At 73.0% G+C, this 56,234-nt stretch carries 48 protein-coding genes (2 of these 48 cut by a window edge); 22 read left to right on the plus strand and 26 right to left on the minus strand.

Features of this window, described 5'->3' with window-relative positions:
• Both FDA94_RS20840 and FDA94_RS20845 read left to right on the plus strand, forming a co-directional pair.
• On the plus strand, positions 1-411 hold the end of the coding sequence (locus tag FDA94_RS20840; protein WP_137248751.1) for a sensor histidine kinase. 648 nt of this gene lie to the left of the window's left edge; only the last 411 of its 1,059 coding nucleotides appear in the window; its start codon lies off the left edge, out of view; its stop codon occupies positions 409-411.
• On the plus strand, positions 408-1,004 hold the full coding sequence (locus FDA94_RS20845; RefSeq protein ID WP_137248752.1) for a response regulator transcription factor: 597 nt from the start codon (positions 408-410) through the stop codon (positions 1,002-1,004). Before FDA94_RS20840 ends, FDA94_RS20845 begins: the two co-directional genes overlap by 4 nt.
• Before the next feature lie 96 nt (positions 1,005-1,100).
• On the opposite strand, the gene FDA94_RS20850 is transcribed toward FDA94_RS20845, so the two are convergent.
• From FDA94_RS20850 to FDA94_RS20860, 3 genes are all read right to left on the minus strand, one after another.
• Complete coding sequence (locus FDA94_RS20850; RefSeq protein ID WP_137248753.1) at positions 1,101-3,440, minus strand: alpha/beta hydrolase; 2,340 nt, start codon at positions 3,438-3,440, stop codon at positions 1,101-1,103.
• A gap of 120 nt (positions 3,441-3,560) precedes the next feature.
• Positions 3,561-4,142, minus strand: coding sequence for a TetR/AcrR family transcriptional regulator (locus FDA94_RS20855; protein WP_137248754.1), 582 nt, complete (start codon positions 4,140-4,142; stop codon positions 3,561-3,563).
• Complete coding sequence (locus tag FDA94_RS20860; protein WP_137248755.1) at positions 4,139-5,143, minus strand: glycoside hydrolase family 113 protein; 1,005 nt, start codon at positions 5,141-5,143, stop codon at positions 4,139-4,141. The genes FDA94_RS20855 and FDA94_RS20860 overlap by 4 nt, the downstream gene beginning before the upstream one ends.
• A 108-nt stretch (positions 5,144-5,251) precedes the next feature.
• Here FDA94_RS20860 and FDA94_RS20865 point away from each other — a divergent pair, with 108 nt between their 5' ends.
• Entirely contained in the window at positions 5,252-15,796 is a 10,545-nt protein-coding gene (locus tag FDA94_RS20865; protein ID WP_212735421.1) for a non-ribosomal peptide synthetase/type I polyketide synthase, read from the plus strand.
• Here the strand turns inward: FDA94_RS20865 and FDA94_RS20870 are convergent.
• A complete protein-coding gene (locus FDA94_RS20870) occupies positions 15,793-16,386 on the minus strand; it encodes an NAD(P)-dependent oxidoreductase (RefSeq protein WP_137248757.1) in 594 nt (197 codons plus the stop codon). The two genes, FDA94_RS20865 and FDA94_RS20870, sit on opposite strands and share 4 nt — an antisense overlap.
• Positions 16,387-16,449: 63 nt before the next feature.
• Between FDA94_RS20870 and FDA94_RS20875 the strand changes: the two genes are divergently transcribed.
• Positions 16,450-16,812, plus strand: a complete 363-nt coding sequence (locus FDA94_RS20875) for a winged helix-turn-helix transcriptional regulator (RefSeq protein ID WP_246060067.1) — start codon at positions 16,450-16,452, stop codon at positions 16,810-16,812.
• A 3-nt stretch (positions 16,813-16,815) separates the two neighbouring features.
• On the opposite strand, the gene FDA94_RS20880 is transcribed toward FDA94_RS20875, so the two are convergent.
• A complete protein-coding gene (locus FDA94_RS20880) occupies positions 16,816-19,143 on the minus strand; it encodes a transglycosylase domain-containing protein (protein WP_137248758.1) in 2,328 nt (775 codons plus the stop codon).
• A complete protein-coding gene (bla, locus tag FDA94_RS20885) occupies positions 19,143-19,991 on the minus strand; it encodes a class A beta-lactamase (protein WP_137248759.1) in 849 nt (282 codons plus the stop codon). The genes FDA94_RS20880 and bla overlap by 1 nt, the downstream gene beginning before the upstream one ends.
• Before the next feature lie 83 nt (positions 19,992-20,074).
• Between bla and FDA94_RS20890 the strand changes: the two genes are divergently transcribed.
• Genes FDA94_RS20890 through FDA94_RS20900 form a run of 3 tightly spaced genes read left to right on the plus strand, consistent with a single transcriptional unit; the run spans position 20,075 to position 22,631 of the window.
• Positions 20,075-20,944 carry a LysR family transcriptional regulator gene (locus FDA94_RS20890; RefSeq protein WP_137248760.1) on the plus strand — a complete coding sequence of 290 codons (870 nt, stop codon included), beginning with the start codon at positions 20,075-20,077 and terminating at the stop codon, positions 20,942-20,944.
• A gap of 17 nt (positions 20,945-20,961) precedes the next feature.
• Positions 20,962-21,819 (plus strand): serine hydrolase, encoded by an 858-nt coding sequence (locus FDA94_RS20895; protein ID WP_137248833.1) that lies wholly within the window; start codon positions 20,962-20,964, stop codon positions 21,817-21,819.
• A gap of 29 nt (positions 21,820-21,848) precedes the next feature.
• Positions 21,849-22,631, plus strand: a complete 783-nt coding sequence (locus FDA94_RS20900; protein ID WP_137248761.1) for a TIGR02452 family protein — start codon at positions 21,849-21,851, stop codon at positions 22,629-22,631.
• Here the strand turns inward: FDA94_RS20900 and FDA94_RS20905 are convergent.
• From FDA94_RS20905 to FDA94_RS20935, 7 genes are all read right to left on the minus strand, one after another.
• Entirely contained in the window at positions 22,621-23,529 is a 909-nt protein-coding gene (locus tag FDA94_RS20905; RefSeq protein ID WP_137248762.1) for a hypothetical protein, read from the minus strand. The two genes, FDA94_RS20900 and FDA94_RS20905, sit on opposite strands and share 11 nt — an antisense overlap.
• Positions 23,530-23,625: 96 nt before the next feature.
• Entirely contained in the window at positions 23,626-24,300 is a 675-nt protein-coding gene (locus FDA94_RS20910) for an SPFH domain-containing protein (RefSeq protein WP_170991043.1), read from the minus strand.
• A gap of 359 nt (positions 24,301-24,659) precedes the next feature.
• Complete coding sequence (locus tag FDA94_RS20915; protein WP_137248764.1) at positions 24,660-25,463, minus strand: SGNH/GDSL hydrolase family protein; 804 nt, start codon at positions 25,461-25,463, stop codon at positions 24,660-24,662.
• Between the two features lie 316 nt (positions 25,464-25,779).
• Positions 25,780-28,056, minus strand: a complete 2,277-nt coding sequence (locus tag FDA94_RS20920) for an ATP-binding cassette domain-containing protein (protein WP_212735422.1) — start codon at positions 28,054-28,056, stop codon at positions 25,780-25,782.
• A 10-nt stretch (positions 28,057-28,066) separates the two neighbouring features.
• Entirely contained in the window at positions 28,067-28,762 is a 696-nt protein-coding gene (locus FDA94_RS20925; RefSeq protein WP_137248765.1) for an ABC transporter permease, read from the minus strand.
• Entirely contained in the window at positions 28,759-30,234 is a 1,476-nt protein-coding gene (locus FDA94_RS20930) for a DUF1349 domain-containing protein (RefSeq protein ID WP_137248766.1), read from the minus strand. The genes FDA94_RS20925 and FDA94_RS20930 overlap by 4 nt, the downstream gene beginning before the upstream one ends.
• Positions 30,231-31,136 (minus strand): ATP-binding cassette domain-containing protein, encoded by a 906-nt coding sequence (locus tag FDA94_RS20935; RefSeq protein WP_137248767.1) that lies wholly within the window; start codon positions 31,134-31,136, stop codon positions 30,231-30,233. The genes FDA94_RS20930 and FDA94_RS20935 overlap by 4 nt, the downstream gene beginning before the upstream one ends.
• Positions 31,137-31,247: 111 nt before the next feature.
• Between FDA94_RS20935 and FDA94_RS20940 the strand changes: the two genes are divergently transcribed.
• Both FDA94_RS20940 and FDA94_RS20945 read left to right on the plus strand, forming a co-directional pair.
• Positions 31,248-32,294 (plus strand): sensor histidine kinase, encoded by a 1,047-nt coding sequence (locus FDA94_RS20940; RefSeq protein WP_212735423.1) that lies wholly within the window; start codon positions 31,248-31,250, stop codon positions 32,292-32,294.
• On the plus strand, positions 32,291-32,929 hold the full coding sequence (locus FDA94_RS20945; protein WP_137248768.1) for a response regulator: 639 nt from the start codon (positions 32,291-32,293) through the stop codon (positions 32,927-32,929). Before FDA94_RS20940 ends, FDA94_RS20945 begins: the two co-directional genes overlap by 4 nt.
• Here FDA94_RS20945 and FDA94_RS20950 read toward each other — a convergent pair.
• On the minus strand, positions 32,919-34,352 hold the full coding sequence (locus tag FDA94_RS20950; RefSeq protein ID WP_137248769.1) for a multicopper oxidase family protein: 1,434 nt from the start codon (positions 34,350-34,352) through the stop codon (positions 32,919-32,921). The two genes, FDA94_RS20945 and FDA94_RS20950, sit on opposite strands and share 11 nt — an antisense overlap.
• Positions 34,349-34,714, minus strand: coding sequence for a hypothetical protein (locus FDA94_RS20955; protein WP_137248770.1), 366 nt, complete (start codon positions 34,712-34,714; stop codon positions 34,349-34,351). Before FDA94_RS20955 ends, FDA94_RS20950 begins: the two co-directional genes overlap by 4 nt.
• A 164-nt stretch (positions 34,715-34,878) precedes the next feature.
• Between FDA94_RS20955 and FDA94_RS20960 the strand changes: the two genes are divergently transcribed.
• Complete coding sequence (locus FDA94_RS20960; protein WP_137248771.1) at positions 34,879-35,937, plus strand: serine hydrolase domain-containing protein; 1,059 nt, start codon at positions 34,879-34,881, stop codon at positions 35,935-35,937.
• Here FDA94_RS20960 and FDA94_RS20965 read toward each other — a convergent pair.
• Positions 35,927-36,643: a GNAT family N-acetyltransferase gene (locus FDA94_RS20965; protein ID WP_170991045.1), complete on the minus strand. Its 717-nt coding sequence runs from the start codon at positions 36,641-36,643 to the stop codon at positions 35,927-35,929. The two genes, FDA94_RS20960 and FDA94_RS20965, sit on opposite strands and share 11 nt — an antisense overlap.
• A 61-nt stretch (positions 36,644-36,704) precedes the next feature.
• Here FDA94_RS20965 and FDA94_RS20970 point away from each other — a divergent pair, with 61 nt between their 5' ends.
• Positions 36,705-37,589, plus strand: coding sequence for a hypothetical protein (locus FDA94_RS20970; protein ID WP_246060068.1), 885 nt, complete (start codon positions 36,705-36,707; stop codon positions 37,587-37,589).
• Here FDA94_RS20970 and FDA94_RS20975 read toward each other — a convergent pair.
• Positions 37,532-38,542 carry a zinc-dependent alcohol dehydrogenase gene (locus FDA94_RS20975; protein WP_137248774.1) on the minus strand — a complete coding sequence of 337 codons (1,011 nt, stop codon included), beginning with the start codon at positions 38,540-38,542 and terminating at the stop codon, positions 37,532-37,534. The genes FDA94_RS20970 and FDA94_RS20975 overlap by 58 nt on opposite strands.
• A 103-nt stretch (positions 38,543-38,645) precedes the next feature.
• Here FDA94_RS20975 and FDA94_RS20980 point away from each other — a divergent pair, with 103 nt between their 5' ends.
• Together FDA94_RS20980 and FDA94_RS20985 are read left to right on the plus strand one after the other, a co-directional pair.
• Positions 38,646-39,206: an ArsR/SmtB family transcription factor gene (locus tag FDA94_RS20980; RefSeq protein WP_170991046.1), complete on the plus strand. Its 561-nt coding sequence runs from the start codon at positions 38,646-38,648 to the stop codon at positions 39,204-39,206.
• The gene (locus FDA94_RS20985; protein WP_137248776.1) at positions 39,203-40,510 is read left to right on the plus strand and encodes an MFS transporter; all 1,308 of its coding nucleotides are present in this window, start codon (positions 39,203-39,205) and stop codon (positions 40,508-40,510) included. Before FDA94_RS20980 ends, FDA94_RS20985 begins: the two co-directional genes overlap by 4 nt.
• On the opposite strand, the gene FDA94_RS20990 is transcribed toward FDA94_RS20985, so the two are convergent.
• Complete coding sequence (locus FDA94_RS20990; protein WP_137248777.1) at positions 40,412-41,119, minus strand: pentapeptide repeat-containing protein; 708 nt, start codon at positions 41,117-41,119, stop codon at positions 40,412-40,414. The two genes, FDA94_RS20985 and FDA94_RS20990, sit on opposite strands and share 99 nt — an antisense overlap.
• Complete coding sequence (locus tag FDA94_RS20995; protein WP_246060069.1) at positions 41,116-41,673, minus strand: helix-turn-helix domain-containing protein; 558 nt, start codon at positions 41,671-41,673, stop codon at positions 41,116-41,118. Before FDA94_RS20995 ends, FDA94_RS20990 begins: the two co-directional genes overlap by 4 nt.
• Positions 41,674-41,765: 92 nt before the next feature.
• On the opposite strand from FDA94_RS20995, the gene FDA94_RS21000 reads away from it, so the two are divergent.
• Positions 41,766-42,386, plus strand: a complete 621-nt coding sequence (locus tag FDA94_RS21000) for an AzlC family ABC transporter permease (RefSeq protein ID WP_212735424.1) — start codon at positions 41,766-41,768, stop codon at positions 42,384-42,386.
• A gap of 124 nt (positions 42,387-42,510) precedes the next feature.
• Positions 42,511-42,807: an AzlD domain-containing protein gene (locus FDA94_RS21005; RefSeq protein ID WP_246060070.1), complete on the plus strand. Its 297-nt coding sequence runs from the start codon at positions 42,511-42,513 to the stop codon at positions 42,805-42,807.
• Here FDA94_RS21005 and FDA94_RS21010 read toward each other — a convergent pair.
• The 5 genes from FDA94_RS21010 to FDA94_RS21030 all read right to left on the minus strand — a co-directional run bounded on the left by FDA94_RS21010 (position 42,791) and on the right by FDA94_RS21030 (position 46,095).
• Positions 42,791-43,129 (minus strand): DUF4180 domain-containing protein, encoded by a 339-nt coding sequence (locus tag FDA94_RS21010; RefSeq protein WP_246060071.1) that lies wholly within the window; start codon positions 43,127-43,129, stop codon positions 42,791-42,793. The two genes, FDA94_RS21005 and FDA94_RS21010, sit on opposite strands and share 17 nt — an antisense overlap.
• A gap of 2 nt (positions 43,130-43,131) precedes the next feature.
• Positions 43,132-43,545 carry a helix-turn-helix domain-containing protein gene (locus FDA94_RS21015; protein ID WP_212735425.1) on the minus strand — a complete coding sequence of 138 codons (414 nt, stop codon included), beginning with the start codon at positions 43,543-43,545 and terminating at the stop codon, positions 43,132-43,134.
• 30 nt (positions 43,546-43,575) lie between these two features.
• Positions 43,576-43,797, minus strand: a complete 222-nt coding sequence (locus FDA94_RS21020; protein WP_137248781.1) for a hypothetical protein — start codon at positions 43,795-43,797, stop codon at positions 43,576-43,578.
• Between the two features lie 87 nt (positions 43,798-43,884).
• Positions 43,885-44,538 carry a response regulator gene (locus tag FDA94_RS21025; protein ID WP_137248782.1) on the minus strand — a complete coding sequence of 218 codons (654 nt, stop codon included), beginning with the start codon at positions 44,536-44,538 and terminating at the stop codon, positions 43,885-43,887.
• A gap of 354 nt (positions 44,539-44,892) precedes the next feature.
• Positions 44,893-46,095, minus strand: a complete 1,203-nt coding sequence (locus FDA94_RS21030) for a sensor histidine kinase (protein WP_137248783.1) — start codon at positions 46,093-46,095, stop codon at positions 44,893-44,895.
• A 111-nt stretch (positions 46,096-46,206) separates the two neighbouring features.
• Here FDA94_RS21030 and FDA94_RS21035 point away from each other — a divergent pair, with 111 nt between their 5' ends.
• From FDA94_RS21035 to FDA94_RS21050, 4 genes are read left to right on the plus strand one after another with little or no spacing between them, the layout of a single operon-like run.
• Positions 46,207-46,914 carry an ABC transporter ATP-binding protein gene (locus FDA94_RS21035; RefSeq protein WP_137248784.1) on the plus strand — a complete coding sequence of 236 codons (708 nt, stop codon included), beginning with the start codon at positions 46,207-46,209 and terminating at the stop codon, positions 46,912-46,914.
• Positions 46,915-46,925: 11 nt separating this feature from the next.
• Positions 46,926-49,565, plus strand: coding sequence for an FtsX-like permease family protein (locus FDA94_RS21040; protein ID WP_170991047.1), 2,640 nt, complete (start codon positions 46,926-46,928; stop codon positions 49,563-49,565).
• Positions 49,566-49,618: 53 nt separating this feature from the next.
• Positions 49,619-50,758: a sensor histidine kinase gene (locus FDA94_RS21045; RefSeq protein WP_137248786.1), complete on the plus strand. Its 1,140-nt coding sequence runs from the start codon at positions 49,619-49,621 to the stop codon at positions 50,756-50,758.
• Entirely contained in the window at positions 50,755-51,423 is a 669-nt protein-coding gene (locus FDA94_RS21050; protein ID WP_137248787.1) for a response regulator, read from the plus strand. Before FDA94_RS21045 ends, FDA94_RS21050 begins: the two co-directional genes overlap by 4 nt.
• On the opposite strand, the gene FDA94_RS21055 is transcribed toward FDA94_RS21050, so the two are convergent.
• Positions 51,404-52,165, minus strand: coding sequence for a class I SAM-dependent methyltransferase (locus FDA94_RS21055; RefSeq protein WP_137248788.1), 762 nt, complete (start codon positions 52,163-52,165; stop codon positions 51,404-51,406). The two genes, FDA94_RS21050 and FDA94_RS21055, sit on opposite strands and share 20 nt — an antisense overlap.
• Before the next feature lie 403 nt (positions 52,166-52,568).
• Between FDA94_RS21055 and FDA94_RS21060 the strand changes: the two genes are divergently transcribed.
• The 3 genes from FDA94_RS21060 (at position 52,569) to FDA94_RS21070 (ending at position 55,402) form a co-directional block, all read left to right on the plus strand.
• Positions 52,569-53,354 carry a glycerophosphodiester phosphodiesterase family protein gene (locus tag FDA94_RS21060; protein ID WP_137248789.1) on the plus strand — a complete coding sequence of 262 codons (786 nt, stop codon included), beginning with the start codon at positions 52,569-52,571 and terminating at the stop codon, positions 53,352-53,354.
• Positions 53,355-53,552: 198 nt separating this feature from the next.
• Positions 53,553-54,911 carry an MFS transporter gene (locus FDA94_RS21065; protein ID WP_137248790.1) on the plus strand — a complete coding sequence of 453 codons (1,359 nt, stop codon included), beginning with the start codon at positions 53,553-53,555 and terminating at the stop codon, positions 54,909-54,911.
• A gap of 146 nt (positions 54,912-55,057) precedes the next feature.
• Positions 55,058-55,402, plus strand: coding sequence for an RNA polymerase-binding protein RbpA (locus FDA94_RS21070; RefSeq protein WP_030453745.1), 345 nt, complete (start codon positions 55,058-55,060; stop codon positions 55,400-55,402).
• A 70-nt stretch (positions 55,403-55,472) separates the two neighbouring features.
• Here the strand turns inward: FDA94_RS21070 and FDA94_RS21075 are convergent, their stop codons facing one another.
• Positions 55,473-56,234 carry the 3' portion of a hypothetical protein gene (locus FDA94_RS21075; RefSeq protein ID WP_137248791.1) on the minus strand. The gene runs 189 nt beyond the window's last position, so the window shows 762 of its 951 coding nt (coding positions 190-951); its start codon lies beyond the right edge, outside the window; the stop codon is at positions 55,473-55,475.

The following is a 56,234-nucleotide window of genomic DNA, read 5'->3' on the forward strand; positions in this document are numbered from 1 at the left end:
GTCGAGCGCACCGCCCGCAAGGCCCTCGACGACGTGCGCGACGCGGTAGCCGGCTACCGCGCGGTGTCGCTGCCGGAGGAGCTGGGCAACGCGCGGGCCGCGCTCGACCTGGCCGGGATCCAGCTGACCGTCTCGGGCGCGGGTCCCGTTCCGTCCGGTTCCGAGTCGCTGCTCGCCTGGGTCGTACGCGAGGCGGTGACCAACGTGCTGCGGCACAGCGGGGCCACCCGCTGCTGGATCACCCTCGGCGCCCGGTCACTGGAGATCCGGGACGACGGCCGGGCCGGCACGGGGGCCGGGCCCGGCACCGGCCTGCTGGGCCTGGCCGAACGGGTCGAGGCGGCCGGTGGCACCCTGGAGGCCGGCGCCCGCCCCGAGGGCGGCTACCGGCTGCGGGTGGAGGTGCCGTGATCCGCGTGCTCATCGCCGACGACCAGGACCTCGTACGGGGCGGCCTGGCCGCGCTGCTCGGCCTCGAACCCGACATCGAGGTGGTCGCCGAGGTGGCGCGGGGCGACGAGGTCCTCGCCTCGGTGGCCGCCTGCCACCCCGACGTGGTGCTGCTCGACATCGAGATGCCGGGCCTGTCGGGCCTGGAGGTCGCCGAGCGGCTCAACGGCGTGGTGCGGGTCGTCATCGTGACGACGTTCGGCCGGCCCGGCTACCTGCGCCGCGCCCTCGACGCGGGGGCGGCCGGCTTCGTGGTGAAGGACGCGCCCGCCGCCGAACTGGCCGCCGCCGTCCGGCGGGTGATGGCGGGCGAGCGCGTGGTCGACCCGAAGCTCGCGGTGACGGCTCTGACGGTGGGGGCGAGCCCGCTGACCGTACGGGAGTGTGACGTCCTGCGCGCCGCCGACGGCGGGGCGAGCGTCGCCGACATCGCCCGGTCGCTGTTCCTGACCGAGGGGACGGTGCGCAACTACCTGTCGTCGGCGATCGGCAAGACGGGGGCGCGCAACCGGGCCGAGGCGGTCAGCACGGCGCGGTCCCGCGGCTGGCTCTGATACCTGGCCCTATACCGGGCGTATACGCGGGTGCCCCATGCTCGGAGAGGCCTCCGCCCGGCGTTCCCACCGTCGGGCGGAGGCGTCGGCCGAGGATCAGTCGTCTTCGGTGACGACCAGACGGGCGAAGCCGTCGCCGACCGTCGCGCCGGCCGTGACGCCGGCCACGACCTGGTACGACTGCGCCGTCGTCGACCTGACCGTGTTACCGGTCACCGGGACCGTGAAGGTCCCGCCGAGCGATCCGGCCGGGATGGTGACCGACGTCGCCAGCGACGCGATCACCGGGTTGGTGCCGGCCGCCAGGGCCTGTACCGACAGGGTCACCGGCTGGGTGGAGACCCGCGACAGGGTGAGCGGGATCGTCGCGGTGCCCGGGCCGTCGCCCTCGACCACCGTCACGTCGCCCACCGACACCTGCGGCAGCGTGGCGATGGTCTCCTCGCCGACGCGGTAGCGGGTGAACGACAGGTCGGCCAGGTAGACGCCGCCGGTGGCGGAGGAGCCGGTCAGCGACACCTCCTTGATGTCCTTCTTGTCGATGCCGCTGAGCCCGGCCAGCGGCAGGCGTACCGCGCGGAGCCAGGTCTTCGGCAGCGGGGAGGCGAGGCCGGGCAGCGCCTCCAGGGCGGTGCTCAGCGAGGAGACCGGCACGGTGACGCTGCGGTCGCGGCCGTCGACCAGGGTGAGGTCGAGGTCGAGGGGCTGGGCGGCCGGGATGTTCTCGTCGCGGGCGACCCGGAAGGTCAGGTACTCGGCCCTGGAGATGTTCCGCTCGGCCAGCGGCACGGTGAGCTTGCCGGTGGTGTCGGTCCAGCCGAACCGCATGAGCGAGGTCGCCGTGGCGTTGGGCAGGTACGTCGCGGGGGTCCACGACGGCGCCTGCGAGGTGGTCAGCTTGGTCGCGCACGACGGCAGGCCGCTCTGGGGGGAGCGGTCGAGCATGCTGGCGCAGACGACGCCGGTCGCCGACCCGCTGATCACCGCCTTCGTCGAGCCCGAGAAGGTGTCGACGTCGATCCGGCTGGAGGCCGGGGCCTGGGCGACGGAGTAGACGACGGCGCGGCCGGTCGAGGCGACGGTCTTGTTGCTGCCGTCGAACAGCGGCAGCAGCGCCGTCTCCTGGCCCTGGACGAGCCGGAAGAACCCGGCCATCAGGGCGGTGCCGACGTCGTACTGCTCACTCGCCGACAGGCGGGAGGCCGCGCGGTTGCCGCAGACGGGGTCGTTGTTGTTCGACCAGTCGTCGGAGGCGGGGGCGGTGGCGGCGCCGGGCGTCCACTCGGTGTTGAAGAAGTTGTGGTCGGTGCCCATGACCATCTGGACCGAGCGGAAGGCGGTGTCGCCGGGGACGGCGTACAGGGAGTCGTCGTAGAAGTGCTGGCCCTGCTGGTTCGACACGTCGCCGTCGCAGTACGGCAGGATCGTCAGCGTCGGGATGCCGGGCAGCGAGGCCCGCGCGAAGTCGGTCGGCGCGAGCGGCAGCACGGCGCGGATGCCGTACGGCTTGGCCCGGCCGGCGTTCATCAGCACGGCCTTGGCCACGCCCTCGCCGCCGCGCGAGTGGCCCATCAGGCCGACGTTGTCGAGGTCGACGCGGCCCTGGAACAGGGAGACCAGCTGCGGGTCGCCCTTGCCCTTCTCGGCCTCGTTGATGAGGTCGAGGTGGCGCATGACGACCTGGCCGCGCGCCAGCGCGCCCCGGTCCTCGGAGAAGTTGGCGTCGAAGGCGTTGACCGCGTTGGCGCTGACCGACACGACGATGTAGCCGTGGCTGGCCAGGGCGTCGGCCGGGCCCTTGTAGCCGGTGTAGCTGTCGATGGGGATCTGCGGCGCGGGGCAGGGCCAGGCGTTGTTGCTGGTCCGCCGCGTCACCGCGTCGTAGCAGGCGGAGTGCCGCCCGTGCAGGAACAGCACCAGCGGACGCCGGCCGGTCGCGCCCGTCGGGGCGTAGACCCGGGCCTTCAGTTCGCCTGACCGCCCGCCGAGCCCTTCCAGGGCGATGGCCTGCGAGCCCAGGTCGTAGTCGGTCTCGGTGACCGGGAACGTTCCCAGGACACCGGGGTCGGTCGCGATCGTCGTCGGCTGGGGGTCGGCCGGCGGGGTGTAGACGGCCCGCGACCGGACCTGCGCCGCCGACTCGACGACGCCGTTCCAGGCGACCTCGACGCTCTGCGCCCCGGCGGCGCGCGGGTCGTCGGTGAGCAGGGTCAGGGTGTGGCCGTCGGCGCTCTCGGTCGCGAACCCGAGGGACTCGCCGTCGACCGCCAGCTCGGGGACGGCGTTCCGGACGGGAAGGGGTTCGTCGAGCGTCAACGTCACCTTGTATCCCCCGTCGACCTCGACGACCGACCAGGTGTCGGCGGAGGCGGGGACGGGCAGGGCGAGGAGCCCCGTCACCACCGCCAGGATCGCGGTGGCTCTAGAAAGCCTCATGGCATTCCTCTCGTGCATTTATGTCCCGCAAGCCACACAAAGCTCACGAAACAGCACGAGTTAAACTTTCAACTATTGTCCCGGCATTAACTTCCGTTGCACGGGCGTAAACGATCTACCTCATCGAGAGGTTTGATCAGGTGAGAAGACACACGCCAGCGCGCGCCGGATGACGTCGGCGAACGGCCGGTTCGCGGCCGGGGCCAGCCAGTTCCTCCCGGCGACCCTGATCGCGGCGACCACGGCCGCCGCCGTGACCTCGGGCCGCAGCCCGGTCTCGCCGGTGCGTTCGGCGATCGCCTCGGCGAGCGAGGCCTCCCCCACGCTGAAGGCGCGCAGCGCCTCGCCCTCCAGTTCGGGGGTCAGCATGATCATGCGCAGCCCGGCCCGGTCGGGCTCGGGGTCGGTGAACAGCCCGACCATCGCCTCGGTCACGGCCACGTCGAGCGGTTCGCCGGCGGGCCGGGCGCGCAGCGCGTCGCCCGCGCGCCGCGACTGGTCGGCGTGCCCGCCGCAGATGGCCTCTTCCCTGCTGGAGAAGTAGTTGTTGTACGTCCGGGGCGACACCCCGGCCGCCGAGGCGATGTCGTTGACGCGGACGAGAGCCAGGCCGCTGGGGCCCTGTTCGACGGCCAGGCGCAGCGCGGCAGTGGTGATCGCCTCGCGGGTGGCCTGCCGGTTGCGGGCCCTCAGGTCGGTCATGACGGCAGCATATTCATGCGCCCGTAGACGTCGGCGAGGGCGGCGAAGGACGCCTTCGGCTCCCACCCGGCCCGGTCGCCCAGCACCTTCACCACACCCGGGCTCGCGACGTCGAAGCCGCCCGGCAGGTCCCACCGCGCGAAGGTGTACCAGAACGCCGCGTCGACCCCCTCACCGTCGAGGATCGCCAGCACCTCACGCAGGTAGCGGGCCTGCTCCTCCTCGTCGCGCACGACCTCCCGCGTCAGCCGGGCGGCCGGGCCGCGGTCGCTCCACTCGACGACCGAGTCGCCGCGCTCCCCCGCGTCGGCCGCGCCCCGGTAGGTCACGCAGCCGAACTCGTTGACCGAGACGGGCCTGCCCAGCGCCCTCCCCTGCTCGACCAGGGCCGAGACCGTCTCCCGGTAGGTCGCGGCGGTGGCCGCCGACCGGTATCCCGCGTCGGTGGCGACGATGTCGAAGATCGTCCAGTCGACCCGCTCGAACGGCAGCGACGAGTAGGTGACGCGGCCCCCGAACCGTGCCCGCACCAGCGCGACCGCCTCGGCGAGGAACGCGTTCACCTTGTCCGGCACGTCGGCGATCCCCTCGCCCAGCCGGGGCAGCCGCTCGCGCAGCGTCTCCCCGGGCAGGAAGCCGGTGGTCATCATGCTCACCTCCGACCCGGTGACCATGACCACCTCGGCGCCGTCGAGCCGCAGCCGCTCGGCGTGCTCGGCGCAGTCGGCGATCACCGCGAGCAGTTCGCCGACGGTGAGGTCGCAGGTGAAGGGGGACAGCCAGACCTCCAGCCCGGCCTGGGCGGCGGCGGTGGCGGCGGCCTTCAGCCGGTCGGGATACTGCCCGCTGATCCGGACCGCCGTGCAGTGCAGGTCGTCGCGGATGACCCGCATGTCGCGGGCGACCTCGGCGAGGTCGAAGGGCTCGTGGGTGCTGTGCCCGGCGGCGCGGGCGTAGACGTCGGCGAAGCCGGTGTCGTAGTTGATGCCTTTGGTGCGCATGCCGCCGAACCTACCAATAACTTGCGCGTCACGCACTATATGCGTGACGCGCAATTCGCCCGGTCTCTGTCATCATGTCCCGGAATCCGCGAGAGCCGGGGGCGAACGATGCTGCTTGATGTGCTGCTGGGGGCGGCCGACGACGCGCCGGACCAGGTCGTCGTGCACGTGCGCGGCGACGGGACCGAGCGGGTCGTCACCCACGCCGAACTGCGCGACCAGGCGTTGCGCGTGGCGGGCGCGCTGTTACGGGAGGGCATCCCCCCGGGCACCCCGATTCCGCTGGTCGCCGACCGGAGCGAGGACTTCCAGCCGCTCTTCTGGGGGCTGGTCGCGGCCGGGCTCGTGCCCGTCCCGCTGGCCCCCGATCCGCGCCGGGTCCGGCCGGTGTGGGAGTTCCTCGGCCGCCCGCCGACGGTGGCCGACGAGCCGCCGATCCCGGAGGCGCGGGCGCTCTCCCCCGCCGCCCTGCTTCGGGGGGAGAAGGCCACCGAGTTGCCGGTACGGTCACCGCACGACCTGGCCTTCCTCCAGTTCTCCTCCGGCAGCACCGGAGACCCGAAGGGCGTCGAGCTCACCCACGCGGCCGTCGTGGCGAACCTGGCGCAGATCCGGGCCGCCGCCGCGATCACCCCCGACGACGTCTCGGTCAGCTGGATGCCCTACTTCCACGACATGGGGCTCATCGGCACCCATCTCGCGCCGCTGGCGGCCCGGATCAAACAGGTGAAGCTGGCGCCGCTGGCCTTCGCGAAGCGCCCCGCCGTGTGGCTGGAAACGGCCGCGCGGCACCGGGCGACCGTGCTGACGGCGGCCAACTTCGCGCTGGCGCTGGTCGAGCGGCGGGTGCCCGACGAGGTGATCGCCCGGCTCGACCTGTCGAGCGTGCGGCTGATCCTGGTCGGCGCGGAGCCGATCTCGCCGCGCGTCTGGCGGGCGTTCCTGGCCAAGACCGGGCTGCCGCCGCACGTGCCGCAGCCGGTCTACGGGCTGGCCGAGGCGACGCTCGCGGTGACCGTGCCGCCGCCGGGCGCCACGGCCGAACCGCTGGTGCTCGACCGGCGGGCGCTGGCCGAGGGCCGGGTCGAGTTCACCGCGGCCGGTCCGCACGCGGTCGAGTTCATGGACGTCGGCCCGCCGGTGCCGGGCTGCGAGGTCCGCATCGCCGGAGACGACCGGGTCGGGCCGATCCAGGTGCGGGGGCCCCAGGTCGCCCGCGGCTACCACCGCGCCGCGCCGTTCGGCGACTGGCTCGACACCGGTGACCTGGGGTTCCTGCACGAGGGCCGGTTGTGCGTGACCGGCCGGGCCAAGGACGTCGTGTTCGTCAACGGCGCCACCTTCCACGCCGCCGACCTGGAGGAGGTCGCGGCGGGGGCCGTGCAGGGCCCGGTGGCGGTCGTCGGCTCGTCGGGGCCCGAGGGCGAGCGGGTCGTGGTGTTCGTCCGGGCGCCCGCGCCGGCCGGGGTCGTCGCCGAGGTGTGGCGGCGGGTCGCCGAGGCGTGCGGGCACGACGACGTGGGCGTGGTGACGGTGCCGTCGACGGCGTTCGCCCGGACGACCAGCGGGAAGCTGCGGCGTTCGGTGCTGCGGGCCCGGTTCGAGGCCGGGGAGTTCAGCCCGGCCCCGCGCTCCCGGGCCGACGTCGAGGCGGCCGTCGCGGCGATCTGGGCCGACGTGCTCGGCGTCGAGGCCGTCGGGCCGTACGACCGGTTCGCCGCGCTGGGCGGGTCGTCGCTCAAGGCCATGCAGGTCCTGGCCGCCGTCGAGGACCGGTTCGGGGTGACGCTGCGTCCCTCGGACGTCCGCGACCACGACACCGTCGCCGCCCTCGCGGCCCACCTGCTGGCCCCGCCCGCCCACGAACGAGCCTCGGTGCGCGGTGCCGGTGGGTCGCCGGTCGCGATCACCGGGATGGCCTGCCGGTTCCCCGGCGCCGACACCCCCGAGCGGTTCTGGGAGCGGCTCGACGGCGGCCACGACGCCATCGCCCGCATCACCCGCTTCGACCACCCCGGCCACGGCGGCTTCCTCGACGACCCGGCCCTGTTCGACGCGCGCTTCTTCGGGCTGTCCGACGAGGAGGCCGCCGCGACCGACCCCCAGGCCCGGCTCCTGCTCGAACTCGCCCACGAGGCGCTCGAACGGGCGGGCTACGCGGGCTCCCGCCGCCACGGCCGAAGGGTCGGCGTGTTCGCCGCCGCCGGAGAGAGCGGCTACCGGGAGATCCTGGAGGCCGCCCACGGCGCGACGGGGCTCCCGGCCGAGGCGCTGACCGGGAACCTGCCGAACCTGCTCGCCGCCCGCGTCGCCCACACGCTCGACCTGACCGGCCCGGCGCTGGCCGTCGACACGGCCTGCTCGTCGGCGCTGGTTGCCCTCCACCTGGCCCGGCGCAGCCTCCAGCAGGGCGAATGCGACCTCGCGGTGGTGGCGGGGGTCAACCTCACCCTCACCCCGGCCGGATACCGGGCCCTCGGGAAGACCCAGGCGCTCTCCCCGACCGGGCGGTGCCGCGCGTTCGGCGCGGCGGCCGACGGGTTCGTGCCCGGCGAGGGCGGCGCGGCGCTGGTGCTGGCCCGGCTCGACGACGCGGAACGCTCCGGTGACACCGTCCTGGCCCTCGTCAGGGGCACGGCCGTCAACAACGACGGCCGGTCGCTGAGCCTGCTCGCGCCGAACCCGCTCACCCAGCGCGAGGTGATCACCCAGGCCTACGCGGAGGCGGGCGTCGACCCGGCCGAGGTCGCCTACGTCGAGGCGCACGGCACGGGCACCCCGGTCGGCGACCCGATCGAGCTGCGGTCGCTGCGGCACGCCTTCCCCACCGGCTCCCGGCTGCTGGGCTCGGTGAAGACCAACGTGGGCCACCTGCTCAACGCGGCCGCGATGCCGAGCCTGGTCAAGGTCGTGCTGGCGCTGGGGCACGGGAAGGTGCCGCCGTCGCTGCACGCCGATCCCCCCGCCGAGGGCCTCGACGGGTTCACGGTCCCGGCCGAGCCGGTCGAGTGGACCGGCCCGCGCACCGCCGGGGTCAACGCCTTCGGCTTCGGCGGCACCAACGCGCACGCCATCCTGTCCGAGGCCCCCGCGCGACAGGTCGAGCGCACCCCGCACGAGGGCCTGAGCCTGCTCACCCTGTCGGCGTGGAGCGCGCCCGCGCTGCGCCGGGCGGCGGGCGATCTGGCCGCGTTCCTCCCCGGCCACGACGAGGGCGACGTCTGCGCGTCGGTCGCGCGGGCCCGCGACGAGGGCCCGCACCGCCTCGCGGTCGTCGCCGACGGCGACCTGGCCGAACGGCTGGCGAACGCCGAGGGGCGGGTCGCCGGGCCGCGTCCACGGCTGGTCCTCCTGCTGCCCGGTCAGGGCGCGCAGGGCTCCGGGGCGGACCTCTACGCGAACGCGCCGGTGTTCCGGCAGGTCATCGACGAGGCCGCCGACCTCGTCGGCCCCGTCGGCGGACGGACCCTCAAGGACTGGTGCGTCGATCCCGCCGCCGACGTCGTCCGCACCGACGTGGTGCAGCCGCTGATGGTCGCCTACGGGGTCGCGCTCGCCCGCCAGCTCCGCGCCTGGGGCGTGACCCCGGACGCGGTCGCCGGGCACAGTGTGGGCGAGATCGCCGCCGCCTGTGTGTCGGGGCGGCTCAGCCTCGCCGACGCCGTCACGTTCGCGGCCGAACGCGGCCGGTTGATGCACGACCTCTGCCCGCCCGGCGCGATGGCGGTCGTCCCCGCCGACGCCGCGCTGCCGCCCGGGGTGACGGTGGCGGCGGTCAACGCGCCCGGTCAGGTCGTGGTCGCCGGGCCGCCGCAGGCGGTCGAGGCGCTCGGCGGACGCCGGATCAACGTCGCGCGGGCGTTCCACTCGCCGCTGATGGACCCGGCGCTCGACCCGCTGGCCGGGGCGGCGGCCCGGATGACCGTCCGGCCGCCGGAGATCCCGCTGCTCAGCACGGTCACCAACGCGTGGAACCCGTCGTTCGACCCGGCCTACCTGCGCGACCACGCCGCCCGGCCGGTGCGGTTCGCCGACGCGATCGGCCGGCTGGTCGCCGAGGGGTACGACACGTTCCTGGAGCTCGGGCCGTCGCCCGCGCTCGGCGGCGCGGTCCGGGCCGCCTCCGGCACCGGGACCACGGCGGTGACGACCATGGCGGCCGGGCACGAGGGCGGCGCGCGGGCGCTGCTGGAGACCGTCGGCGCGTTGTGGGAGCGCGGCCTCCCCATCGACCGCACCACCATGGACCGGGGGCGGACCCGGGTGTCGGTGCCGACGTATCCGTTCGAGCGCCGCCGCCACTGGCCCTCGTCGCGGCTGCTGCACCGGCTGGTCTGGCGCGAGCGGCCGGTCGACGGCCCGCCGGTGGCCGTCGACGGCCTGGCGGAGGCGCTCGCCGCCCCGGGCGTGACCGTGCTGACCGGCGGAGACGTCACTGTTCTCGTGGCCGGAGCGCCCCGGCGGGCCGGTTCGGCCGACGCGCTCGACGCCGTGCACCGCGACCTGACGGCGGCGCTGGTCGCGCTCGACGCGGCGCGGGTGCTCGTCGTCACCCAGGACGTGCACGTCGACCGGCCCGAGCAGGCGGTGGTCGAAGGGCTGGCGGCGGCGCTGGCCCAGGAGACGGGCAGCGAGGTCAGGGTCGTCGACCTGGCCTCGCGGGAGCCCCTCGACGAGAGGGTCGCCGCCGTCGGGAGCGAGCTCGCCGCCCGGGGTTCCGGGCTCGTCGCGTGGCGCGAGGGCCGGCGACTGGAGCGGGAGCCGGAGGCGGTCGTCCCCGCCTCGCGGGAGCTGCCCCCGGACGGGTTCTACCTGATCACCGGCGGCGCGGGCGGGGTCGGGGCCGCGCTGGCGCGGGACCTCGCCGACCGGGGGCGGCCCACGATCGTGCTGGCCGGGCGGTCGCCCCGGCCGCCCGCCGGACTGCTCGCCGACCTGCGCTCCCGGGGCGCGACCGTCGACTACCAGTCCGCCGACGTGTCGCGGGAGGCCGACGTCGAGGCGCTGCTCGCCCGGCTGCCCCGGCTCGACGGGCTGTTCCACGCCGCCGGGGAGGTGCGCCCCGGCGCGCTGCGGGGCGCGGCCCCCGAGGCGATCGTGGCGGGCATGGCGGCCAAGACCCGTGGCGCCCACCTGCTCGCCGAGGGGCTGCGCCGCCATGGGCTCACGCCAATCGTGTGCGCGGCGTTCTCGTCGGTGTCGTCGGTGCTGCCCGGTCTGGCCGGGGGGATCGGCGGCTACGCCGCCGCCAACGCCTACCTCGACGCGCTGTGCCGGGCCGAAGGGGGGCCGTGGATCGCGGTGAACTTCGCCGCGTTCGCGGAGGTCGGCCTGGCCGCCCGCGCGGGGGTGACCCGGGGCGCGCTCGACCCGTCGGCGGCGCTGGCCGCCCTGCGCGGCGCGGTCGGATCGGGGGCCGCGCAGGTGGTGGTGGCCGATCTGGCCGCCGTACCGGAACCGGCTCCCGTGCCGCCCTCCGGTGACGTGCGGACGGTCGTGCGGCGGCTGGTCGGCGGGGCGCTCCGGCGGGACGACATCGGTGACGACGAGTCGTTCCTCAGCCTCGGGCTCGACTCGCTCACCGCCGTCGACCTGGTCAAACGCCTGGAGAAGGAGCTGGGCCGCCCGCTTCCGATCACCCTGTTCTTCGAGTTCCGCACCCTGCGCGAGCTGTCGGCCCACCTCGACGCCGACGGGTCGTTCCCGCTCACGCCGGTGCAGGTCGCGTTCCAGACCCAGCACCGTCTTTACCCCGAGATCTCGGCGTACGGGTATGTCCGCCAGACCATCACCGGGCCTCTCGACCCCGACCGCCTCCGACGAGCTCTGGAGCACCTGGTCGACCGGCACCCGATGCTGCGGCTGCGGATCAATCCCGACGGCACGCAGTCGGCGGAGCCGTCGGTGCGCCCGTTCTTCGAGGTCCGCGACACCGACGATCTCGACGCTCTGGAGAGCGAGCTCCGCAACCGCCCGTTCGACCTCGCGGCCGGGAGCCCGCTGCGGGCGGTGCTGGCGCGCACCCCCGCCGGGACCCACCTGGTCATCGTCGCCAGCCACCTCGCCGCCGACGGCTTCAGCCTGAACGTGCTCGGCGAGGAGCTCTGGACCGTCTACACGGCCCTGTCGCGCGGGACCGCCCCGGTCCTGCCGCCCCTGGCCACGACCTTCGCCGAATACGCCGCCGCCTCGGAGCCGGCGGGGGCGGGCGATCTGACGTACTGGACGGAGGTCTTGAAGACCACCCCCGACCTGCGCCTCCCCTACGACGGCGACCCGGACGGGCCGCCCCTCGACGCCGTGCAGGTCGCGCTGACGGCTGACCAGTCGGCCGCCCTGCGGGCGACGGCCGCCGCGCACGGCGTCTCGCTGTTCCACCTGCTCCTGGCCGCCTACGTCCGCTGCCTCGCCCGCTGGACCGGCGGCGGCGCGGTCGCGGTGAACGTCGCCCGGGCGCGCCGCGAGGTCCGCCTTCCCGGCGTCGACCGCCTGGTCGGGCCGCTGGCCGACACCCTGCCGCTGCTGACCGGGGTGCGCCCCGGCGAGCCGCTGCCGGAGCTGGCCGCGCGGCTGCGGGACCTCTGGCAGGACGCCGAACGGCACGCCACCCCGACCTCCGCCGACCTGGCCCGGCTGCTGCCCGCCGCCGGCGGCCCGCGCACGGCGAGCCCGGCGTCGTTCAGCTTCGCCCGGTTCCCCGCCGCGACCGACCCGGCCTGCCCGGTGGAGGTCGTCGCGACCGCCGCCGGGACCGCGTCGGCCGCGACCCGGCTGAGCCTGCTGTGCTGGGAGTCGGCCGGTGAGCTGCGGTTCTCGTGGAACTTCCCGTCGCGGCTGTTCCGGCGGGCGACGGTCGCCCGGCTGGCCGCCGATCATCTGTCCGAGCTGTCGGTCGCCGAGCGGCCGGGGCTGGCGGCCCGGTTGCGGGCGCAGTTCCGCGCCACCCCCGACGCCGTCGCGGTCGACACCGGATCCGCCCGGCTGACCTACGGCGAACTCGACCGGCGGTCGGCCGCGCTGGCCAACCGGTTGCGCGGGGCCGGCGACCTGATCGGGCTGATGACCGAACCCGGGATCGACACCGTCGTCGGCCTGGTCGGCATCGTCCGGGCGGGCGCGGGCTGGGTGCCCCTCGACGCCACGCATCCGGAGGCCCGCCGCCGCGACCAGCTCACCCGCTGCGGCGTGACCACGGTCGTCACCGACGTCTCGGGCGAGGGCGAGTACGACGCCCCGGACGTCTCCCCCGACGCGATCGCCTACGTCATCTTCACCTCCGGCTCGACCGGCCGCCCCAAGGGCGTGCCCATCACCTACCGGTCGGTGGAGAACTACCTCGACTGGGCCCTGGCCGCCTTCGGCTACCACGAGGGCGACCGGCTGGCCCAGACGGCGTCCGTCTGCTTCGACGCCTCGGTAAGGCAGCTGCTGGCCCCGCTGCTGGTCGGCGCGACGGTGGTGACGTTCACGCGGGAGGAGGTGCGCGACCCCGGGCTGCTGGCCGGGCGGCTCCGCGACGTGACGGTGTGGAGTTCGGTCCCGAGCCTGTGGGCGCGGCTGCTGGACGCCGGGCCCGTCGAGCACCGCCTGCGCTGGATCCACGTCGGCGGCGAGGCGCTGCCGCCGGAACACGTGCGCCGCTGGTTCGACCTGTACGGCCCCGTCGCCCGCATCGCCAACCTCTACGGCCCCACCGAGTCGACGATCAACGCCACCTGCCACGTCATCGACGAGCGCCCCGCCGACGACGTCACCGCGATCCCGATCGGCCGGCCCGTCGCGGGCACCTTCGTCGAGGTGGACGACACCGGCGAACTCCTCATCGCCGGGGCCGGGCTGACCCCCGGCTACCTCGACGACCCCGGCACGGCGTTCGTCGAACGCGACGGCGTGCGGTGGTACCGCAGCGGCGACCGCGTCCGGCGCGACGCCGACGGGAACCTCGTCTTCCTCGGGCGGCTCGACGCGCAGGTCAAGGTGCGGGGCCATCGGGTCGAGCCCGGGGAGGTCGAGGCGGCGTTCCACACGCATCCGGAGGTCGCGCGGGCGGCCGTGGTGCTGACGGGCGAACGGCTGACCGCGTTCGTCGAGCCCCGGCCCGGCCGCGACCCCGATCCCGTCGCGCTGCGCCGGCACCTGGGGGCGTGGCTGCCCGCGTACATGATCCCGGCCCGGATCGAGATCGTGACCGCGCTCCCGCAGACCCCCACGGGCAAGATCGACCGCCGCGAGCTCGACGGGACCCCGCCCGCGACCCCGACCGAGGAACTGGTCGCCGAGGTGTGGCGCTCGCTGCTGGAGGTGCCCCGCGTGTCGCGGGAGGACGACTTCTTCGCGCTCGGCGGCGACTCCATCCTGATCCTGCGCGTGTTCGCCCGGCTCGCCGACCACATCGCCACCCTGCCGCGCCCGACGGTCGTCTACGAGCACGGCACGCTGGCCGCGCTGGCCCGCGCCATCGACGACGCCGAACCTTCGGACGTGCCGACGACCGATGACGAGGGGCCGTTCCCGCTGACGCCCGCGCAGCGCGGGTTCCTGCTGGCCGGCCAGGCGTGGCTGGCGACGCTGCGGGTGCACGGGCGGGTCGACCGGGAGCGGTTCCAGCGCGCGGTCGACGCCTGCGTGGCCCGGCACGGGATGCTGCGCACGGTCTTCCCCGGCGACGTGCAGCAGGAGCTCCCGGGCTCCCTGCGGCTGCCGGTGATCTTCGAGGACGCCGCCGACCCCGCCGCGTCGATCGCCGCCGAGCGGGAGCGGGTCTTCGAGCCGTGGGCGTGGCCGCTGTTTCGGCTCCGGCTGGTCACGCTGACCCCCGAGGAGCACGTGCTGGTCGTGCACGCCCACCATCTGATCGGCGACGGCTACAGCGCTGCGCTGCTCGGGCGTGAACTGCTCGCCGCCTACGACGGGGTCGGGTCGCCCGCGCCGCGCAGCACCTTCCGCGACCACGTGGCCCGGCTCCGGGCCCCGGCGGGCGGGCGGGAGGCGTACCGGAAGCCGGTGGTCGCGCCGGGCCCGGCCCGCACGGTGGCGTTCACCGTCGGCGCGGCGGCGCTGCGGCGGGCCGCCGCGGAGGCCGGCACGACACTGTTCGTCGCTGTGCTGGCCGCCTACCACCGGGCGCTGACCGCCTTCACCGGCCACGACGACCTCATGCTCGGCGTCGCCGTGTCCGGCCGCGACGACGCGCCACCGGACGCCCACCTGGTCTTCGGCCCGTACGCGCACGCGGTGCCGGTCCGGCCCGCCGCCGGAGACCTGCGGGCGGTGGCCAAGGAGGTGAGGGCCGCCCGCACGGCGAACGCCGAGGACATCAGGGCCACCCAGTTCTTCTTCACCTACCTCGACTTCACCGCGCTGGGCCCGCTGGAGGGCCGCACTTTACGGCTGACCTGGGACCTCGACGGGGAGATCGCCCCCGTGGGCGCCCAGACCTTCCTGTCGGTCCGGCCCACACCGGACGGCGATCTGCGGCTGGTGCTGCGAACCGCCGTGGCGGACGGGGAACGTTTCGAGCGATTGCTGCGGACCGCCGTGGCCGAGGCTGAACGTGTCGAGCAACTGCCGCGGACCGAACTGCCGACCGCCCGCCCGCCGCTGATCGCCCAAGAGCGACCTCTCGCCGGAAGGGCGCCCCTGGCCGAGGGCCCGCTGCTGATCCCTCAGGCGCGGCCGCTCGCTGGAAAAGCGACCCTTGATGCTGCCCTGGTCGGCTATCTGCCCCCCTTCGCACAAGTGCGGGCGCTCGCCGGGGACCCCGCGCTGACCCGAGAAGGCGTGCGCGCCCTGCTGTTCCCCGGCGGAAGCCCGCGCCTGGCCGAGGAGCTCGGCACGCCGCTCGGCCGGTCGGGTTTCGTCTGTCTGCCGTTGTTCGCCGACGAGCTCGCCGGCACGCCCGATCTGGCCGCGCGGACCGCCGAAGCCGTCGAGCAGGCCGCCGCGCTCGGTGCGCGGACCGTGTCGCTCGCCGGGACGATCCCGTCGCTGACCGGCTACGGCTTCGACGTGACGCGGCGAACCGCTGTGCCCGTCACGACCGGGCACGCCGCGACGGCCGTCTCGGTGGTGCTGACCGTCCAGAAGGCGCTGGCGGGACGGTCGCCGCGTGATCTGACCGTCGCCTTCGTCGGGCTCGGCTCCATCGGCCGGTCGGCGCTCGGTCTGCTGCTGGCCGCGGCCGACCGGCCGAAGCGGCTGCTGCTGCGCGACGACGCGGCCCCGCTGGACGGCCTGCCCCCAAGTGGGGAGATCTGCGGCATCGACCAGGTCTACGAGGCCGACCTGATCGTCGCCGCGGTGAACGGCCACGATCAGGTCATCGACGTCGACCGGCTGCGGCCGGGCACGATCGTCGTGGACGACTCCTTCCCCCACTGCTTCGACGTCGCCAAGGCGCGGGCCAGGCGGGACGTCACGGTGGTGGGCGGCGGCCTGCTGTCGATGCCGGGGATCGAGCGGCGGCTGACCGAGGACGTGCCCGCGCCCTGGCTGCCCGGCACCATCGCCTCCTGCCGGCTGGAGTCCCTGATCCCGGGGCTGCCGCCCGTCCTCGGGCTGGTGGACACCGAAACGGCCCTGGCCTGCCGGCGCGCGATGACCGCCGCCGGGGTCGAGGCGGCGCCGCTCCACCTCGCCGGGGAATGGGCCTAGACGGCGGTGACGGCCACCAGTTCCCGGTGGTGCGCGGGCCGTTCGGCCTCGTCGACCACGGCCGCCGCCAGGTCGGCGTAGCCGAAGGTCTCGTCGGCGGGCGCGCGGCGTCCGCCGACGCGGTGCCGGCCGGTCGCCGGGTCCTCGTTCAGGAAGACCGGCGGCGGGGCGAGCACCACCCAGTCGAGCCCCGACTCCCGGAGCACGCCGAGCTCCTCGACGTGCCCGAGGGTGAAGGCCCGCGCGTCCTCGGGGAAGCCGGGCGTCTCGTACAGCGGCACGCCCTCAGGTGTCTCCAGCGTCGTGCCGATGCCGACCGCCACGAGCCGGGTCACCCCGGCCTCGGCCATCCCGCCGACCAGGGCCTTGGCCGCACGGGGGAAGAAGTCCGGTTCATACCTGCTCGCCGCCATCACGACGGCGTCCTGCCCGGCGACCAGGGAGGCCACCGACTCGGGGTCGGTGACGTCGCCGACCGTCCAGTCGCCCGGCCGGTGGGAGACGCCGGTGACCTCGTGCCCGCGGGCGCCCGCCTCGGTCACGATCCTGCGGCCGGCCCGGCCGCCCGCTCCGAAAACCACGATTCTCATGGGGCGTGACGCTAACCTGCGCACCCTTGGTTTCCGCAACGATACTCACGTACCCTCCCGAAGGTGGCAGAGCCTCTCGACCCCGACATGTTCGCCGGGTGCGCCCCCGTGACCTCGCCCGTCCGGATCGGCGACAAGTGGACCGCGAAGATCATCCGCTGCCTCCAGGACGGCCCCCGGCGCTACTCCGAGCTCAAGGTCCCGCTGACCGGCATCACCCCGAAGGTGCTGACCGAGTCGCTGCGCTCGATGGAGCGCGACGGGCTGGTGACCCGGACCGCCTATCCGGGGATCCCGCCGAAGGTCGTGTACGAGCTCTCGCCGCTCGGCCACTCCCTGGTCGAACCGCTCGACACCATGTGCGCGTGGTCCCGGGCCAACCTCCCGAAGGTGCTGTCGGCCCGGGACGCCTACGACGTCGGCTGAACGTCAGCCCCGGCCGGCCCCCGGAGACATGTCCGGAGTGTCGCCCTGGTTCGGCCCGCCCGGATTGTTCGGCCCCGGATCGTTCGGGCCGGGGTCGTTCTGGCCCGGGTCATCGGGCCCGGGGTCGTTCGGCCCGGGATCGTTGGGCCCGGGATCGTTGGGCCCGGGATCGTTGGGCCCCGGCTCGTCCCGGCCGGGACCGTCGTTCCCCGGGTCGGTCGTGCCGGGGTCGTTCTGGTCCCAGCCGTCCGGGGGGCCCTGGCCGTACTCGTCCCACGGGTCCTCGCCGTAGGGGTCCTCGTCCCACGGGTCGAAGCGTTCCTGCACGCCGAACCGCGACTGGTTGATCGGGGTGAACGGCGTCGCCGGGATCCCCTCCAGGGCCGCCGTCATGGTCGCCTTCCAGATCGGCCCCGGGACGGTCGCGCCGAACACCGAGCCGTACCAGCGGCCGCCGATCGTCACGTTGTTCAGCTTGTGGGTGGTCGCGCCGCGCGGGTCGGCCAGGCTGACCGCGCCGGCCAGGTCGGGGGTGAAGCCGGCGAACCAGGCGCTCGACTGGTTGTCGTTGGTGCCGGTCTTGCCGGCCGCCGGGCGGCCGATGCCGCCGACGGCCCTCATGGTGCCCTTGGTGAACACCCCGGACAGGATGTCGGCGGCCGCGTCGGCCACCTCGGCGTCCAGGGCCTGCGTGCACTCGGGCGTGAACGAGGTCTTCTTCCCGTCGCGGTCGGTGATCGCGGTGATGGCCATCGGCTTGCAGTACTTGCCCCGCGCGCCGATCGCCGCGTAGGCGTTGGCCACGGTGACCGGGTCCATCTCGTTGATGCCGAGCGTGAAGGTCTCGAACTCCTGAAGCTTCTTGCCGTCGGCGCGCTTGATGCCGAGCGACTTGGCCGTCTTGACCGTCTCGCACAGGCCCACACGCTCTTCCAGCGTCATGAAGAACGTGTTGACCGAGCCCCACGTCCCGGTCTGCAGGGTGGTGTAGCCGGGCGAGCCCTCGTCGTTGGTCACCGCGTGGTTCGGGTCGCCGACGGCGTTGCCGGCGCAGTCGGTGAACGCCGAGGGCGACGGCGCGGTGTACGACCCGCCGACGTTGAACCCGTCGCTCAGCCGCATGCCCTGGCTCAGCGCCGTGAGCAGCGTGAACGTCTTGAACGTCGATCCTGCCTGGACGCCGCCGAGCCCGCCGTGGGCGCGGTCGGCGACCACGTTGTAGTCGAGGTTGTCGCGGCTGGCGGCCATCGCGCGGATCGCGCCGGTGCCCGGTGCGACGAGCGCCTGGGCGGCCACCGGGCCGTCCTTGGGGCCGACGTAGGCCTCGATGCCCTTCTGCGCGGCGTCCTGCATCTTCGGGTTCAGGGTGGTGCGGATCGTCATACCGCCCTGCTTGAGGGCGCGCTCGCGGTCGGAGCGGGTCTTGCCGAAGCGCTTGTCGGCCAGCACCTCCGCGGAGACGTACTGGCAGAAGTAGCGGTACTCGCTCGTCTCGCAGCCGCCGGGGATCGGCACGCCCTTGTAGCCGAGCTTGGTCTTCTTCGCCTTCGCGGCCTCGGCGGGGGTGATCTTGCCGAGTTCGGCCATCCGGTCGAGGACGACGTTGCGGCGCGCGACCAGCGCGTCGCGGTTGGACTTGCCGCCCTCCGGGTCGGTGGAGGTCGGCAGCCGGACCGCCGCCGCCAGCGTCGCCGACTGGGCCAGGTTCAGGTTGGCCGCCGAGACGCCGAAGAAGCGCTTGGCCGCGGCCTGGATGCCGTGGGCGCCCGCGCCGAAGTAGGCGATGTTCAGGTACTTCTCGAGGATCTGGTCCTTGGTGTACTTCTGCTCCACCGACAGCGCGTAGCGGAGTTCGTTCAGCTTGCGGACGTAGCTCGGCGCGAGCGCCGCCTCCTTCTGCTCTTCGGTGGTGGCGCTGTTGAGCAGGACCTGCTTGACGTACTGCTGGGTGATGCTGGAGCCGCCCTGGGCGACGCCGCCCGCGCTGAGGTTGGCGGCCAGGGCCCGGATGGTGCCCTCCAGGTCGATGGCGCCGTGCTGGTAGAAGCGGTCGTCCTCGATCGCCACGATCGCGGTGCGCATCACGGGCGCGACCTTGTCGACGGTGACGATCTCGCGGTACTGGTCGTAGAACTGGGCGATCCGCTTGCCGTCGGCGTCGAGCAGCGTGGTCTTCTCGGCCAGCGGCGGTTCGGCCAGCTCCATGGGGCTCAGGTCGATGGTCTCGGCCACCCCGCTCAGGGCGAGACCGGCCGGGAGGGCGAGGCCGGCGGTGATGACCCCGGCGGCGATTCCGGCCACGAGCAGGCCGGGCATGTTACGCAGACGCATCAGAGCTTCCCGAGGCCACGGGCCACGATCGTGGCGGTTTTGGCGATGACGTTCTCGTCGTGGGCGGCGTTCTTCCCGGCCCGCCTGGCGTAGATCGCCATAATGATCGGTTTGCCGCCCTTCGCGGGCCAGACGACGGCGACGTCGTTGGTGGCGCCGTAGGTCGCGGCGGTGCCGGTCTTGTCACCGACCTTCCACGACGCCGGCAGTCCGGCGCGGATGCGCCGGTCACCGGTCCGGTTGCCCACCAGCCAGCCGGTGAGGCGCTCGCGGTCGCCGGCGTCGAGCGCGCCGCCGAGGGTGAGGGCGTGCAGGTCGCGGCCCATCGCGGCCGGGGTGGTGGAGTCGCGGGGGTCCGTCGGGCTCCAGTCGTTCAGACCCGGCTCCGGGCGGTCGAGGCGGGAGACGGGGTCGTGCAGGCCGCGGAAGTAGCGGGTCAGGCCCTTCGGTCCGCCGATCTGGCGGAGCAGCAGGTTCGCCGCCGTGCCGTCGCTCTCGGTCACGGCGGCCTCGCACAGCTGCGCCACGGTCATCCCGGTCGCGACGTGCTTCGCGGTCACCGGGGAGTGCGGCTGCAGGTCCTTCTGGTCGTAGCGGATGCGCTTGCGCAGGATGTCGGGCTCCTTGTCCAGGACGGCCGCCGCGAGGACCGCCTTGAAGGTCGAGGCGAACGGGAACCGCTCGCCCGACCGGTAGGTGATCAGGTTGCCGGTGGCCGTGTCGTAGGCGTACACCCCTATTCGCCCTTTGTAGGCGGTCTCCAGTGCGCGCAGTTCCGCGACCGCCGACGCCGGCGTAGCGGTGACGCTTCCGGAGAGCAGGGCGAGGGACAACACGAGGGGAAGCATGGCGAAGAGTCTGTTCTGTCAGCGTAAATACCGTCAAAGACAGTCGAAGAGTACATTATGCATTCATGACATAATTCCTGGTCGTGGACCTCCTCGCCGCCTGGAGAGTGTTCGTCAACGTGAGCGAACGCGGCAGCTTCACCGAAGGCGCCGCCGCCTCCCAGGTCCCCCAGCCCGTGGCCAGCCGCCGCATCGCCGCGCTTGAACAGCACCTCGGCGCGAAGCTCTTCGACCGGTCGGCGCGGGGCGCGCTGCTGACCGACTTCGGCCGCGACCTGCTGCCCTCGGCGCAGCGCCTCGTCCGGCTCGCCGACGACATGGAGTGGGAGGCGGGCCAGGCCCGGCTCAAGCCGCTCCGGCTGGCCGTGCCGGAGATCTGCGCGGTCCACGACCTGGCGCTGCTGACCGTGGAGGCCCGGCAGGAGGGCGTCCACCTCGACGTGGTCGCCGCCGCCGCCGGGATCAGGGCCGAACTGGCCCGCTCGCGCGAGGTCCGCGCGGCGCTGGTCGCCACGCCGGAGGACGGCGCGACGTGGGTGGTCGACCTGGGCCTGGCCGGCGTGGGAAGCCCGCCGGGTCCGGTCGTGTACGTCGAGAGCCTCCGGCCCGCCCGCGCCGACAGGTCGGGCCGCCGGCCCCGGATCTGGATCCAGCCGGAGGACGACGTCCCGCACATCAGAGACCGCCTGTTCCGGCTCAGGGACGCGGCGGGCCTGCTCCCCTCCCAGGTCGCCGTCGCGCCCTCGCTGGTGGCGGCCGCCGCCGAGGTGATGGTCTCGGCCGACCTGCTGCTCTGCTCGCCGCGTCAGGCCGCCGAGCTCGGGCTGGAGTGGCGGCCCGTCGGCGAGATCCGCCTCCCGCGCGGGTACGCTGTGGCCTCCGCCATCGGGGACGACGCCGAGCGGGTGCGGGGATGGCGTCGGGTGGCCGCCTGCCTGGGGGTTGACGCGTGATCCGTGACCTGCGCCGGATGCTCGACGAGGGCGGCCTGCGCGGCTCGTTCCTGGTGCGCGACCTGCGTACCGGCGAGGAGCTCGGCATCGACCCCGACGACGAGTACGCCACCGCGTCGCTGGTCAAGATCCCGCTGGCCGTGGCCACCCTCGACCGCATCAGGCGCGGCGAACTCGACGGCGCCGCCCGCTTGACGGTCGGCCCCGGGGCCCGCTTCTCCCCCGGCCCGACCGGCACCAGCAGGTTCCGCCACCCGGCCGAGATCGCCGTCGACGACCTGCTCCTGCTGACCATGACGGTCAGCGACAACACGGCCGGCGACGCCCTGTTCGAGCTGACCCCGCCCGCGATGGTGGCCGCCTTCCTGGAGGAGCACGGCCTGCGCGGCATCTCCGTCCGCCACACGCTGCGCCACCTGACCGAGAGCCCGGTGCAGGCCCTCGGCGGCCACCTGGCCCACGTGCTGGCCATCGAGGGCGGCACCGCCGGACGCGGCCACCCGGTCCCGCAGCTCGACGTGACCCGGGGGTCGTCGGGTTCGGCCCGCGCGTTCGTCGACCTGCTGGCGGCGCTGTGGCGGCCGTCCAGGATCGACCCGTGGGTGGCCGGTCGGGTGCGCGAGCTGATGGGCGACAACGTCCTCCGCCAGCGCCTGGCCCCCGACTTCACCTCCGACCTGACGACGTGGTCGTCCAAGACCGGCACCATGCTCAACCTGCGCCACGAAGTGGGCGTGGTGGAGCACGCGGGCGGCCAGGTCTACGCGGTGGCGGCGCTGACGGAGTCGCGCGTCGCGGCGGTCCGGCAGCCGGGGGCCGAGGCGCTGATGGCTCAGGTGGCGCGGGCGTTACGGGACGAAATCCGCTCGCGCTGACCGTGGCCGCGCTGGGACGATCATGACTGATGAGCACCCGACTGCGGGCCGTCGCCCGCGAGACCATGACCATCGTCGAGAACGGCGGATACCGGGGGCCCTCCGGCCGCTGGGTCGAGGTGACCGTCGACCCGGCCCGGACGCGCCTCCACCTGCCCGGCGAGCGGCTCGACCGGCACGGAGACGGCACGCCGCTGATCGAGGTGACCAACCAGACCACGCTGCAGGCGGCCCGCGAGATGGGCGGTGAGCCGGCCTGTCTCGTCTTCGCCTCGGCCAAGAACGCCGGGGGCGGTTTCCTCAACGGCGCGAAGGCGCAGGAGGAGGACGTCGCCCGCGCTTCGGCGCTCTACCCCTGCCTGACCGCCGCCCCCGAGTTCTACGCCTTCCATCGCGCGCAGGGCGATCTCCGCTACAGCGACCGGGTGATCTACTCCCCCGGCGTGCCGGTGTTCCGCGACGACCGCGGCGACCTCCTCGACGCGCCCTACCGGGTGGCGTTCCTGACCTCGGCCGCGCCCAACGCGCGGGCGATGGGGCAGAGTCAGCGCGAGTCACTCGGCGAGCTGCCCGCGCTGCTGACCGCCAGGGCCGCGCGGGTGCTCGACGTCGCGGCCGCGCACGGCCACCGGCGGCTGGTGCTCGGGGCGTGGGGCTGCGGGGTGTTCGGCAACGACCCCGGCATGGTCGCCGCCGCCTTCGCCACCGCCCTCGCCGGGCCGCAGCCGTTCGACCAGGTCAGGTTCGCCGTGCTCGACCGCCACCCGGGCGCCCCGACGTTCGCCGCGTTCGCGGCGGCCCTCACCGGCTGAGCAGCACCAGCACGGCGACCAGCACGACCAGCGCGAGCACGACGAGCGGCGCGGTCAGCTTGGCCGCGCTGTAGGGCCGTCTCCCGCACACCTCCCCGGTGGCGCCGTCGACGGTGAACCGCCAGGTCTTCCCGCCGAGCAGATAGGTCCCGGTCCAGTACGGCAGCAGGACCAGATCCCCGTCGATCGAGGGATACGTGGTGACGACGGAGTGCAGCCGCCGGTCGTCGCCGCCGATGTCGGCCAGGCAGGCCGCCCTGACCCTCGGCTTCACCGAGGTCTTGGCCTGGTCGAGCGCCAGGTCGGGCGGGACGGTGTAGCGCGGCGTCTCCACGCCCGACAGGTATTCGGCCCGGAACGGCACCGTCGCCGCCGGGAGCCTCCCCGTCTTCAGCTGCCGGACCCCCGGCACGACGACGTCGGTGAACCGGCGGCCGACCTTGCCGCGCGCGTAGGTCCAGCGGGTGCGCCGCACCTGGCGGCTCCGCCCGTCGTCGTCGGTCTCGATTCGGTAGTAGTGGTCGCCGCGCCGTCCCGCGTACCGGGTGACGGTCTCCAGGTCGAACACCCAGGCCGGCAGGAACGTGGCCCGCATCGAGGCGGCGTCGGACACCCGGCCGAGCGATTCGGGGGCGAACCAGAGAGCGGCCGCCCACCGGTCGAGGGCCGTCGAGGCGTGCCGCCGGTCGACCGCGAACGGCACCACCGCGCCGGGCCGCACCTCGCCGCCGAGCTCTCTGACGATCGGCGTCTCACAGGCCGGGCACCGCGACGACAGCAGCGCGGGCGTGGACGTGGTCCCGCACCGGGGACAGACCACCCGGTGCTCGTCGGTGACGGTCACGGGCAGCCGCCCGCGCAGCGTCTCCACCGGCCGCCGCACCACCGGCCCGGTCACCACGAGAGGCTGGAAATCCTGACAGTACGGGCAGCGCATGCCTTCGCCCCCAGGGACGTACTCGGTCACGCCGCCACAGAGCTCGCAGTGCACGCGCTACCCCCACGGTGGCAGGGGCGTGGTCAGGCCCCCGATGTCGATGTCGCAGATCTCCAGCCCGGTCTCGGCGAGATCCCGGCTGACGGCGGCGGCCACCTCGTCGGGCAGCGCCGCGTCGTTGAGCACGCCGAGCACCGTCCGCCGCTCCGACCAGGCCGCGAGCGTGGTCGTCAGCCGCCGCAGCAGCGGCCCCCTGACCGCCTCGGCGACCTGCTCGGCCTCGACGAGCGGCTGCCCGGCGACGAGCTGGGTGAGGAAGGCGGTCGGATCGGCCACCCGGAAGGAGAAGCTCCCGTGCGCGGCGAGCAGCACCGGCCCCGTCTCGGGGTCACGCAACTGGACGGGCCGCCGGGTGCCCCACTTCAGGTTGGTGAACCTGCGGGTGCTGACGAAATGGACCTCGGCCTTGTCCGGGGAGCGGAACCCGTAGCGGAACCCGCGCAGCCTGCTGGTCACCGGGGCGTTGCCCGTCTGGAGCGTCTGCGTCCCGGCATGACACTCCCGGACGATCTGACCGCCCCTGACGAACAGCGCGACCTGCCATTCCCGGACGATCAGTTTGCTGCCGTTCTTGAGCTCGTCGAACGGCCGGTCGTACCGCCAGGCGACGACCCCCGGCCGCCCGCCCTTCCATTCGACGATGTCGATCAGTTCGCCACGGATCAGGCCCATGTGCTCCCGCCTTCGTGAACTCACACACATCAGTGGGAACAGGTAACCGTCCGCTTGCGGACAGTGGGGGTAACCTCGCGGATACACAAATATGGGGAAATATCGCTTGTGGACCGGGGCTGTGACCCACACCACTCGCCTTCCCGAACAACCGCCGCAGACGAGGCCACCGCTCAACCGCGCCCCGGATGAACGCCCAGCCAGGGCCGTTTCCCGCCAGCGCGGCGGGTCCCGCAGAAGGCGGCCCGAGCCGGGCACCGGCTGCACCGTCGGAATATCGGTCTTCTCGAACGAGTACCGGCAGGTGCTCGAATCCGTGGCCCCATCGGCAGCCGGTGAGCGGTGCCGCGACCTGCCCGTCAGCCGAAGCGGCGAACGTCGCCCGCGTGGCCCGCGCCTGAGACGACGTCGGTCAGGGCCGGGCGTTTGGCGAGGCGGCCGTTGCCGGAGGAGCGGCCGGTCAGGCGGCGGATCAGCCACGGGCCGAGGAAGGTGACCACCCACACCACCTCCGCGCGATACCTGGCCAGCGGGTTCGGCGTCTTCAGCGGCGGCAGCGGCGCGGCCCAGGAGTCGTCGGCGCCCGGCAGGCCGAGGGCGTGGGCGGCGCCCGCCGCGATCAGGGCGTGTCCCAGCGGGGTCGCGTGGACGCGGTCGCGGCACCACAGCCTCGGGTCGACCCCGATCTCGTAGGACTCCGTGTCGACCACGATCACCCCGAGTCGCCGGGCCGACTCGCGAATGCGCCGGTTGAACTCCAGCAGCTTCGGCCGCAGATGGCGGGTCATCGCGGAGATCCTGGTCACGTCGGGATAGGTGAACGTGAGAACGGTCGCCCCGGCGTCGGCGAACGCGGCGTAGACGGCGTCGAGGTCGGCCATCACCGCGTCGACGTCGAACCCGGGACGGACCAGATCGTTCATGCCGACCATCACGGAGACCAGGTCGGGCTTCATCGCCAGAGCGGGGGCCAGCTGCATCGACCTGACGTGGCGGGCGCGGTGGCCCCGGATGGCCAGGTTGGCGTACTGGATCCCGGGATGGTGGACGGCGAGCAGCTCGGCGAACCGGTCGGCCCAGCCCCGGTAACCGGCGGCCTCGTCGCCGTCGTTGAGGCCTTCGGTCTGGCTGTCGCCGACGGCGACATAACGGAGATAGCGCATGCCGGCTCCTGCGCTCAGGTGGACGATGTGGGGTCGAGCGCCCGGCGCGAACCGAGGGACGCGTGCGAAGCGATCGCATCACCCCCGCCTGTCCGGTGTTCACCGCCCGGGTGACGCCCGTCTTAAGCCCCGATGAGCCTTGCCCCGGCGGGAGAGCGGGCAGCGGTAATCCACCGGTCTCCGCCGCCGGCGCATTCGCACGCTGAGGAGCCCCGACCGCGAATCCTTCCGGTGGCGAGCCCTGGACCGGCTCTCAGGACATCGCCACCGTCACGGCCGGCTGTGGCGAGCCGCGCCGGGATCACCCGTGCGACCGTCAGGCCACGTATTCCCTCAGGTGCTGGGCCGTCAGGGTGTCGGCGTCGGCGATCAGGGCCGACGGCGGGCCGGTGAAGATGATCTCGCCGCCCTCGTGGCCGCCGCCCGGTCCCAGGTCGATGATCCAGTCGGCGTGGGCCATGACGGCCTGGTGGTGCTCGATCACGACGACCGTGTTGCCGTCGTCGACCAGGCGGTCGAGCAGGCCGAGGAGCTGGTCGACGTCGGCCAGGTGGAGGCCCGTCGTGGGTTCGTCGAGGACGTAGACCGACGACTTCTCGGCCATGTGGATGGCCAGTTTCAGCCGCTGGCGCTCGCCGCCCGACAGCGTGTTGAGCGGCTGGCCCAGGCGCAGGTAGCCGACGCCGACGTCGACCATGCGGTCGAGGATGGTGCGGGCCTGGCCGGTGGTGAAGAAGTCGCGGGCCTCGGTCATCGACATGCCGAGGACCTCGTGGATGTTCTTGCCGCGCAGCCGGTAGCCGAGGACCTCGGCGGTGAAGCGCTTGCCCTCGCACTGCTCGCAGACCGACGACACCCCGGCCATCATGGCCAGGTCGGTGTAGATCAGGCCGATGCCGTTGCAGCCGGGGCAGGCGCCTTCGGAGTTGGCGCTGAACAGGGACGCCTTGACGCCGTTCTCCTTGGCGAAGGCGGTGCGGATCGGGCCGAGCAGGCCGCTGTAGGTGGCGGGGTTGCTGCGCCGCGACCCCCTGATCGCCGTCTGGTCGGCGACGACGACGCCCTCGCGGCCGGACAGGTAGCCGTGGATGAGGGAGCTCTTGCCCGACCCGGCGACGCCGGTCACCACGGTCAGCACGCCGAGCGGGATGTCGACGCTGACGTTCTTCAGGTTGTGGAGCGTGGCCCCCGAGATGGGGATGTGGCCGCGCGGGGTCCGTACGCGGTCGCGGAGTTTCGCCCGGTGGTCGAGGTGGCGGCCGGTCAGGGTGCCGGAGGCGCGCAGGCCGGGGACGTCGCCGGTGTAGCAGATGGTGCCGCCGTTCTCGCCCGCGCCGGGGCCGAGGTCGACGACGTGGTCGGCGATGGCGATGACCTCGGGTTTGTGCTCGACGACGAGGACCGTGTTGCCCTTGTCGCGCAGCATGAGCAGGACCTCGTTCATGCGGCGGATGTCGTGGGGGTGCAGGCCCACAGTCGGCTCGTCGAAGACGTAGGTGACGTCGCTGAGGCTCGACCCGAGGTGGCGGACCATCTTCACGCGCTGCGCCTCGCCGCCCGACAGCGTGCCGGAGGAGCGGTCAAGGCTGAGGTAGCCGAGGCCGATGCCGACCAGGGAGTCGAGCAGGCCGCGCAGGCCGGTCAGTATCGGCCCGACGCTCGGGTCGTCGACCGTGCGCAGGAACGCGGCCAGGTCGTTGACCTGCATCGAGGAGCAGTCGGCGATGTTCACGCCGTTGATCTTCGACGACAGGGCGGCGCGGGTCAGCCGGGTGCCCTCGCATTCGGGGCACCGGGCGAACACCACGGCGCGGTCGATGAACGCCTTGATGGCGCCCTGCATCGACTCGCGGTCTTTGGTCAGGTAGATGCGGTTGACCTTGACGACCAGGCCCTCGTAGCTGAAGTTGTTCGAGCCGACCTTGACCTTGGTGACCGGCTTGTTGAGGAAGTCGTCCCACTCCTGGTCGGTGAAGTCTTTCAGCTTCTTGTCCGGGTCGTAGAACCCGGAGTGGGCCATGATCTGCCAATACCAGCTGTCGACGTGGAACTGCGGGACGGTGATCGCGCCCTCGTTGATGGACTTCTCACGGTCGACGAGCTGGTCGACGTCGATCGTCGAGACCTGCCCGAGGCCCTCGCACTTCGGGCACATGCCGTCGGGCAGGTTGAACGAGAAGGCCGTCGACGGCCCGATGTGGGGCTGCCCGAGCCGGCTGAAGATGACGCGGAGCATGGTGTAGGCGTCGGTCGCGGTGCCGACCGTCGACCGCGAGTTGGCGCCCATGCGCTCCTGGTCGACCACGATGGCGGCGCTCAGGTTGTGGAGCGCGTCGACGTCGGGACGGCTCTGCGAGGGCATGAACGACTGGATGAACGCGGTGTAGGTCTCGTTGATCATCCGCTGCGACTCGGCCGCGATGGTGCCGAAGACCAGCGACGACTTGCCCGACCCGGAGACCCCGGTGAAGACGGTGATGCGGCGCTTGGGAATGTCGAGGGAGACGTCGGCCAGGTTGTTCTCCCTGGCCCCACGCACCTGGATCAGGCTGTGGGAGTCGGCCGCGAGCGATTCGTTGAGGGGAGGCAGCACGCCGGAGAGCCTAGACGACCGGACCGACACTTCCGCCCACCCGCGACCGCCCGGCGGCCAGCGCGACCGCCGCCCAGACGGCCGGCACCGCCAGCCCGGCCCAGGTCCCGACGGGTTCGAGCCCTCCCTGCACGGCCAGCCCCGCCTCCATCGGCGAGATCCAGGCCAGCCGCTCCTGCCAGCCGGGATCCTGGACCATGCGGGCGACCAGCGGGAGACCGTACAGGATCCCCAGCGTGACCCCCATCGCCACCGCCGCGTCCCTGACCAGCGCGGCCACGCCGAGCGCGAACTGCGACACCAGGACGAGGTAGACGATCGACCCGACGACGGCCGTCGGCGTCGCGCCGGGCCCGACGGCCGCCGACACGGGGATCGCCACCAGCGCCCCCGCCAGTGTCAGGCCCCCGGTCAGCAGGGCCTTGGCGGCCAGCAGCCGCCCCCGGTCCGGCACGGCGAGCAGGGTCGTCAGGATCATGCCGGTGGCGTACTCCCCCGACACGACCCCGACGGCCAGCGCGACGGCGGCGACCTGCCCGGCCAGGACGCCGGCGAGCGACACCCGTGACGGGAGCACGTCGCAGCAGGGCACGAGCGCCGAGGCCGCCGCCCCGACCCCGACGGTCACCACGACCAGCAGGACGGCCAGCCACGGAAGGCCGGGCAGGGTGCGGAACTTGGTCCACTCCGACCGGATCGTCGTCATGCGTCCCTCCGGCGCAGCAGCACGATCGCCGCGCCGAGCGCCGCGGCCGCATACAGGCAGGTCACCGCGAAGCCGCCCAGCGGTGGCAGGGGATAGTAGCCGAGAGCGGGCACGGAGTAGTCCTCGACCTGCGGATACTCGGGGATGCTCTGCTGGATCGCGAACCCGGCCGCCGGGGTGACCCGCAGCAGCCACTCGGCCGCCGGCGCGGGGATCACCGAGGCCGTCGCGAGCAGCTGCGGCAGCAGCACCAGCATGATCGTGGCGATGACCGCCGCCGCGCTGCGCCGGAACAGCGCGCCCATGGCGAGGGCCAGCACCGCCGTCACCGCCAGCAGCGCGGCCGTGCCGACGATCACGCGGACCTCGGTGAGCGCGGTGACCGGCGCGATGGCGTTGTTCCGGTCGCGCATGAGCCGCAGTCCGACCGGCACCGCGATCGCCGCCGCGACCAGTCCCCCGGCGAACGTGACCGCCGCGACCACGGCCGCCTTGGCCGGCAGGACCCCGGTCCGGCCGGGACTGGCGGCCAGCGTCGACCTGATCAGGCCGCGCCGGTATTCGGCCGTCACGAACAGCACCCCGACGACGATCACGGCGATCAGCCCGATGGTCGCGCCGCTCAGGGTGCGTTCGATGACCGCGCCCCCGTCGATGCCCGCCGGGGCGATGTCGCCCGAGCCGGTGAGCTGGATCGCGCTCCCCCAGTCGCGGGCCGCGCCGACCGACAGCGACGGCGCGCCGGGTTCGCCCCCGACGTCGTCGTGCGTCCACGTCCCGGCCGCCCCTTCGACGGTCACGTGCTCGAATCTGCCGGTGACGTTGGTGAGGCGGCAGGCGCCGATGACGCCGCCGAGGGAGCCCTGGCCGAGGGTGACGTCGCAGGGGGAGGCGGCGAACAGCCCGACGACCGCCGGTCCGGCGAGGCGCGTGGTGGCGACGACCCGCCATGACGTCCCGTCGGGCGAGGTCTCGCCGGTGAGGACGTCGCCGGTCCGCGAGAGCCGCAGCCACGGGTCGCCGCCCGCGGCGAGGTCGTTCACGAAGTCGTCCTGCACGCGGGTGCCGTGGTCGCCGGTGACCATGACGGCCGTGTACGCCGACCCCTGCGTGAGGTCGCGCTTGACCATGACGCCGACCTTCGCCCAGGGCACCACGCCCGGGACGATCTGGTCGTGGCCGGGCGGCGGGTAGGTGATGACGCCGCTGACGCCGGCGACCTTGGCCGTGATCGAGCCGTCGCCCGGAAGGGCCCGGTGGTAGAAGGAGAACCGGTCGGTGACGGCCTGGCCGCCCGGCCCGATCGGGATCTCCGGGCAGACGTTCCCCTGCGGCCCCTCGCACGAGCGGACCGTCCCGGCCGCGCCCAGCAGCCCGACCCCGGCGGTGAGCAGGACCGCCACGATCGACCCGGCGATCCAGCCGCGCACCGTGCGGAACTTGGTCCATTCGGACCTCAGCAGCGCGATCACCGGAACTCCACGCTCTCTCGGGTGAGCTCCATGTAGGCCTCCTCCAGCGTCGCCCGGTGGGCGCTCACCTCGGCGAACGGCACCCCGGCCGCCGTCAGCGCCGCCACCGTCCCGGCCGCCGTCAGGCCCGACACGGTCAGCGCGTCGGTCCCGGTGACCGTCACGGTCGCGCCCGCGCGGGCCAGCGCCTCCATGGCGTCCTCGCGTGCGGTCGTGCGCAGGCTCACCCTGCCGTCGGAGGCGGCCGCGATCAGTCCTTCGACGTCGCGGTCGGCGACGACCCGGCCGCGACCGGCCACGATCAGGTGCCCGGCGACGTCCTGGAGTTCGCTCATCAGGTGGCTCGACACGAGCACCGCGCGCCCGCCGTCCGCCAGCGACCGCAGCAGGCCGCGGATCCACACGATGCCCTCCGGGTCGAGCCCGTTGAACGGCTCGTCGAACAGCAGCACCGGCGGGTCGCCCAGCAGCGCCGCCGCGATGCCGAGCCGCTGCCGCATCCCGAGGGAGTAGCCGCCCGCCTTCCGCCGCGCGGCGGGGCCGAGGCCGACCAGCCCGAGCACCTCGTCGACCCGGCGCGGGCCGAGCCCCTGCGACCGCGCCAGCCACAGCAGGTGGTCGCGGCCGGTCCTGCTCGGCTGCAGGGCCGAGGCGTCGAGCAGGGCGCCGACGTGGGTCAGGGGCCTTTTCAGGGTCCGGTACGCCGCCCCGCCCACCAGCGCCGACCCCTCGTCGGGCCGGTCGAGGCCGACGACGATCCGCATCGTGGTGGACTTGCCCGCCCCGTTGGGGCCGACGAACCCGGTGACCACCCCCGGCCTGACGGTGAAGGTCATGTCATCGAGGGCCCTTGTGGCTCCGAACCGTTTCCGGAGCCCGTTGACTTCGACAGTCGCGTCCATGCTCCGGAACCCTAGGCTCGGGGTCGCGGCGGGGCGTCCCGCGACGGAGCGGTCTTGGGGTAGCTCGTACGAGGGATGCCGGTTCGCCCCCCGAAGGGCAGAATGACCTGCGTGAACGGGCGTGTCGTCGCAGGTCTCCTCGTGGTGGCCGCCTTCGTCCTGGGCGTGTCCGAATCGATGGCCCTGGCGCTGGTCGGCCTGGCGACGACGCTGCCGCTGGTGCTGCTGTGGCCGCAGCGGACGGCCGCCGCCGTGCTGGTCACGGTGGCCACCGTGCTGTCGCTGACGGCTTTCCGGCATCCCGCGTACGCCGGCCTGGCGGCGACCCTGATCGCGCTGTTCCGCCTGGGCGAGACCGCCGACCGGGCGGCGCTGGCCTGCTCCGTCCCGTGCCTGGTGCTGGCGGCGACCGGGCACGCTCCCGTGGCGGCGGCACTGGCCCCGAGCGCCGCCCTGGCCGGGATCGCCTGGCAGGCCCGGAGCAGGGCCCGGGTCAGCGCCGCCGCGCGCGACGTCATCGAGGAGAGCCTGCTGCGCCGGAGCGCGGCCGGTGAGCGGGCCAGGATCGCGCGGGAGCTGCACGACGTGGTGGCCCACCACATCTCGATGGTGGCCGTCCAGGCCGAGACGGCCCGGCTGGCCACCCCGGGCCTGCCGCCCGCCGGGGCCGACCGGCTGCGCGCGATCGGCGACACCGCGCGCAGCGCGCTGACCGAGATGCGCCGCCTTCTCGGCGTCCTGCGTGAGGACACCGGTCAGCCGGAGCGGGCGCCCCAACCGGGGCTGCGCGAGCTGAACGCCCTGGTCGACGCGGCCCGCGCGGCCTCGGGCGGGGCGACCCGGCTGATCCTGCGCGGCACGCCGATCGCCCTCGATCCGGTGGCGGAGCTGGCGGCGTACCGGATCGTCCAGGAGGCGCTGACGAACGTCCGGCGGCACGCGCCGGGCGCGGCGGTCGACGTGGAGTTCGCCTACGGCGTCGACGTGCTGCGGGTGACGGTCCGCGACAACGGGCCCGCCGTCGACGACCCGGTCGAGGGGCTGGGTCTGGCGGGCATGCGGGAGCGCGCGTCCGCGGTGGGCGGGACGCTGCGTACCGGAGCGGTGAGAGGCGGCGGGTTCATGGTCGAGGCGGTCCTCCCCGGGACGACGGCATGATCCGGATCGTCATCGCCGACGACCATCCCGTCGTCCGGTCGGCGTTCGCCGACCTGCTGGCCACCCAGCCCGACTTCACCGTGGTCGGCGCCGCCTCCGACGGCGCGGAGGCGGTCCGGGTGTGCGCCCGGACCGCCCCCGACCTCGTGCTGATGGACGTCCGGATGCCTGTCATGGACGGCATCGAGGCCACCCGGCGGCTGTCGCCGGACGCCCGGGTGCTCATCCTCACCACCTTCGACCTGGACGAATACGTCTACGACGCGCTGCGCGCCGGAGCCAGCGGGTTCCTGCTCAAGGACGTCACCGCCGAGCGGCTCTTCGACGCCGTCAGGGTGGTGGCCGCCGGGGAGGCGCTGCTCGCGCCCACGGTCACCCGGCGGCTCATCGGCGAGTTCGCCCAGCTCCGGCCCAAAGTGTCGGTCGAGGGGCTGACGCCCCGCGAGACGCAGGTGCTGCGGCTCATCGCCGAGGGGCTGTCGAACCCGGAGATCGCCCGGCGGCTGACCGTCACCGAGGAGACGGTGAAGACCCACGTCAGCCGGGTGCTGAACAAGCTCGGCCTGCGCGACCGTACGCAGGCCGTGGTCGCGGCCTACGAGTCGGGGCTGGTGGTGCCCCGGTTCAGGGGATGACGTCGAAGGTCGCCATCATCGCCATGTCCTCGTGTTCGAGGTTGTGGCAGTGGAAGACGTACCGCCCCGGATAGCCGTCGAACCGGGCGATCACCTCAAGGGTCTGCGCTTCGCGCAGTTCGACGGTGTCCTTCCACTCCGGGTTCGGGGCGCCGTCGGTGAGCACCTGGAAGTGCGCCAGGTGCAGGTGGATCGGGTGGCTGACGTCGCTGGTGAAGCGCCAGATCTCGGTCGCGCCGAGCTTCACCGTGGCGTCGACCCGGTCGGCGGCGTACGGCTTGCCGTTGATGAGCCACCCGGTGCCGCCGTGCAGGTTGCCGCTGGTGAACTCGAAGTCGCGGGTCACCGTGGCCGACGCGGGGTCGAGCCGGTCGACCTTCGACAGGACGGCCGGGATCGCGGAGTCGTCGGGGGCGTCGCGGTCGACGTCGAACCGCATGACCCGGCCGTCGTCGGCCAGGTCGCGCAGTTCGACGCGGTCGCCGATCCGGTGGGCGGCGAAGTCGACGACGAGGTCGGCCCGTTCGCCGGGCGACAGCCGTACCGCATCGAGGGTTCTCGGCGCGGGGAGCAGGCCGCCGTCGGTGCCGATCTGGACGATGGGTCCGCCGGTCGACAGCTCATAGGGCCGCGCGTTCGACGCGTTGACCACGCGCAGCCGGTAGCGGGCGCGGGCCACCTTCAGCACGGGCCACGGCGCGCCGTTGACCAGCGTGACGTCGCCCAGCACCCCGCCCATGTACGCCTCCTTCGCGCCCGGCTTCCCCGGCACGCCGGGATAGGGCATGGTGCCGTCGGCGGCGAACGAGCGGTCGCAGATGACCAGGGGGACCTCACGCTCGCCCTTCGGGAGCGGCAGGGCGTCCTCCTCGTCGTCGCGGACCAGGAACAGCCCGGCCAGGCCGCGCCAGACCTGCGGGCCGGTGTAGTCCATGCGGTGGTCGTGATACCAGAGCGTGGCGGCCCGCTGCGTCATCGGATAGTCGTATTCGCGGGTCGCCCCGGGGAGTACGAGGTCGGTGGGATGGCCGTCCGAGGCCGCCGGGGTGTGGCCTCCGTGGAGGTGCAGCACGGTCGGCGCGGCCAGCCCGTTGGTGAGCCGCACCACGGTCCGGCGGTCGCGCCGGGTCTCGATGGTGGGCCCGGGGAAGACGCCGTCGTAGCCCCAAATGGGCGTGCGCAGCCCCGGGATGACGGCGGCGACGGCCTGACGTGCGGTGAGGTCGTAGTAGTCGGTGTCGCCGCGCCGCGTCGGCCGGGCCACCGGCGGGACGGGCAGCGGGACGGCGAACGGTTCGGGGAGCGGGGCGGTGCTGCGCAGGACCTGCGGCACCGGGGTGCCCGCGAGCAGCGAGCACCCCGTGACCAGGGCGAACCCGCCCAGGCCGATGGTGGCCAGGGCCTCACGCCGGGTGAGCCTCACGCCGCCGCCGTGGCGTTCTGCCTCGACGGGTAGAGGGCGGTCAGCGCGTGCACCACTCCCCCGAACATGATCATGCCGATCGGCACGTGCAACGCCTTGAAGTGCGCGATTCCCAAGTACATCTGCACGAAGACGAGGAGCAGCGTCATCACCGCCGGGACGATCACCTTCCGGTCCCGCGTCATGATCGACACCACCAGGGAGGCCAGCGCCGCCAGCAGCACCAATATCGCGCTGGCGCGGTGCATCCCGCGCCCGCCCGGTGAGGCCAGCAGCAGACCGGCGGTGATGCCCTGAATGAGGAGGGCGGCCGCGAGGACCATCGTCACGATCCGCCGCGCGCCCAGATATGCCGTGTTCATGGGCCGATCGTCGCGGCCCGGCCCGGTCCGGCGCGTCATGCGGAGGATGGCCGATCGCCTACGACCGCTGCGGTATCCGCCGCGTGTCAGTGCCGCGGCGGTCCCGTGTCAGCGCGGTCGGCGACGGTTGACCCATCGATCACCACGAACGCGAGGAGCACCGCATGTCCACCACCACCACCGCCCTGCAGGCCGCCATCGACGAGCTCGTCGGCCCCGGCATCCTCAGCGCGCAGCTGCGCCTGCACGACCGGGGCGAGGTCTGGGTCGGCACCGCCGGGGTCGCCCGGCTGGGCGAGCCGGAGGGGCCGCCGGCCGACGGCCGGTTCCGGATCGGCAGCGCCACCAAGACCTTCGCCGCGACCGCGGTCCTGGGCCTGGTCGCCGAGGGCAGGTTCGGGCTCGACGACCCGGTCGCCGGCCACCTGCCCGGCTTCGACCTCGACCCCCGGATCACGGTGCGCATGCTGCTGCAGCACACCAGCGGGGTGTTCGCCTTCACCGGCGAGTACTTCGAGGACGGCACGGTCGTCCCCGGCATCCCCGTGCTGGGCAGGGAGTGGGTGGACGCCCGCTTCACGACCTACCCGCCGGAGGAGCTGGCGCGGTTCGCGCTGGCCAAGCCCGCGCGGTTCGAGCCGGGCGCCGACTGGAACTACTCCAACACCAACTACGTGCTGGCGCGGCTGCTGGTCGAGAAGGTCACCGGCCGCTCGCTCGCCGAGGAGACGCACCGGCTGATCCTCGGCCCGCTCGGCCTGACGAACACCTTCCTGCCGGAAACCGACACGGAGATCCCCGGCCCGCACGCCCACGCCTACTACCGCTACGAGGAGGACGGCGTCGAGAAGACGGTCGACGTCACCCGCCAGAACCCGTCGTGGATCTCCACCGGCGGCGACATGATCTCCACCACCGAAGACCTCGCCACGTTCGTCTCGGCGCTGATGGCCGGCCGCCTCCTGCCCGCTCCGCTCCTGGACGAGATGCGCACCCCCCACCCGAAGGCGGGCTACGGCCTGGGGCTGTTCGTGCTCCAGGACGGCGCCCTGCTGAACCACAACGGCGGCCTGTCGGGCTACGCGACGATCATGTACAGCACCCCTGACGGCGGCACCACCCTGACCGGCTCGCTGACCTTCGTGGACGACGCCGCGATGTCCCAGTCGGAGCACTTCCAGAAGTTCGTGGAGCGGATCCTCACCGAGGCGTTCAGTCGCTGATCCGGTAGTGGTAGCCGTGCGACAGGGTGAAGCCGCGCCGCGCGTAGAGGGCCCTGGCGCCCGGGTTGTCCTCCTCGACCTGGAGGTAGAGACACCGGGCGCCCTCCCCCTCGGCCCAGGCGGCGCCGGCCGCCAGGACGTCCGACGCGATCCCCCGGCGACGGTGGCCGGGCCGGGTGACCATGCAGAAGACGCCGGCGTAACCGTCGTCCACGGCGACGACCCCCATGCCGGCGAGGGCGCCGCCGGCGGTCGCGGCGAAGAGGGCGACCGGCTCGGGGATGCGCATGATCACCTCGACGGTGGTGAGCCGGTCGTCGAGCGCGCCGAACACCTCCGGCCAGCGCGCGCGATCCCGGACCCGCTCCACCGGCCCGGCCTCCCCCGCCACGGCGGAGGTGGGAGCGGTGAGGATCAGCGTCGGGACGTCGCGGCGGTAGCCCCGGGCGGCCAGCGCGCCGTCGAGGGCCGTGTGGGCCTCGGCCGGACTGACCTGGACGCAGACCGCCCGGCCGCGATCACGGTAGTAGCGCTCGACCGCCTCGATCGACGGGGTCGCTCCGGGCAGCGGCAGCGCCGAGTTGGTGCGCCGGCGCGGCACCAAGGGAGTGTGCCGGAGCAGCCAGCCGTCCCGCTCCTCCACGTCTACGGCGGGCCAGGCGCGGGCCGCGCGGCGTTCGAGCCGCCACCATTCAGGCTGGTCCATGGGCGGCACCATACACAAACCGGGCGGCGCGACGTTCGCCCCGTATTGTCTAATGGCCTGCATGGAGATCGGGTGTGACGAGTCGGGGGCGGAGGGCGAGAAGCTCATCGGCGGGGTGACCGACGTGTTCGCCCACGCCGGCGTCGCGCTCACCCTCGACGAGGCCGAGGCCTGCATGGACGAGGTGCGGCACCGCGCCCCCTCGCCCATCACCGAGTACAAGGCCTTCGTGATCCGGCGGGCCAAGCACCGGCTGGCCCTCCAGTGGCTGCTCGGCCCGAGGGGCCCGCTGCGGGGTCGCGCCCACGTCCACCTGACCGACAAGACCCTCTTCATGACCCGCCGCCTCTCCGACCTGGTCGGCGACGACGGCGACCGCCTCCACCGGCTGGGTCCGGCCGCCTTCGGCGCGCGGTGGCATGACCTGCTGGAGGCCTTCAACGACCTGATGCGCCCCTACTCCGAGCGGCCCATCGACGACGTGTTCGCCCTGGTCGACGACCTGGCCCAGGCTCCCGGCGAGGCCGGCGACCTGCTGCGCCGCCTGGCCAAGGCCCGCCCCCAGATCGAGGACCTGCGCGTGCGCCTGGCCCGCAACCCGGCGACGGCCGCGCCCCTCGACCCGCTGCTGCCGGCGATCGTGCGGGCGGTGGAGTACTGGGGCCGCGGCCGCCCGGTGACGATCGTCCACGACCGCCAGACGAGCCTCACCGAGGAACGGATCGACCTGCTGCGGCGGGCCTGCCCCCTGGAGGAGCTGCGGCTGGAGGAGTCCCACCTCGACGCCCGCATCCAAGTGGCCGACCTGCTGGCCGGGATCGCCCGGGGGATCGCCGCCGACGGCCTGCACGGCCAGGGAGATCCGCTGCTGACGGGCCTGCTGGCGCCCTACGTCGACGAGCGCTCCGTCTGGGCGGACGGGTCGATGTGGATCTTGGGGGGCTGATCCGGATCCCGGCCCCCGGCCAGCGCCCCGGCCACGTCGTCGAGCCCGATCGTCGCGGCGACCAGCGGCGTCGGGTCGACGGCCCCGGAGGCGTAGCGCTCGATGGTGCCGGCCAGGCCCCCTGACGCGCTGAGCACGCCGGTCACCCGCAGATCCTTCAGCGCGATCACGCGGGTGTCGACCAGGCTCGGCTCCCCGGCCAGCCCGATGTAGACCACCCGCCCGCCGGGTTCGACCTTCTCGGCGGCCAGCGCGGGCAGCCGGGCGGCGTTGGAGGCGTCGATCACCGCGTCGAACGGCAGGTCGGGCACCTCGGTGTGGCAGGCGAAGCCGAGGGAGCGGGCGAACGCCGTCGACAGCCCGAGCAGGTGGACCTCGGCGCCCTCGGCGGCCGCGAACATGGCCGCCAGCAGGCCGATCGTGCCCGGCCCGAGGATCAGCAGCCGGTCGCCCGCCCGCAGCCGGGCCGCCCGCACGGCGCGCAGCGCGTTCCCGCCCGGTTCGACCAGCGCCCCCAGCGCGGGCCCGACGTGGTCGGGCAGGACGTGCAGGGCGAAGACGGGCACCGGCAGGAATTCGGCCAGGGCCCCCGGGCGGCCGTACCGGATCCCGATCTCGAAGCGGTCGGCGCACAGGTGCTGCCGCCCGCTGAGGCAGCGGCGGCAGGCCTGGCACCCGAGCATGGTGTCCCCGGTCACCCGCCGGCCGAGCCACTCGCGGGAGACCCCGGCCCCGAGGGCGGTCACCACGCCGCACCACTCGTGCCCGATCCGGAGGGGGTAGCGGGCCTGCCCGTCGTGCAGGTAGGCCATCTCGCCGGTGAAGAACTCGGCGTCCGTCCCGCACACCCCGGCCCGTTCGACCCGGACGACCACCTCGCCGGGCCCCGGCACGGGCGGCTCGACGTCCAGGACTTCGCCCTGGAACGGCCCGGTGATGACGAACGCGCGCATGATCCCCTTTTCTCCTGGATCTTACGTCGGCGTACCGTTTTCGGCCATGCCAAATCGCAAAGAGTTCTTTGCAAAGAGTTCTTTGCGGTTTACGGTGGTGCACATGAACGAGTCAGTCTTCCTCGACGCCAAGGGCCTGCGCGCGCTGGCGCATCCGGTCCGCGTGCAACTGCTCGGCCTGCTCCGGCTCTACGGCCCCCAGACCGCGACCGGCCTCGCCGACCGGCTGGGCCTGACGTCCGGCGCGACCAGCTACCACCTGCGCCAGCTCGCGGGCGGCGGGCTGGTGGAGGAGGACGTCGACCGGGGCAACGGCCGTGAGCGCTGGTGGCGGGCGGTCCATCGCGCCACCCATTTCGAGAACAGGGAACTGGCCGACCAGGAACCGGAGGCCGCGTTCCTCTACCTCCAGTCGGTGATCGACGTCCAGGGCCGGCGCGCCCAGCGCACCCTGGCCGCCCACCAGACGATGCCCGGCCCGTGGCGCGACGTCTTCGACCTCAGCGACTGGTCCCTGCGCCTCACCCCCGAGGAGGCCCACAGCCTGATCGAGGAGCTCCACGCCGTCGTCGGCCGCTACCGCCTCGACCGCGCCGACGCCGAGGGCCCCGACGACGCGGAGCGCGTCGTGATCGTCATCCACTCCCTGCCGGAGCCGTCATGACGCGCTCGTGGCGCCCGGTCGCGGGCCTGTTCGCCGCCTCCCTCGTCGCCCTCACGGGCACCCGCGTCTCCGCGATCGCCATCCCCTGGTTCGTGCTGGTCACCACCGGCAGCGTCACCCAGACCGGCCTGGTCGCCTTCTGTGAGATGGCTCCGTACGTGCTGGTCAAAGCCCTGGCTGGCCCGGTCGTCGACCGGGTGGGGCCGAGGAGGATGTCGTGGCGGGCCGACGCGATCAGCGCCGTGGCGGCCACGCTGATCCCGATCCTGCACTTCTCGGGGGCGCTGTCCTTCCCGGTGCTGCTGGTTCTGGTCGCGGTCATCGGGGCCGTGCGCGGTCCGGGCGACCTGGCCAAGGAGATCATGGTCCCGGAGGCGGCGGAACTCGGCCGCATCCCCCTGGAGCGGGCGGCGGGCCTCGCGGGCGTCGCCGAACGCCTCGCCTCCACGGTCGGCCCGGCGGTCGCGGGCGCGCTGGTGGCCCTGACCGGCCCGATGGTCGCCCTGATCGCCAACGCCGTCTGCTTCGCCCTGGGCTCGGTGATCGTCGCCACCGTCCTGCCGGGAGACATGGGCCACCGCCCGGCCGAGACGGGCCCCCGGGTCGGCTACTGGCGCCGCTTCGGCGAGGGCTTCGCCTTCCTCAAGAGCGAACGCCTCATGCTGACCATCACGATCATGGTCGGCCTCACGAACTTCCTGGACGCCGCCTTCGCCTCCCTGCTCCTCCCGGTCTGGGCCAAGGAGAGCGGCGGCGGCCCGGCCGCGATCGGCCTGGCCACCAGCGTCATGGGCATCTCGGCCGTGGCCGGCTCCCTGATCGCCGCGATGGTCGCGCACCGGCTGCCCCGCCGGCTGGTCTTCTTCCTCGGCTTCCTCGTCATCGGCGCCCCGAGGTTCCTGATCCTGGCGGTCGACGTACCGCTGTGGGCCGTCGTCGCCGTCTTCGCGGTCGGCGGCTTCGGCAGCGGCTTCCTGAACCCGATCATCGGCGCGATCTACTTCGAGCGCGTGCCGAGGGCGATCCTGGGCCGCGTCAACGCCCTCAGCGACGCGGTGGCCTGGTCGGGCATGCCCCTCGGCGGCCTGGCGGCCGGCGCGGCGGTGGCGGCGACCGGCCTGGTGCCGGTGCTGATCGTCTGCGGCGTGTCCTACTTCCTGATCACGACCCTCACCGGCCTGCGCCCGGAGTGGCGGCAGATGCGCTCAGCGCCAGTGACCGGGCCGGTCGAGGTCGAGCCGGGTCTCCCCGTCACCCCGCGCGGCGGCGACCTGCGGCGGGGTGAGGAACAGGGCGCCCCGTAGATCGGCGCCCCGCACGTCGGTCCCCCGCAGGTCGGCCCCCAGGAGGTCGGCCCCGCGGAGGTCGGCGCCGCGCAGGTCGGCCCCGATGAGGAGCCGCCCCCGGAGGCTGACCTTGCGCAGGTCCTGCCCGCGCAGCCGGGCCCCCGCCAGATCGCGGCGCATCTCCCTGGCCGGCCCGCGCACCCGCTCGCTGATCTCCCCGAGACGCGCCCCGATCCGCCCTCGCAGCGCGTCGACCGCGAAGGCGTCGATGACCGGGGAGGCGGCCAGCGCCTCGGTCTCCTCACGCAGGTCGGCGGCGTGGCCGTACCGGCCGGCTTCGTCGAGGTACCAGAGCAGCTCGTGCAGCTGCCGCATCAGCGGAAAGAGCGCGACGTCGAGCTTCTCCCGCGTGACCCGCTGACCGGCGCCGAAGCAGTCGAAGGTGACGCAGCCCCGGTAACCGCTGTCGATCAGCCGGTCGTGGATGCGGCAGCGGAAGTCGCCGGCCAGATTGGCGCACGGCTTCCCGGCGGGCTTGTCGAGGGGGAAGTCGGCCGATCGGGTGAACGGCAACTCCACGCAGCACAGTCCGGCACAGGAGGCGCAGTCGGAGCGCAGGTCGATCACACGTGCTCCATGACGATCACGGCGGTGGTCTGGGGTTCGAGTGCCCGGAAGACATGCGGCACGTCGCCAGGGTAGGTGATGTAATCGCCCGGCCCGAGCTCGACCGGCCCCTCGGTCGGCCCGACGAGCGCCCGCCCGCGCCCGATGATCGCGTGCTCCATGGTCCCCGGGTTGTGCGGATCGGACGCCCTGGGCTCCCCCGGCTCGGCGTCGATCCGGAACAGATCCCGCCGCGCCCCGGGCGGGCACGAGGCCAGCAGCGTCGCGGCGTAGTCGGCCCGCTCGGAGTGCGTGACCGGCCCCTCCCCCGCGCGGATCACCCGCACATGCGGCCGGGGCGGATCGATGAGCCGGCTGATCGGCACCCCCAGCGCGACCGCAAGCGCCCAGAGGGTCTCCACACTGGGATTGCCCGCGCCGGATTCGAGCTGCGAGAGGGTCGACTTGGCGATCCCGGCCCGCTTGGCGAGCTCGGTCAGCGACAGCCCGACCCGGTCGCGCTCGCGCCGTATCGACGCGGCGATGAGCGTGATCAACGCGGCGGAGGTGTCCAAGCCGTTCGCTCCATGAGTCCAATTGTTCGCCTTGACGAACATTGCCATATGTGTTCATCCTAATGGCCATGCGTTCGATATCGCGAACGGCTTTGCGAGACATAGCCCTGGTCTGCGTCGCCGACGCCATCGTCGGAGCGTCCTTCGGCGCGATCGCCGTATCCGGCGGCTTCGACCCGTGGGTCCCGGTGGTGATGTCCCTGATCGTCTTCGCCGGCGGAGCCCAGTTCGCCGCCATCGGCATCGTGATGGGCGGCGGCGGCGTGGTCGCGGCGGTCGCGACCGGCCTGGTCCTCAACGCCCGACTGCTCCCTTTCGGCTTCGCCGTCGCGGACGTCCTGAAGGGCCGCGTGTACGGGGCCCAGCTCATCACCGACGAGACGGTGGCCTTCGCCCTGAAGGGGCGGGACGCGCGGGAACGGCACGACTACTTCTGGGTCAGCGGACTGGCCCTCTTCGCGGCGTGGAACGTGTCGGTGGTCGTGGGGGCGCTGGCGGGGACCTTCATCGGGGACACGGACGCGCTGGGGCTCGACGCGATGTTTCCGGCCGTGCTGCTGGCTTTGATCATGCCCGCGCTTGCCGAGCGGAGGGTGCGGGTGCCGGTGCTGGTGGGAGGGGCGATCGCGTTGGCGGCTTCGACGGTGCTGCCTGCGGGGGTCCCGGTGCTGCTGTCCCTGCTGGGCCTGCTGGCACGACCGAAGGAGGCGTGAGATGCGCGAAGCCGCCGACCTGGCCGCCGGCACCCCGCCGTCACGGCCATGAGCCTCAACCCGGCCGTCGCCCGGCCCTGCCGTCAGTGTCGTGAGCCGTTGACCCGGCCGAAGGAGGCCTGAAATGGACATGCCGATCGCCGCCATCGTGGTGCTCGCCGCCGGGACGCTCGCGTTCCGGCTGGCCGGCCCCCTTTTCCGGGACCGGGTACGGATTCCGCCCCGCCTGGAGGACCTGCTGTCGGTGGCCGCGCTCGTGCTGCTGTTCGCGTTGGTCGTGACCTCGTCGTTCGCCGGGTGGGCGCGGCCGGCCGGGGTGCTGGTGGCGGGGGTGCTGGCCATCCGGAAGGCGCCGTTCCCGGTGATCGTCATCGCGGCGGCGGCGACCACGGCCGTGCTGCGGCTCATCGGGGTGCCGTGACGCGGGCGTCGAACTCCTCACGCGTCGGCAGGAACCACGTCTGGTCGCCGCGGTTGCATTCGCGGACCAGGTCGCGGAAGGCGTCGCTGGCCGCGACGTGACGGGAGACGTCTCCGATGACGGCCAAGCGGAGGCCGTACTGGACGAACTTCTGCAGGATCGCGCCCGCGAGCCCGGTCCGCAGGGAGAAGAAGGCGTCGGGCAGCCGCTCGGCCGGGATGACCACCCAGGTCACGCCCTGCCCGAAGGTCGCGCCGATGACGTCGAGCGCGTCGGCCTCGCCGGCGATCGGCGGCCCGTCGGCGGGCAGCGTGAAGTGCACGGTCACTCCTTGGTGAGGGCGTCGACGATGGCGAGCAGCGCGGCGGTGTCGGCGACCCCGCCGATCACGATGATCTTGAGCGAGGCCCTGACCTCGTCGTAGATGGTCTCGACCCGGAGCTTCGCTTCGGCGCTGCCGCTGTTGGCGGCGGCGATCAGCGCGTTGGAGAGCCGGTCGGTCTGCTCCCGGCTGATCGCGTCGACCTGGACGACACTGGACACCTCGACCGCACGGTGACGCCGCACCGTCTCGGGGACCACCGGCTGCCCGGTGAAGGCCTCCAGGTCGTCGCGGGTGATCCGGTATTGCTTGCCGATGCGGACCGCTTTCAGCTTCCCGTCCCGGACGTAGTTGCGCACGGTCTTGACGTGAAGACCCAGCAGATTCGCGACCTGTTCGACCGAATATGGCTGCATGTTCCCCATTATAGGGAACGATAGGGAATGTCAGCGCCGCAACGAGAACGCGACGAGCACCACCCCGACGAAGGCGAGCGACAGGTTGGCGAAGACCTCGCGACCCTCGAAGAGGTCCATCCGCTGGAAGATCCAGCGGTTGGGAGCGTTGAACAGCAGACCCATGATCGGCTGCGTCGCCAGGTGGTCGATGGTGCCGCTGACGCCCATCATGAACAGGAGCAGGCCGATAAGGCGGGGACCTTTTCGCATGCCGCCGACGCTAGAGGCGGCGACGGTCGCGGCGGCTCGGCCGAAGGTCTCCGGGTGACGCGACTTTCGGGTGGAGTCATACCCCATTCAGCGGCCCCGGAGGTAGGCCAGCACGGCCAGCACCCGACGGTGGTCGTCTTCGGCCGGGGGCAGGTCGAGCTTGGCGAGGATGCTGGCGATGTGCTTGGCGACCGCCGCCTCGGTGACCACCAACGCGCGCGCGATGGCGGCGTTGGAGCGCCCTTCGGCGACCAGGCCGAGGACCTCGAGTTCGCGCGGGGTCAGCCGGGCCAGCGGTTCACGGCGACGGCTGAGCAGTTGCCGCACCACCTCCGGATCGACGACCGTGTGCCCCGCCGCGACGCGTTCGACCGCCTCGACGAACTCGCGCACCTCGCCGATGCGGTCTTTCAGCAGATACCCGATGCCGGCGCCGCCGCCGGAGTCGAGGAGTTCGGCGGCGTAGGTCTGCTCGACGTACTGGCTGAGTACCAGAACGGCCAGATGGGGACGGGTCGCGCGCAGGGCGAGCGCGGCCCGCAGGCCCTCATCGGAGAAGCCGGGCGGCATGCGCGCGTCGGCGACGACGATGTCTGGTTCGTGGACCGTGACGGCCTCGACGAGCGCGTCACCGTCGCCGACGGCGGCGACGACGTCGTGACCGAACCGCTCGAGAAGCCCGGCGAGCCCTTCACGCAGCAGCACACCGTCTTCGGCCAGCGCTACCCGGAGACGGGGCACACGACCTCCACTTCAAGCATCAACCGAACGACCAGGACACAGGGCACGTGACCTCCGCCTCAGGGATCACGCGAGCAAACCAGGAACGGGGGGCACGCGACCTCCACTTCAAGGGGTCACCTGGACGTCCAGAGACGGCATTACGAGACCTCCGTCGGAGCCGTCCGAAGATGGGTTGGCAGGTTCCTCGTGAGCGTCGCGAAGACAGGCAGCGGCCGACTTTCAGGGACGTGCGGCGCAGAACCACAGGCGACTCCAGACCCCGTCTCCCAGGGCGGCCGGAGACAGGACAAATGATCTTATCCAAAGACTCAGGAGCGAGTCTCAGGGAAAGACCTGCCACGGCCATCCGGACTATCCGGGACATGGAATCTCCACACGTAACAGGGTCGGGCCACCGCGCGGACTGGACACGGTCATCACGCCGTCGGTGACGGCGACGCGGTCGGCCAGGCCCGCCAGGCCCGAGCCCGCCGCCGGGTCGGCGCCGCCCACTCCGTCGTCGCGGACCTCCAGGATCAGGGCGCCCTCGTGAAGGCGGCCGTAGACGAAGCCGTGCCGGGCACCGCTGTGCTTGGCGATGTTCGTCATCGCCTCGGAGACGACGTAGTAGGCGGCGGCCTCGATCGGCGGAGGCAGCCGCCCGGGGAGTGCGACGTCGACGTCGACCGGGACGGGCGAGCGTCCCGCCACGTCTTCGACCGCCGCGCCGAGCCCCCGGTCGGTGAGGACCTGCGGATGGATGCCCCGGATCAGTTCGCGCAGTTCGGCCAGAACGCGTTTGGCCTCCTCGTGGGCCTCGGCGACCTGGGCCTCGGCGGGCGAGCCGGGCGGCAGGTCGAGGCGGGCGAGGCCGAGTTTCATGCTGAGGGACACCAGCCGCTGCTGGGCGCCGTCGTGGAGGTCGCGCTCGATGCGGCGGCGTTCGGCCTCGAACGCGTCGACCAGCCGGGCCCGCGATCGGATGATCTCGGCCTCGCCCGGAGCGAGGACCGCCCGCACGATCATGGCCCGCGTGCCCGCCCACGCCGCCAGCATGTAGGCCGACAGGGGCACCAGCAGCACTCCGCCCACGGCCAGGGGCAGGCCGTCGACCCAGTGCATGCTCGGCTGGAACGGCGCCGACATCAGCAGCAGCGGCAGCCAGAACGCGGACGAGACCAGCCCGAGGTCCATCCAGCACAGCACCGACAGCGCGACGACCGTGAACCCCAGATCGCGCCAGGTCGCCTGCTCCCGCACCCGGGTGGCGAGCCAGGCCCGCACACCCGGTCTCGGCGGCCGCACATGCGGATCGTCGGCGGGCATGCGGTCGACCAGTCGCAGCCGAGTCCGCTCGAACGCCGCCAGCGGCAGCGCCAGCACGATGAGGGCGAACAGGGCGGCGCAGAACGCGGCGCCGGTGCCGAAGACGTAGGCCGTATAGATGAGCAGGCACACGGACACCGCGTAGACCGCGCTGCACAACAGATACGCGAGCGCGCGCCACGGCCACGACGAGCCCAGGAAGGCCAGTGGCCGACGCGTCATCGCCGCCATCGCGGTTCTGGTCAGCACGCCCCGACCGTAACCGATCTAGCCGGGCCGGCACGGTAGTGCCAGGACTACTCTCGCTCCTCGCCGCAGCACCAATGCGCCGGTAGGGGCGGGTCGGCTTCGCTTGACGCCATGAAGGTCGAATTAAGAGCGGTACGCCGCACCTACGGAACGGTGGCGGCGCTCGACGGCGTGACGGCCGGCTTCGAGGCGGGCACCCTGACGGCGATCATGGGCCCGTCGGGGTCGGGGAAGTCGACGCTGCTGCACTGCGCGGCCGGTCTCGACCGCCCGACCGAGGGAACGGTCGTCATCGACGGCACCGACCTGGGGTCGCTCAACGAACACGGACTGACCGTGCTGCGCCGCGAGCGGATCGGGTTCGTCTTCCAGGCGTTCAACCTGGTCTCCGCGCTGACCGCCGAGCAGAACGTCGCACTGCCGCTGCGCCTCGCCGGGCGGTCCGCCGCCCCCGGCCTGGTTCTCCAGGCCCTGGCGGAGGTCGGCCTCGACGACCGGGCTCGCCATCGGCCGAACGGCCTGTCGGGCGGCGAGCAGCAGCGGGTGGCGATCGCCCGGGCTCTGATCACCAAGCCCGCCGTGGTGTTCGCCGACGAGCCGACCGGTCAGCTCGACACCCAGACCTCACGCCAGGTCCTCGGCATGCTGCGCCGCCTGGTCGACGACCACGGCCAAACGATGATCATGGTGACCCACGACCCGGTGACGGCGTCCTACGCCGACCGGGTGATCTTCCTAGAGGACGGACGCATCGTCGACGAGCTGACCGGCGCCCTGACGGCCGAGACCGTCGCCGCCCGGATGGCGGGAACATGTTGAGCTTCGCGACCGTGAGAGACCGGTGGCACGCGTTCGCCGGCGGCTTCGTCGTGCTGTTCCTCGGCATGGCACTGGTGTCGATGAGCGTCCTGGCGCTGGCCTCGGCAGGGCAAAGAGTCCCCGACCGGCTGGCGGGCACGCCGGTGTTCGTGTCGGCTCCGAGGGCCGAGCGGGGAGAGGGCAGCTTCGCCCCCGACCGCCCGTGGTCACCCGAGACGGTGACGTCACTGCTCGACAAGCTGTCCGCGATCCCGGGAGTCGCCCAGGCCGTCCCCGACCGGACCTTCTACGCCCAGCCCATGATCGATGGCCGGCCGGCGCCTTCCGAACGAGGCTACGCGTGGTCGACGGCGAAGCTGGCGCCCTACCGGCTGACCGCGGGCACCGAACCCCGAGAGGGCGAAGCGGTCGTCGACCGGTCACTGGGGCTGACGCCGGGGACGCGGGTGTCCGTGCTGACGGTGCACGGTCCGGTGACCTACACCGTGTCCGGCACGGTCGACGGACCGGGCGTCTTCCTCAACGACGCCGAAGCGGCCCCTCTGTCGGCAGGGGTGCGCGCGATCGGCCTGGTCGTCAAGCCGGGAGCAGACGTGGCGGCGATCGCGAAGGCCGCAGATGCCGTCTCGGCCCAGGCCACGCAAGGGAACCACATGGAGGGCAGCGCCCCCGTCGAGACGAAAGCAGCCATCCCTTCAACCGGCAATGCGGCAGGTACCGCTTCCGCCATGGTCTCGCGGCAGGAACCCGACGCGGCAAACATGAACCCAGCGGGTAGTGCCGCCGGCTCCACGACAGGCAAGACCGCGGTGCTCCGCGCGCCGGGTGACGCGTCGCAAAAGATTGCGGACGTTTCGAGCGCGAACCCAGCAGGCAGCGCCGCCGGCTCCACGACAAGCCACACCGCAGCGCCACCCGCCTCGGGCAACCCGGCGCAGAAAGTCGCTGACGTACTCGTCGGTGACGCGCGGAGCGTGCTGGAGTCTCGTGACGACGAGCGGACCCGCTGGATCGGCATGCAGATCCTCACCGGCATGGCCGTTCTGTCGGCGCTCGTGTCCGTACTGGTGGTCGGGTCGACGTTCGCCGTCGGGGTGGCGCAGCGGCGGCGGGAGTTCGGGCTGCTGCGGGCCGTCGGTGCGACGCCGCGTCAGGTTCGGGCCATGGTGTACGGCGAGGCGCTCGTGGTCGGCGTCACCGCGACGGCGGCGGGTGTGGCGGCCGGTGCGCTGCTCGCCCCCGTGCTGGGCGCCGTGCTGGTCGGCGTCGGGTTCGAGCCGGCGGGCTTCACGGTCGGGCTGTCGCCGCTCCCGCTGGCGGGGTCGTTCGCGGGCGGGGTGGTGCTGACCCTGGTGGCCGTCTGGTCGGCGTCGGGGCGGGCGGCACGGGTGGGTCCGCTGGAGGCGCTGCGCGAGGCCGAGGTGGACGACCGGCCGATGCCGCGGCTGCGGTGGATCACCGGGCTGGCCTTCTGCGCGCTCGGCCTGGCCTCGGCGGCGAGTTCCGACCCCGAGGGCTCGTTCGTGATGTCGGGACTGGTCGCCGCGGTGGGGGTAATCGCCGGCCTGGCGCTGCTGTCCCCCGTCGTGGTCCCGCCGGTGGCGCGGTACGCGTCGTGGCCGTTCACCCGAGGGCGCGGGGCGGTCGGGATGCTCGTCCGGGAGAACGCCCGGACCGCCGTCCGCCGGACCGCCGCCACGGCCACGCCGGTGCTGGTCACCATCGGGTGTGCGGTGCTGATCACCGGGATGGTCCAGACGACCGCCGCCGGGTTCGCGGCCGTGCGCGCCACCACGATCCGCGCCGACGCGGTCGTCGTGCCCGACGGCACGCCCGGCCTGACCGACGCGTCCGGCGGAGAGTCGTCCCTGTTCAGCGCGCTGTTCGAGGCGAACGGCGACCCGCTGAGCACCATCGGGGCCACACCCGAACTCCTGAAGACGGCCGGGGAGACCGTCGGCCCGCTCGACGAGCTCCGCCACGACGACCGGATCCTGCTCGCCGACTGGCTGGCCGAAGAGCGGGGGCTGCGGACGGGCGCGGTGCTGACGGTGTCCTTCGAAGACGGCACCTCGGCGAGGCTGACCGTCGCCGGCACCGTCCAGAACGCGGACGCCGACACGCTCGTGTCCCGGGAGCTGCTGAGGAGGCACGACCCGGCGGTCCTCGCCGACGAGGCCTACGTCGTCGGCGCCGCTCCGGCCGCCGGTCCGGGGGCGCGGGTCGTCGACGTCGAGACCTATGCGGCCGAGGCCGACGCCGAGGAGGACCGGCTGGTGTGGATCGCGACCCTGCTCCTGGTCGTGGTGTCCACTGCCTACGCGGGTGTGGCGATCGTGAACACGATGGTGGTGTCGGCCGCCGGCCGGGTCCGCGACCTGGAGGTGCTGCGCCTGTCGGGGGCGACGCCCCGGCAGGTGCGCGGGACCGTCGCGGCCGAGTCGGCGCTCGCGGTGCTGCTCGGCGCCGGGTTGGGAGTGGTGGTCGCGTTGCCCGCGCTGTTCGGCATCCGCGGTGCGTTCGCCGAGGCCATGAACGCCGACGTCCCTCTGGTGATCCCCTGGCCGCTCATCGGGGGGCTGATCGCCGTCTGTCTGGTGCTGGCCGCCGGCTCGTCGGTGCTCGCGGTCACGACGAAAGTCGGGCGTTGACCGACCATCGTCGCGTAGCCGGGGCAAAGCCGGCGTGGTTACGCTCGGACGCGATGGACGTCTCCCCCCGCCGCCCCCGCGACTGGATCGTCGACTCGCTGCTGTTCGGGTTCGCGGTCGGCTTCGGGCTGCTCACCGCGTCCATGCGGGTTCCGACGCTCCATCTGCTGCCGCACCCCGCCCTGTTCTACCTCGACCAGGTGCTGGCGGTGGCGGGCTGCGCGGCCGTCTGGTGGCGGCGGCGCCACCCGACCGGGCTGGCCGTGATCATGGTGGTCGTCTCGGCCTGGTCGGAGCTGATCGCCGGGGCGACGATCGTGGCGCTGTTCAACGTGGCCGTGCACCGTCCGCCCCGCGTCACCGGGGGCGTGTTCGGGCTCAGCGTGCTGTCGTGTGTGGTCTTCGTCGTCCTGCGGCCCGACCCGGCCGACCCCGGCGCGGCGGTGTTCCTGCTGGGTTCGTCCATCTACGGCATGGCCACCGGCTGGGGGATGGTGATCCACCATCGGCGGCAGCTGGCCGCGTCCCGCCGCGACCGGGAGGCGCAGATGGCGACCGAGGTCCGGCTCCGGGCCGAGCAGGCCCAGTTGCAGGCCCGCGAGACCATCGCCCGCGAGATGCACGACGTCCTCGGTCATCGGTTGTCGCTGCTCAGTGTGCACGCCGGGGCGTTGGAGTTCCGGCCGGACGCGCCGCCCGAAGACGTCGCCCGTGCCGCCAAGATCATTCGCGAGAGTGCCCACCTGGCGCTCCAGGATCTGCGCGACGTGATCGGGGTGCTTCGTGCCCCCGTACGGGAGCTGCCGCAACCGACGCTAGCCGAGGTCGGCCGGCTCACCGAGGAGTCGGCGCGGGCGGGCATGCGGGTGACGCTGACGGAGAAGGTCGACGGCGAGGTGCCCGGCCTGACCGGGCGGACCGGCTACCGGATCGTCCAGGAAGGGCTGACCAACGCCCGCAAGCACGCTCCCGGCGCCGACGTCGAGGTGTCGGTCACCGGCGCGCCGGAGGCGGGGCTGACGATCGAGGTCCGTAACACGCGGCCGTCCGGGGAACCGGCCGCCGATCGTCCCGGCGGGCAGGGGCTCGCCGGGCTGGCCGAGCGGGTGGCGCTGGCGGGCGGGACGCTCACCCACGGCGGACGGCCTGACGGCGGCTGGGCGCTGACGGCTTGGCTACCCTGGCCGGCATGACCATCGCCGTGCTGATCGTCGACGACGACCCGCTGGTCCGCGCGGGCCTGACGATGATGCTCGGCGGGTCGCCCGACATCCGCGTCGCCGGTGAGGCGGGCGACGGCTCCCAGGTCGCCGGGCTCGTCGAGACGCTGGCGCCCGACGTGATCCTCATGGACATCCGCATGCCGAACGTCGACGGGCTGGCCGCGACCGAACGCGTCCGTGCCCGGAAGGACGCCCCCGAGGTCATCGTGCTGACCACGTTCGACGCTGACGAGCACGTCCTGCGGGCGTTGCGGGCGGGCGCGGCCGGTTTCCTGCTGAAGGACACGCCGCCGGCCGAGATCGTCGAGGCGGTCAGAGAGGTGGCGCGCGGCAATCCCGTGCTGTCGCCGGGGGTGACGCGCCGTCTGATGGACCGGGTGGCCGAGAGCGGGCCCGACCGCCGCAGGGCGGCCGCCGTGACGAAGCTGGAATCGCTCAACGCCCGGGAGCGGGAGGTCGCCGTCGCGGTCGGCCACGGCAGGTCGAACGCCCAGATCGGGGCCGAACTCTATTTGAGCGTCCCGACGGTCAAGGCGCACGTGTCGAGCATCCTGGCCAAGCTCGGCTTCAACAACCGGGTGCAGATCGCGCTGCTCGTCCACGACGCGGGCCTGATCAGCGAACCGCCTCGATGAGGATCCGCTGCGAGTGGGCGACGAACGGCCCGTGCCGTTCGATGAAGTCGTGCAGCGTCTCCAGGCGGTCGCGGTAGGCGTCGACGGTGAAGCCGGGGACCGTCCAGACGACCTTGCGCAGGAACACCACGACGGCCGCGACGTCGAAGAACTCCATCCGCAGGGCCTCGTGCCGGACGTCGACCACGTCGAGCCCGGCCCGTTCGGCGGCGGTCACGAGGCCGACGACGTCCACGCCGGAACGGGTCGTCAGCGGATCGCGGTCGCGGCGACCGCTGGTGACCGGCCCCATCATGAACTCGGTCAGTTCCCGCACCGTCCCCGACCCGACGTGCTGGGCCAGGTAGCGTCCGCCGGGCGTGAGGACGCGGGCGATCTCGTCCCATCGGGTGGCGACGGGATGGCGGGAGACGACGAGGTCGAAGTGCCGGTCGGGAAAGGGCAGGTCGGCGTCGTCGGCCACGTGGGCGACGACCTCGCCGAGCCGCTTCCGGGCGATGGCGAGATTGGGCTCCCACGATTCGGTCGCCGCCACCACCGGCGGCAGGACCGGCACCGACGCCAGCACCTCACCCCCGCCGGTCTGGACGTCGAGCAGCGCCGTCGCCGAGGCGGCCCGGTCGGCGAGCAACCGCGCGTATCCCCAGGAGGGCCGTTGCTCGGTGGCCCGCCCGTCGAACCAGGAGAAGTCCCACCCTTCGACGGGAACGGCCAGCCCTTCCGCCAGACGATCAGAGAACATGCCGTCCACCCTGCACGGTCATCACGCGAGGTTCCCACCGATTTAGACGCCCACCATTCCGTCAGAAGCCAACGAAGCCGCGTGCCGAGGAAACCCCGCCACAGCCGACCCCAGATCGCCAACGCCGATCCTCAGAGGCCAACAAAACCACGCTCACCCGAAGGAAACCCACCACGACCGACCGCAGACCGCCAACGCCGATCCCGCAAAGACCAACCAAGCCACGCTTACCCGCACACCCGAAGAAAACCCCGCCACGACCCACCCCAGACCGCCAACCCCGATCCCGCAAAGACCGACCAAGCCACGTGGAAACCCCGCGTTCGCGCGGCGTTAACCCGGACAACCCGCTGTGCGGGGAGGCGAGTGGAACAGGGCTCGCACACCGGGCATACTCACGCTCGTGCAGCGACGGTTCGCCTTCCTCGACCATCCCGGGCCGCTGGCCTTCGCCCACCGGGGCGGGGCCGCCGAGGGACGCGAGAACACGATGGCCGCCTTCGAGAAGGCCGTCGCCATGGGCTACACCTACCTGGAGACCGACGTGCACGCCACCGCCGACGGCGTGCTCGTCGCCTTCCACGACCACACCCTCGACCGGGTCACCGACCGGCGCGGGCGCATCTCCCGGCTGCCCTACCGCGAGGTCGCCAAGGCCCGCATCGGCGGGGTCGACGAGATCCCGCTGCTGGAGGACCTGCTCGGCGCCTGGCCCGACGTACGGGTCAACATCGACGTGAAGGAGTCGCCGGCGATCGTGCCGCTGGCGCGGGCGCTGCGGCGCACCGGCGCCTCCGGGCGGGTGTGCCTGACCTCCTTCTCCGACATGCGGCTCGCGCAGGCCCGGCGGGCCTGCGGGCCCGAGGTGTGCTCGGCGATGGGCCCCCGCGCGATCGCGGCGCTGCGCACCGCCTCGGCGCGCGGCGGCTACGGGCGGCTGCTGGCGGGGCTGTCCGGGTCGGGCGTCCCGTGCGCGCAGGTGCCCCTGGGGTGGCGGGGGCTGCGCGTGGTCACCCCGGCGTTCGTCCGCACCGCCCACTCGATCGGCGTCCAGGTCCACGTGTGGACCATCGACGACCGGCCGACCATGGAACGCCTGCTCGACCTCGGGGTCGACGGGATCATGACCGACAACATCACCGGCCTGCGCGAGGTGCTCACCGAACGCGGCCAGTGGCCCACTACTTGAGGCAGATTCCCATCGCGAGCCACGGACGCCCATCGGCCGCCCGCGTCTCCCCACCACCGAGGCAGATTCCCAAGCGCGAGCCACGGACGCCCATCGGCCGCCCGCGTCTCCCCACCACCGAGGCAGATTCCCAAGCGCGAGCCACGATCGGCCTTCGGCCGACCGCGTCTCGCTTAGCCCACCCGAGAGCGAGTAGGAATGGCTTCCCCCCAGGTCATCGACGAGAGCCCGCAGGCCAGAACCCGCGAGCAAAAAGGCTGGTACTGGTACGACTGGGCCAACTCGGCCTTCCCGACCACGGTCATGACCGTGTTCCTCGGGCCCTATCTGACCGAGATCGCCGAGCAGGCCGCCAACGGGGCGCCGTTCGTCGACGTGATCGGGTTCGACGTCCGGCCGAGCGCCTACTACTCGTTCGTGGTCGGCGTCGCGGCGGTCTGCCAGATCGTCGTGATGCTGATCGCCGGCGCGCTGGCCGACCACACCGGGCGCAAGAAAGAGATCATGGGGTTCTTCGCCTACCTGGGGTCGGCGGCCACCCTTCTCATGTGGTTCGTCGCCGACGGGGCGTACATCCTGGGCGGGGTGCTGTTCATCGTCGGCCAGACCAGCTTCGCGGCGGCCTTCGTGGTCTACAACTCCTTCCTGCCGCAGATCTCCACGCCCGAGGAGCGTGACCGGGTGTCGGCGCGCGGCTGGGGGTTCGGCTACCTGGGCGGCGGCCTGCTGCTGGTGGTCAACCTGGGGCTGTTCCTGAACGCCGAGGCGCTCGGCATGGACACCGGCACGGCGGTCCGGCTCGCGCTGGCCTCGGCCGGTCTGTGGTGGGGCGGGTTCACGATCATCCCGCTGCTGCGGCTGCGCAACCGCCGCGGCCAGGCCGCCGCGGACGAAGGGGCCGCCAGGGCCGTCGTGCTGAGCGTGCGGCAGCTCGGGCTCACCATCCGCGACCTGGTCACCCGCTATCCGCTGACGCTGGTCTTCCTGCTCGCGTACATCGCCTACAACGACGGCGTGCAGACGGTCATCAGCTTCTCTGCGACCTACGCCGACCAGGAACTGCGCCTGGGCGAGACCGAGCGCATCGGCGCGATCCTCATGGTGCAGTTCGTGGCGTTCTTCGGCGCGATCCTGCTGGGCCGGGTCGCCGTCAGGATCGGCACCCGCAAGACCGTGCTCTGGTCGCTGGTCGGCTGGTGCGGGGTCGTGGCGGCCGCCTACTTCGTGCCGCCGGAGCGGCCGCTGCTGTTCTTCGCCCTCGGGTTCGCCATCGCGATCGTGATGGGGGGAACACAAGCCCTGTCGCGGTCGTTGTTCTCCCACGTGATCCCGAAGGGGCGCGAAGCGGAGTATTACAGCCTCTACGAGATCAGTGACAAGGGTGCGACACTCATCGGATCCTTCACCCTGGGCCTGGCCCTCCAGCTCACCGACAGTTACCGGTACGGCATCGTCTCGCTGGTGATCTTCTTCATCATCGGCGGGGTGCTGCTCGCGTCGGTCAACCTGCCGAAGGCGATCAGGGCCGCGGGCAACGACGTGCCAGAACGGATTTGACGGCGAATCGGTTCACGAGCGCCGGAAAAAGCGCGATTGGATCACGTCTTGGGTGGGAATCCACACACGGTATCAGGCGTTGTACCCGGTGGAGACCAACCCCTCTATAGCTGTGTCGTATAGGGGGACCTCAGGAGGCTTAGAACATGGGCGAGCGTGCACTTCGCGGTACCCGGCTCGGCGCGACCAGCTACGAGAACGACCGCAACACCGATCTGGCACCCCGCCAGGAGGTGTCCTACACCTGCCCCAGGGGTCACCACACCACCGTTCCACTGGCCGCTGAGGCCGAGATCCCCGCGAGCTGGGAGTGCCGTCACTGCGGCTCCCCCGCCCTCCGGGTCGACGCCGAGCAGCCCCAGCAGAAGAAGGCCAAGCCCCCGCGCACCCATTGGGACATGCTGCTGGAGCGGCGTTCGATCGAAGACCTCGAAGAGGTCCTGAACGAGCGCCTGGCGATTCTGCGGGCACAGCGGCGCAAGAGCGCATAGGCCCCATCCCACCACCGACGCGAGGGCGCCCTCCGGATCATCCGGAGGGCGCCCTGTCGCGTTCACGGGGTCAGTCGCAGCGCGCCTCACGCTCGACCCGCTTCACCTGATCGGCCCTCAGCGGCGGCTCGCCGTCGAGGCTGGCCGACTTGGCGGGCTTGCGCGGCAGCTTCGGCTCGACGCCGTACAGGTCGACGGTGTGCCCGATGACGGTGCCGGCCGGGATCCTGCCCTCCCCCTGGGGGGTGTCCCTGGTCACCACCGTTCGCCGCCCCAGCGGGGTGTTTCCGGGCTCGTCGAAGACCAGCTCGTCGCGGAGCCCGTCGAGGGCGAGGCCGACGGTGAACGCCGGTCTGCCCTTGGCGTCGGTCTGCCCCCTGGTCACGGTGAGGCCGGGCAGCTCGGCGGCCAGCCGCAGCAGGGCGGCCGCGCGTTCCGGGTGGAAGCGGGTCCACTCCAGCATGGCGGCGATCTGACCGAACCGGCCGGGGACGTCCCCGGCGGTGATCTCGGCGCGGAGGTCCGGCGACCAGGCGGACGGGTCCTGGGAGGGGCAGAGCCGCGCGAACAGCGTCTCGTGCCTCCCCGTGCTGCGCAGCCACGGGCCCTTGCCGTCGCTGGGGCTCCAGTTCTCGACCAAAAACGTCGTGACCTCGCCCTTGCGGGGGTCCCAACCCTGGTGGAACCAGACCACCCAGAGGTACTCCCCCGGCTTCCCCGGCTCGAACGCGGACGTCTGCGCCGCGGCGGCATCGGCTGCCGTCAGCAGAGCCTGCCGGGCCTCGGACGGCTCAGGTGGCTTGGGCGGCGGCTGGGTGGCCGGAAGCGGCCG

This window comes from Herbidospora galbida, from assembly GCF_005233835.1.
Taxonomy (GTDB): domain Bacteria; phylum Actinomycetota; class Actinomycetes; order Streptosporangiales; family Streptosporangiaceae; genus Herbidospora; species Herbidospora galbida.

What these genes read in the sequence shown, in the direction of transcription:
- FDA94_RS20850 (WP_137248753.1), bottom strand. Translation starts at nt 3,440, where the DNA reads ATGAGGCTTTCTAGAGCCACCGCGATCCTGGCGGTGGTGACGGGGCTC.
- FDA94_RS20855 (WP_137248754.1), bottom strand. Translation starts at nt 4,142, where the DNA reads ATGACCGACCTGAGGGCCCGCAACCGGCAGGCCACCCGCGAGGCGATC.
- FDA94_RS20860 (WP_137248755.1), bottom strand. Translation starts at nt 5,143, where the DNA reads ATGCGCACCAAAGGCATCAACTACGACACCGGCTTCGCCGACGTCTAC.
- FDA94_RS20865 (WP_212735421.1), top strand. Translation starts at nt 5,252, where the DNA reads ATGCTGCTTGATGTGCTGCTGGGGGCGGCCGACGACGCGCCGGACCAG.
- FDA94_RS20870 (WP_137248757.1), bottom strand. Translation starts at nt 16,386, where the DNA reads ATGAGAATCGTGGTTTTCGGAGCGGGCGGCCGGGCCGGCCGCAGGATC.
- FDA94_RS20880 (WP_137248758.1), bottom strand. Translation starts at nt 19,143, where the DNA reads ATGCGTCTGCGTAACATGCCCGGCCTGCTCGTGGCCGGAATCGCCGCC.
- bla (WP_137248759.1), bottom strand. Translation starts at nt 19,991, where the DNA reads ATGCTTCCCCTCGTGTTGTCCCTCGCCCTGCTCTCCGGAAGCGTCACC.
- FDA94_RS20895 (WP_137248833.1), top strand. Translation starts at nt 20,962, where the DNA reads ATGCTCGACGAGGGCGGCCTGCGCGGCTCGTTCCTGGTGCGCGACCTG.
- FDA94_RS20900 (WP_137248761.1), top strand. Translation starts at nt 21,849, where the DNA reads ATGAGCACCCGACTGCGGGCCGTCGCCCGCGAGACCATGACCATCGTC.
- FDA94_RS20910 (WP_170991043.1), bottom strand. Translation starts at nt 24,300, where the DNA reads ATGGGCCTGATCCGTGGCGAACTGATCGACATCGTCGAATGGAAGGGC.
- FDA94_RS20915 (WP_137248764.1), bottom strand. Translation starts at nt 25,463, where the DNA reads ATGCGCTATCTCCGTTATGTCGCCGTCGGCGACAGCCAGACCGAAGGC.
- FDA94_RS20925 (WP_137248765.1), bottom strand. Translation starts at nt 28,762, where the DNA reads ATGACGACGATCCGGTCGGAGTGGACCAAGTTCCGCACCCTGCCCGGC.
- FDA94_RS20935 (WP_137248767.1), bottom strand. Translation starts at nt 31,136, where the DNA reads ATGGACGCGACTGTCGAAGTCAACGGGCTCCGGAAACGGTTCGGAGCC.
- FDA94_RS20945 (WP_137248768.1), top strand. Translation starts at nt 32,291, where the DNA reads ATGATCCGGATCGTCATCGCCGACGACCATCCCGTCGTCCGGTCGGCG.
- FDA94_RS20955 (WP_137248770.1), bottom strand. Translation starts at nt 34,714, where the DNA reads ATGAACACGGCATATCTGGGCGCGCGGCGGATCGTGACGATGGTCCTC.
- FDA94_RS20960 (WP_137248771.1), top strand. Translation starts at nt 34,879, where the DNA reads ATGTCCACCACCACCACCGCCCTGCAGGCCGCCATCGACGAGCTCGTC.
- FDA94_RS20965 (WP_170991045.1), bottom strand. Translation starts at nt 36,643, where the DNA reads ATGGACCAGCCTGAATGGTGGCGGCTCGAACGCCGCGCGGCCCGCGCC.
- FDA94_RS20970 (WP_246060068.1), top strand. Translation starts at nt 36,705, where the DNA reads ATGGAGATCGGGTGTGACGAGTCGGGGGCGGAGGGCGAGAAGCTCATC.
- FDA94_RS20975 (WP_137248774.1), bottom strand. Translation starts at nt 38,542, where the DNA reads ATGCGCGCGTTCGTCATCACCGGGCCGTTCCAGGGCGAAGTCCTGGAC.
- FDA94_RS20980 (WP_170991046.1), top strand. Translation starts at nt 38,646, where the DNA reads ATGAACGAGTCAGTCTTCCTCGACGCCAAGGGCCTGCGCGCGCTGGCG.
- FDA94_RS20985 (WP_137248776.1), top strand. Translation starts at nt 39,203, where the DNA reads ATGACGCGCTCGTGGCGCCCGGTCGCGGGCCTGTTCGCCGCCTCCCTC.
- FDA94_RS21005 (WP_246060070.1), top strand. Translation starts at nt 42,511, where the DNA reads ATGGACATGCCGATCGCCGCCATCGTGGTGCTCGCCGCCGGGACGCTC.
- FDA94_RS21015 (WP_212735425.1), bottom strand. Translation starts at nt 43,545, where the DNA reads ATGCAGCCATATTCGGTCGAACAGGTCGCGAATCTGCTGGGTCTTCAC.
- FDA94_RS21020 (WP_137248781.1), bottom strand. Translation starts at nt 43,797, where the DNA reads ATGCGAAAAGGTCCCCGCCTTATCGGCCTGCTCCTGTTCATGATGGGC.
- FDA94_RS21035 (WP_137248784.1), top strand. Translation starts at nt 46,207, where the DNA reads ATGAAGGTCGAATTAAGAGCGGTACGCCGCACCTACGGAACGGTGGCG.
- FDA94_RS21045 (WP_137248786.1), top strand. Translation starts at nt 49,619, where the DNA reads ATGGACGTCTCCCCCCGCCGCCCCCGCGACTGGATCGTCGACTCGCTG.
- FDA94_RS21050 (WP_137248787.1), top strand. Translation starts at nt 50,755, where the DNA reads ATGACCATCGCCGTGCTGATCGTCGACGACGACCCGCTGGTCCGCGCG.
- FDA94_RS21055 (WP_137248788.1), bottom strand. Translation starts at nt 52,165, where the DNA reads ATGTTCTCTGATCGTCTGGCGGAAGGGCTGGCCGTTCCCGTCGAAGGG.
- FDA94_RS21065 (WP_137248790.1), top strand. Translation starts at nt 53,553, where the DNA reads ATGGCTTCCCCCCAGGTCATCGACGAGAGCCCGCAGGCCAGAACCCGC.
- FDA94_RS21070 (WP_030453745.1), top strand. Translation starts at nt 55,058, where the DNA reads ATGGGCGAGCGTGCACTTCGCGGTACCCGGCTCGGCGCGACCAGCTAC.